The organism is Flavobacterium lacustre, from assembly GCF_027474525.2.
Lineage (GTDB): Bacteria > Bacteroidota > Bacteroidia > Flavobacteriales > Flavobacteriaceae > Flavobacterium > Flavobacterium lacustre.
In genome coordinates, this window is record NZ_CP114882.2 from 691,165 (window position 1) to 748,835 (window position 57,671).

At 34.7% G+C, this 57,671-nt stretch carries 53 protein-coding genes and 1 tRNA gene (2 of these 54 only partly in view); 31 read left to right on the forward strand and 23 right to left on the reverse strand.

The features are described 5' to 3' along the window. The 5 genes from O6P34_RS03155 to O6P34_RS03175 all read left to right on the forward strand — a co-directional run. On the forward strand, positions 1-106 hold the end of the coding sequence (locus tag O6P34_RS03155; RefSeq protein WP_269685877.1) for a geranylgeranylglyceryl/heptaprenylglyceryl phosphate synthase. 629 nt of this gene lie to the left of the window's left edge; the window shows 106 of its 735 coding nt (coding positions 630-735); its start codon lies off the left edge, out of view; its stop codon occupies positions 104-106. Continuing rightward, positions 99-734 carry a nicotinamide riboside transporter PnuC gene (pnuC, locus tag O6P34_RS03160; protein ID WP_269685878.1) on the forward strand — a complete coding sequence of 212 codons (636 nt, stop codon included), beginning with the start codon at positions 99-101 and terminating at the stop codon, positions 732-734. Before O6P34_RS03155 ends, pnuC begins: the two co-directional genes overlap by 8 nt. Next, positions 683-2,809, forward strand: coding sequence for a DUF4301 family protein (locus tag O6P34_RS03165; RefSeq protein ID WP_269685879.1), 2,127 nt, complete (start codon positions 683-685; stop codon positions 2,807-2,809). The genes pnuC and O6P34_RS03165 overlap by 52 nt, the downstream gene beginning before the upstream one ends. Positions 2,810-2,834: 25 nt before the next feature. Beyond that, positions 2,835-3,239, forward strand: a complete 405-nt coding sequence (gene arfB, locus O6P34_RS03170; RefSeq protein WP_269685880.1) for an alternative ribosome rescue aminoacyl-tRNA hydrolase ArfB — start codon at positions 2,835-2,837, stop codon at positions 3,237-3,239. A gap of 304 nt (positions 3,240-3,543) precedes the next feature. Beyond that, a complete protein-coding gene (locus tag O6P34_RS03175; RefSeq protein WP_432419584.1) occupies positions 3,544-5,670 on the forward strand; it encodes a TonB-dependent receptor in 2,127 nt (708 codons plus the stop codon). Between the two features lie 63 nt (positions 5,671-5,733). Here O6P34_RS03175 and O6P34_RS03180 read toward each other — a convergent pair whose 3' ends face one another. Further along, complete coding sequence (locus O6P34_RS03180; protein WP_269685881.1) at positions 5,734-6,153, reverse strand: Rieske (2Fe-2S) protein; 420 nt, start codon at positions 6,151-6,153, stop codon at positions 5,734-5,736. Positions 6,154-6,316: 163 nt separating this feature from the next. On the opposite strand from O6P34_RS03180, the gene greA reads away from it, so the two are divergent. Beyond that, positions 6,317-6,793: a transcription elongation factor GreA gene (gene greA, locus O6P34_RS03185; RefSeq protein ID WP_269685882.1), complete on the forward strand. Its 477-nt coding sequence runs from the start codon at positions 6,317-6,319 to the stop codon at positions 6,791-6,793. A gap of 44 nt (positions 6,794-6,837) precedes the next feature. Continuing rightward, complete coding sequence (locus O6P34_RS03190) at positions 6,838-7,227, forward strand: HIT family protein (protein ID WP_269685883.1); 390 nt, start codon at positions 6,838-6,840, stop codon at positions 7,225-7,227. A 52-nt stretch (positions 7,228-7,279) separates the two neighbouring features. Here O6P34_RS03190 and O6P34_RS03195 read toward each other — a convergent pair whose 3' ends face one another. Beyond that, a complete protein-coding gene (locus O6P34_RS03195) occupies positions 7,280-8,425 on the reverse strand; it encodes a sensor histidine kinase (RefSeq protein WP_269685884.1) in 1,146 nt (381 codons plus the stop codon). A gap of 187 nt (positions 8,426-8,612) precedes the next feature. Here O6P34_RS03195 and O6P34_RS03200 point away from each other — a divergent pair, with 187 nt between their 5' ends. From O6P34_RS03200 to O6P34_RS03215, 4 genes are all read left to right on the forward strand, one after another. Continuing rightward, a complete protein-coding gene (locus tag O6P34_RS03200) occupies positions 8,613-9,491 on the forward strand; it encodes a flavin reductase family protein (protein WP_269685885.1) in 879 nt (292 codons plus the stop codon). A gap of 29 nt (positions 9,492-9,520) precedes the next feature. Continuing rightward, on the forward strand, positions 9,521-9,898 hold the full coding sequence (locus O6P34_RS03205; protein WP_269685886.1) for a DUF3127 domain-containing protein: 378 nt from the start codon (positions 9,521-9,523) through the stop codon (positions 9,896-9,898). A gap of 229 nt (positions 9,899-10,127) precedes the next feature. Beyond that, positions 10,128-10,598: an RDD family protein gene (locus tag O6P34_RS03210; protein ID WP_269685887.1), complete on the forward strand. Its 471-nt coding sequence runs from the start codon at positions 10,128-10,130 to the stop codon at positions 10,596-10,598. A 143-nt stretch (positions 10,599-10,741) separates the two neighbouring features. Continuing rightward, positions 10,742-12,088, forward strand: a complete 1,347-nt coding sequence (locus O6P34_RS03215; RefSeq protein ID WP_269685888.1) for a deoxyguanosinetriphosphate triphosphohydrolase — start codon at positions 10,742-10,744, stop codon at positions 12,086-12,088. Between the two features lie 58 nt (positions 12,089-12,146). On the opposite strand, the gene tyrS is transcribed toward O6P34_RS03215, so the two are convergent. Further along, complete coding sequence (gene tyrS, locus O6P34_RS03220) at positions 12,147-13,439, reverse strand: tyrosine--tRNA ligase (protein ID WP_269685889.1); 1,293 nt, start codon at positions 13,437-13,439, stop codon at positions 12,147-12,149. A 143-nt stretch (positions 13,440-13,582) separates the two neighbouring features. Here tyrS and O6P34_RS03225 point away from each other — a divergent pair, with 143 nt between their 5' ends. Next, complete coding sequence (locus tag O6P34_RS03225; protein WP_269685890.1) at positions 13,583-14,572, forward strand: NAD-dependent epimerase/dehydratase family protein; 990 nt, start codon at positions 13,583-13,585, stop codon at positions 14,570-14,572. Here O6P34_RS03225 and O6P34_RS03230 read toward each other — a convergent pair. From O6P34_RS03230 to O6P34_RS03240, 3 genes are read right to left on the reverse strand one after another with little or no spacing between them, the layout of a single operon-like run. Continuing rightward, positions 14,569-15,006 carry a DUF4296 domain-containing protein gene (locus O6P34_RS03230; protein WP_269685891.1) on the reverse strand — a complete coding sequence of 146 codons (438 nt, stop codon included), beginning with the start codon at positions 15,004-15,006 and terminating at the stop codon, positions 14,569-14,571. The genes O6P34_RS03225 and O6P34_RS03230 overlap by 4 nt on opposite strands. Before the next feature lie 8 nt (positions 15,007-15,014). Further along, positions 15,015-16,355 (reverse strand): dihydroorotase, encoded by a 1,341-nt coding sequence (locus tag O6P34_RS03235; RefSeq protein WP_269685892.1) that lies wholly within the window; start codon positions 16,353-16,355, stop codon positions 15,015-15,017. Positions 16,356-16,367: 12 nt separating this feature from the next. Further along, a complete protein-coding gene (locus O6P34_RS03240) occupies positions 16,368-17,093 on the reverse strand; it encodes a polyprenol monophosphomannose synthase (protein ID WP_269685893.1) in 726 nt (241 codons plus the stop codon). 104 nt (positions 17,094-17,197) lie between these two features. Between O6P34_RS03240 and O6P34_RS03245 the strand changes: the two genes are divergently transcribed. Together O6P34_RS03245 and O6P34_RS03250 are read left to right on the forward strand one after the other, a co-directional pair. After that, the gene (locus O6P34_RS03245) at positions 17,198-17,869 is read left to right on the forward strand and encodes a DUF4271 domain-containing protein (protein WP_269685894.1); all 672 of its coding nucleotides are present in this window, start codon (positions 17,198-17,200) and stop codon (positions 17,867-17,869) included. Between the two features lie 12 nt (positions 17,870-17,881). Beyond that, complete coding sequence (locus tag O6P34_RS03250) at positions 17,882-18,631, forward strand: uroporphyrinogen-III synthase (RefSeq protein WP_269685895.1); 750 nt, start codon at positions 17,882-17,884, stop codon at positions 18,629-18,631. 135 nt (positions 18,632-18,766) lie between these two features. Here the strand turns inward: O6P34_RS03250 and O6P34_RS03255 are convergent, their stop codons facing one another. The 3 genes from O6P34_RS03255 to O6P34_RS03265 all read right to left on the reverse strand — a co-directional run bounded on the left by O6P34_RS03255 (position 18,767) and on the right by O6P34_RS03265 (position 22,849). Further along, positions 18,767-19,456 carry a zinc metallopeptidase gene (locus tag O6P34_RS03255; protein WP_269685896.1) on the reverse strand — a complete coding sequence of 230 codons (690 nt, stop codon included), beginning with the start codon at positions 19,454-19,456 and terminating at the stop codon, positions 18,767-18,769. 82 nt (positions 19,457-19,538) lie between these two features. Further along, the gene (locus O6P34_RS03260) at positions 19,539-19,724 is read right to left on the reverse strand and encodes a hypothetical protein (RefSeq protein ID WP_269685897.1); all 186 of its coding nucleotides are present in this window, start codon (positions 19,722-19,724) and stop codon (positions 19,539-19,541) included. 122 nt (positions 19,725-19,846) lie between these two features. Next, complete coding sequence (locus O6P34_RS03265) at positions 19,847-22,849, reverse strand: leucine--tRNA ligase (protein ID WP_269685898.1); 3,003 nt, start codon at positions 22,847-22,849, stop codon at positions 19,847-19,849. A 225-nt stretch (positions 22,850-23,074) separates the two neighbouring features. Here O6P34_RS03265 and O6P34_RS03270 point away from each other — a divergent pair, with 225 nt between their 5' ends. The 4 genes from O6P34_RS03270 (at position 23,075) to truB (ending at position 25,769) form a co-directional block, all read left to right on the forward strand. Beyond that, positions 23,075-23,950: a cell division protein FtsX gene (locus tag O6P34_RS03270; RefSeq protein WP_269685899.1), complete on the forward strand. Its 876-nt coding sequence runs from the start codon at positions 23,075-23,077 to the stop codon at positions 23,948-23,950. Between the two features lie 61 nt (positions 23,951-24,011). Continuing rightward, positions 24,012-24,254 (forward strand): DUF3098 domain-containing protein, encoded by a 243-nt coding sequence (locus O6P34_RS03275; RefSeq protein ID WP_269685900.1) that lies wholly within the window; start codon positions 24,012-24,014, stop codon positions 24,252-24,254. Then, positions 24,255-25,064 carry an undecaprenyl-diphosphate phosphatase gene (locus O6P34_RS03280; RefSeq protein WP_269685901.1) on the forward strand — a complete coding sequence of 270 codons (810 nt, stop codon included), beginning with the start codon at positions 24,255-24,257 and terminating at the stop codon, positions 25,062-25,064. 6 nt (positions 25,065-25,070) lie between these two features. Then, positions 25,071-25,769 (forward strand): tRNA pseudouridine(55) synthase TruB, encoded by a 699-nt coding sequence (gene truB, locus O6P34_RS03285; RefSeq protein WP_269685902.1) that lies wholly within the window; start codon positions 25,071-25,073, stop codon positions 25,767-25,769. Here truB and O6P34_RS03290 read toward each other — a convergent pair. After that, a complete protein-coding gene (locus O6P34_RS03290; RefSeq protein WP_269685903.1) occupies positions 25,753-26,361 on the reverse strand; it encodes a thioredoxin family protein in 609 nt (202 codons plus the stop codon). The genes truB and O6P34_RS03290 overlap by 17 nt on opposite strands. A 204-nt stretch (positions 26,362-26,565) precedes the next feature. On the opposite strand from O6P34_RS03290, the gene pyrH reads away from it, so the two are divergent. The 3 genes from pyrH (at position 26,566) to O6P34_RS03305 (ending at position 30,508) form a co-directional block, all read left to right on the forward strand. Next, positions 26,566-27,273: a UMP kinase gene (gene pyrH / locus O6P34_RS03295; RefSeq protein WP_269685904.1), complete on the forward strand. Its 708-nt coding sequence runs from the start codon at positions 26,566-26,568 to the stop codon at positions 27,271-27,273. Positions 27,274-27,345: 72 nt separating this feature from the next. Continuing rightward, complete coding sequence (gene frr, locus O6P34_RS03300; protein WP_269685905.1) at positions 27,346-27,909, forward strand: ribosome recycling factor; 564 nt, start codon at positions 27,346-27,348, stop codon at positions 27,907-27,909. Positions 27,910-28,021: 112 nt separating this feature from the next. Next, complete coding sequence (locus O6P34_RS03305) at positions 28,022-30,508, forward strand: DUF5686 family protein (protein ID WP_269685906.1); 2,487 nt, start codon at positions 28,022-28,024, stop codon at positions 30,506-30,508. Positions 30,509-30,528: 20 nt separating this feature from the next. Here the strand turns inward: O6P34_RS03305 and O6P34_RS03310 are convergent, their stop codons facing one another. Beyond that, positions 30,529-30,858 (reverse strand): DMT family transporter, encoded by a 330-nt coding sequence (locus tag O6P34_RS03310; RefSeq protein WP_269685907.1) that lies wholly within the window; start codon positions 30,856-30,858, stop codon positions 30,529-30,531. 2 nt (positions 30,859-30,860) lie between these two features. After that, on the reverse strand, positions 30,861-33,131 hold the full coding sequence (locus O6P34_RS03315) for a cation:proton antiporter domain-containing protein (RefSeq protein WP_269685908.1): 2,271 nt from the start codon (positions 33,129-33,131) through the stop codon (positions 30,861-30,863). Between the two features lie 195 nt (positions 33,132-33,326). On the opposite strand from O6P34_RS03315, the gene O6P34_RS03320 reads away from it, so the two are divergent. From O6P34_RS03320 to rpoN, 3 genes are all read left to right on the forward strand, one after another. After that, a complete protein-coding gene (locus tag O6P34_RS03320) occupies positions 33,327-35,741 on the forward strand; it encodes an efflux RND transporter permease subunit (RefSeq protein WP_269685909.1) in 2,415 nt (804 codons plus the stop codon). Between the two features lie 206 nt (positions 35,742-35,947). Further along, entirely contained in the window at positions 35,948-37,381 is a 1,434-nt protein-coding gene (gene asnS, locus O6P34_RS03325) for an asparagine--tRNA ligase (protein WP_269685910.1), read from the forward strand. Positions 37,382-37,437: 56 nt separating this feature from the next. After that, positions 37,438-38,904 carry an RNA polymerase factor sigma-54 gene (rpoN, locus tag O6P34_RS03330; RefSeq protein WP_269685911.1) on the forward strand — a complete coding sequence of 489 codons (1,467 nt, stop codon included), beginning with the start codon at positions 37,438-37,440 and terminating at the stop codon, positions 38,902-38,904. A 70-nt stretch (positions 38,905-38,974) separates the two neighbouring features. Here the strand turns inward: rpoN and O6P34_RS03335 are convergent, their stop codons facing one another. Continuing rightward, entirely contained in the window at positions 38,975-39,568 is a 594-nt protein-coding gene (locus O6P34_RS03335; protein ID WP_269685912.1) for a thymidine kinase, read from the reverse strand. Between the two features lie 198 nt (positions 39,569-39,766). Here O6P34_RS03335 and O6P34_RS03340 point away from each other — a divergent pair, with 198 nt between their 5' ends. From O6P34_RS03340 to O6P34_RS03360, 5 genes are read left to right on the forward strand one after another with little or no spacing between them, the layout of a single operon-like run. Further along, a complete protein-coding gene (locus O6P34_RS03340) occupies positions 39,767-40,738 on the forward strand; it encodes a DUF8457 domain-containing protein (protein ID WP_269685913.1) in 972 nt (323 codons plus the stop codon). A 55-nt stretch (positions 40,739-40,793) separates the two neighbouring features. Beyond that, positions 40,794-41,507 carry a 16S rRNA (cytidine(1402)-2'-O)-methyltransferase gene (gene rsmI, locus O6P34_RS03345; RefSeq protein WP_269685914.1) on the forward strand — a complete coding sequence of 238 codons (714 nt, stop codon included), beginning with the start codon at positions 40,794-40,796 and terminating at the stop codon, positions 41,505-41,507. A gap of 14 nt (positions 41,508-41,521) precedes the next feature. After that, on the forward strand, positions 41,522-41,866 hold the full coding sequence (locus O6P34_RS03350) for a HopJ type III effector protein (RefSeq protein ID WP_269685915.1): 345 nt from the start codon (positions 41,522-41,524) through the stop codon (positions 41,864-41,866). 25 nt (positions 41,867-41,891) lie between these two features. Then, positions 41,892-43,589 (forward strand): single-stranded-DNA-specific exonuclease RecJ, encoded by a 1,698-nt coding sequence (gene recJ / locus O6P34_RS03355; RefSeq protein ID WP_269685916.1) that lies wholly within the window; start codon positions 41,892-41,894, stop codon positions 43,587-43,589. Positions 43,590-43,593: 4 nt separating this feature from the next. Next, positions 43,594-44,859, forward strand: a complete 1,266-nt coding sequence (locus tag O6P34_RS03360) for an MFS transporter (protein ID WP_269685917.1) — start codon at positions 43,594-43,596, stop codon at positions 44,857-44,859. Here O6P34_RS03360 and O6P34_RS03365 read toward each other — a convergent pair whose 3' ends face one another. The 4 genes from O6P34_RS03365 to O6P34_RS03380 are packed head-to-tail and all read right to left on the reverse strand — an operon-like array spanning position 44,860 to position 47,071. Beyond that, positions 44,860-45,612 (reverse strand): UDP-2,3-diacylglucosamine diphosphatase, encoded by a 753-nt coding sequence (locus O6P34_RS03365; RefSeq protein WP_269685918.1) that lies wholly within the window; start codon positions 45,610-45,612, stop codon positions 44,860-44,862. Positions 45,613-45,635: 23 nt separating this feature from the next. After that, positions 45,636-46,088, reverse strand: a complete 453-nt coding sequence (locus tag O6P34_RS03370; protein WP_269685919.1) for a 6-pyruvoyl trahydropterin synthase family protein — start codon at positions 46,086-46,088, stop codon at positions 45,636-45,638. Positions 46,089-46,123: 35 nt separating this feature from the next. Next, positions 46,124-46,297: a hypothetical protein gene (locus O6P34_RS03375; RefSeq protein ID WP_269685920.1), complete on the reverse strand. Its 174-nt coding sequence runs from the start codon at positions 46,295-46,297 to the stop codon at positions 46,124-46,126. 6 nt (positions 46,298-46,303) lie between these two features. Next, positions 46,304-47,071, reverse strand: a complete 768-nt coding sequence (locus O6P34_RS03380) for an enoyl-CoA hydratase/isomerase family protein (protein WP_269685921.1) — start codon at positions 47,069-47,071, stop codon at positions 46,304-46,306. A gap of 125 nt (positions 47,072-47,196) precedes the next feature. Between O6P34_RS03380 and O6P34_RS03385 the strand changes: the two genes are divergently transcribed. Continuing rightward, positions 47,197-47,270: transfer RNA gene (locus O6P34_RS03385), tRNA-Ala, on the forward strand. Positions 47,271-47,432: 162 nt separating this feature from the next. Continuing rightward, the gene (locus O6P34_RS03390) at positions 47,433-47,882 is read left to right on the forward strand and encodes an ImmA/IrrE family metallo-endopeptidase (RefSeq protein WP_269686722.1); all 450 of its coding nucleotides are present in this window, start codon (positions 47,433-47,435) and stop codon (positions 47,880-47,882) included. Positions 47,883-47,993: 111 nt separating this feature from the next. On the opposite strand, the gene O6P34_RS03395 is transcribed toward O6P34_RS03390, so the two are convergent. The 6 genes from O6P34_RS03395 to O6P34_RS03420 form a co-directional block, all read right to left on the reverse strand. Next, positions 47,994-48,908 carry a carbohydrate kinase family protein gene (locus O6P34_RS03395; protein ID WP_269685922.1) on the reverse strand — a complete coding sequence of 305 codons (915 nt, stop codon included), beginning with the start codon at positions 48,906-48,908 and terminating at the stop codon, positions 47,994-47,996. Positions 48,909-48,975: 67 nt separating this feature from the next. Continuing rightward, positions 48,976-50,067, reverse strand: coding sequence for a DUF4960 domain-containing protein (locus O6P34_RS03400; RefSeq protein ID WP_269685923.1), 1,092 nt, complete (start codon positions 50,065-50,067; stop codon positions 48,976-48,978). 102 nt (positions 50,068-50,169) lie between these two features. After that, positions 50,170-52,008: an SGBP N-terminal domain-containing protein gene (locus O6P34_RS03405; protein WP_269685924.1), complete on the reverse strand. Its 1,839-nt coding sequence runs from the start codon at positions 52,006-52,008 to the stop codon at positions 50,170-50,172. A 29-nt stretch (positions 52,009-52,037) separates the two neighbouring features. After that, on the reverse strand, positions 52,038-53,744 hold the full coding sequence (locus tag O6P34_RS03410) for a RagB/SusD family nutrient uptake outer membrane protein (protein WP_269685925.1): 1,707 nt from the start codon (positions 53,742-53,744) through the stop codon (positions 52,038-52,040). 10 nt (positions 53,745-53,754) lie between these two features. Beyond that, a complete protein-coding gene (locus tag O6P34_RS03415) occupies positions 53,755-56,832 on the reverse strand; it encodes a SusC/RagA family TonB-linked outer membrane protein (protein WP_269685926.1) in 3,078 nt (1,025 codons plus the stop codon). 64 nt (positions 56,833-56,896) lie between these two features. After that, on the reverse strand, positions 56,897-57,671 hold the end of the coding sequence (locus O6P34_RS03420; RefSeq protein WP_269685927.1) for a glycoside hydrolase family 32 protein. The gene runs 824 nt beyond the window's last position; the window shows 775 of its 1,599 coding nt (coding positions 825-1,599); its start codon lies off the right edge, out of view — the gene reads right to left on this strand; the stop codon is at positions 56,897-56,899.

Consider the following 57,671-nt stretch of genomic DNA (forward strand, 5'->3'; position numbering starts at 1 on the left):
AGGCATAGAAAATGCATATGCCGCAGGAGCTGACATAGTAGTTATTGGAACTGCTTTTGAAAAAGATATTAATTTTTTTAATCCTAATACCACAACAAATGATTGAGTTTTTTTTGAACGCATACAAAGATGTCCCAATGAGCCAAATTGCATTAGAGTTTGTGGCATTTGTATTTGGCATTTTAAGTGTATGGTATGCTAAAAAAGAAAATATCTGGGTCTATCCAACCGGTTTAATCGCAACAATAATCACAACTTACTTACTCTATATTGCAGGATATTTAGGCGACATGATGATTAATGGATATTTCAGCATCATGAGTATTTACGGATGGTACAAATGGGCAAAAAAAGGAGAAGACGACATGAATTTACCCATTACAAGAACCAATATTAAAGAAAAAATAATAGGAGTTCTATTGTTTTTAATTACAATTTTTGTAGTTTTCGGCATCTATACGTACTATGACTACACGATTCATAAAGACAATTATGTAGACATTTTTACTTCCGGACTATTTTTTACAGGAATGTGGTACATGGCAAAGAAGAAAATCGAGAATTGGACGCTTTGGATTATTGGAGACTTAATTGTTGTGCCGCTGTATGCCTATCGCGGACTGGGAATGTTGTCCTTACAGTATTTAATTTTTACAATTTTAGCTGTTTCAGCTTATTTAGAATGGAAGAAAACCTTAAACAACTCCAAAAAACCGGAGCTACCGAAATTATAAGAATTGCCATTTTTGGACCTGAAAGTACAGGCAAAACTACATTGGCAAAACAACTCGCAGACCATTACAAAACGGTTTGGGTACCTGAATATGCCCGAGATTATCTTCAAAAAAAATGGGACAAAAACCAAAGCATTTGCGATATTGACGACATGCTTCCTATTGCTTATGGCCAAACAAAATTAGAAAATGACAGCGCATTAATTGCAAATAAATATCTTTTTTGCGACACTAATTTGATGGTTACCAAAGTGTTTTCGGAAATGTATTATGACTTTTGCGACACTTTACTGGACAAAGCTGCTCGTGCCCATCAATACGATCTTTTTTTTCTTACCGATATTGATGTGCCTTGGGAAAAAGATGATATCAGAGACAGTCCAGAAGGAAGAGAATCTATTTTTTCTGTTTTCAAACAGTCTTTAATTGACCATAAAAAACCATTTATTACATTGTCTGGTGACAAAGAAACCAGACTCAATACCGCTATTTCTATTTTGAATGATTTAGCATTAGCAAAGGAAACAGGAATTTCATCCCTAGATTTTGTTCAAATTTACAATCATGGAATTCCAATGCAAAACATTCAAAAACAATTGTCAATTTTTAAAGACGGAATTGCAAAAACAATTTTGGATCGACCTGCGACTATAAATGACGGAATTCTGAAATTATCTTCGGAAGATTTTGAGAAAAACGCGCTGTTTTTTGACACTAATAAATCAAATCTTATACTTGAAAAATTCGTTCCTGCCTCTGGAGCCGCTACGAGAATGTTTAAATTTTTAAACGAATTTCTGACTGAATTTGACATCAACAACGAAAGCGTAAATGCTTATATCAATCGAAAAAAAGACACAGAACTTTCCCTATTTATTATCGGAATGGATAAATTTCCGTTTTTTAAAGAGCTCGACAGCAAGCTTCGTTCAGAACACAAAGATTTTGAATCTTTAGATAACAGTTATAAAAATTATTATTTCATAAAACTCCTTTTACAATCTGATTATTTTGATTTTGCCAATAAACCAAAAGGAGTTCTTCCGTTTCACAAATATGCCGATCACATTGCTACGCCAATTGAAGAACATTTAAACGAATGTGCTTTATATGCGACGGTAAACGGAAATTCAAACCTTCATTTTACGGTTTCTAAAATACACCAAAAACAATTTGAAGCCATCGTAAATTCGACTAAAGATAAAATTGAAAAGCAATCAAACACCAAAATAAGTGTTGATTATTCCTATCAAAACCAAGCAACAGACACTATTACAGTTGATAGTAAGAACAACCCGTTTAGAGACAAAAACAACGAATTAGTTTTTAGACCGGGCGGACACGGGGCTCTGATTGAAAATCTGAATAATCAAGATGCCGATATTATTTTTATAAAAAATATTGACAATATTATTCAAAATAATGTCGAGACTGTTACTTTATGTAAGAAAGCATTGGCCGGGATTTTAATCCGATTACAGCAACAAGTATTTACGTATTTGAAAGCCATTGATACCAATCAAATCCATGAAAATGACATTGCGGAAATCATTACTTTTTTGAAAGAAGAGCTTCACATCGAAATGTCAAAAGGATTCCATAAATTTACTCTTGAAAATAAGATTTTAAAAATAAAAACAAAACTAGACCGACCAATCCGAGTTTGCGGAATGGTGAAAAACGAAGGAGAACCTGGTGGCGGACCATTTTGGATAAGAGACACAAAAGGCAAATTGTCTTTGCAGATTGTTGAAACTTCCCAAGTCGATTTAAGCAATCCTAAACAAGAGAAAATTTTAGCTAAATCGACTCATTTTAACCCTGTAGATTTAGTTTGTGGTATTAAAAATTACAACAAAACTAAATTTGATTTGACTCGTTTTATTGATCATGAAGCCGGTTTTATTGTTACCAGAAACACATCGGGCAAAGTAATGAAATCCTATGAATTGCCAGGATTATGGAACGGAGCGATGGCAAAATGGCTTACTGTTTTTGTCGAAGTGCCTTTAATTACTTTTAATCCGGTCAAAACCGTGAACGATTTATTAAAACCGGCACACCAACCTCATTAATTTTTACTGAAATAAATTCAGCTAAATGGAAACTCAAAAAATAATTTCGGAATTACAATATAAAGCTGTTCGCAGTAGTGGCGCGGGAGGTCAAAACGTGAACAAAGTATCCTCAAAAGTAGTTTTGACTTTCGATTTGAATGCCTCAAATGCATTGACCGAGGAAGAAAAAGAACGGATTAAATTGAAATTAGCTTCCCGATTGACTTCCGAAGATATCCTGATTTTGAATTGTGATGAAGACAGAAGTCAATTGAAAAACAAATCGATTGTAACGAAACGCTTCTTAGAACTCATCAAAAATGCATTGGTAATTCAAAAAATAAGGAAAGCTACAAAAATCCCTAAATCCGTGATTCGGAAACGGATAAAAGACAAAAAAAACGTCTCAGAAATCAAGCAAAACCGTAGAAAACCAAACCATGATTAATTCGAAATCAAGTTTTTTTCTAAGATAATAAATTTCAGAAATGAGTTAGAATTTGTTAAATCCTTTCACTTTTAAAATTTGTTCTTTGATTTCTGAACTTTTTAATTATACCTTTGCACTGTCTCAAAGGGGTGCTCTAAATAACGAGCTGAGATCATACCCAACGAACCTGAACAGGTAATGCTGTTAAGGGAAAAAATGACAAAAAAATAGCGTGCACACTATCGATTTGTCATAGGAAACAATCATTTATTAATTTAAACCAAAGAATAATTCCCCCTTTTATTCGTAATCTTTTTTACGGATGAATACTATTATTACAGTTACAAAGTACAAGAATCTGACTTATTACATGTCTTTTATCTTTCTTCTTGCCTCTTTTATCTCTTTTTCTCAAGTCAAAGACACTACCAAGGTAAATCAACTCGACGAAGTCTTAGTTTCGGCAGTTCGGGTAACTTCAAAAACGCCGGTAAGTTTTAGCAATTTGACTAAAAATGAAATTAAATCTCGAAATTTAGGACAAGATATTCCTATTCTGATGAATTATTTACCTTCGGTTGTTACCACTTCCGATGCTGGAAATGGCGTGGGTTATACCGGAATTCGAGTACGTGGAAGCGATGCAACTCGGGTAAATGTTACGATTAACGGAATTCCGTATAACGATTCCGAAAGCCATGGAACGTATTGGGTAAACATGCCCGATTTCGCCTCGTCATTAGAAAGTATTCAGTTACAGCGCGGTGTGGGAACGTCTACAAATGGTGCCGGAGCATTTGGCGCCAGCTTAAATATGCTGACCGATTCTTATGCAAAAAAAGCAACTGGCGAAATTTCGAACTCCATTGGTAGCTTTAACACACACAAACACACGGTGAAATTCAGTACAGGTTTGATGAACGATCATTTTGAAATTGCAGGTCGATTGTCAACCTTAAAAACGGACGGTTATATTGACCGAGCGAGTTCTGATTTGAAATCGTATTTTCTGCAAGGAACTTATGTTGGAAAAACCACTTTAATCAAAGCATTGGCTTTTGGCGGAAAAGAAAAAACGTACCAATCTTGGAACGGAACCGATGCCGAAACATTAAACAGCGACCGAACTTTTAACTCCGCTGGAATCTTTACGGACGAATCAGGTCAGACGCGTTTTTATGACAATGAAACCGATAATTACCAACAAGATCATTATCAGTTGCATTGGAACGAAAAACTAAACGAAAAATGGAGTACAAACCTGGCTTTTCATTACACGAAAGGAAAAGGTTTTTATGAAAATTACAAAGAAGATGCCGATTTTTCAGATTACGGATTATTGCCTCTTGGTACAGTTGTAACAACAGATTTGATTCGTCAGAAATGGTTGGATAATGATTTTTACGGAACTACATTTTCTGCTAATTACAAAGAAGAAAAACTAGATGTAATTTTTGGTGGTGGTTATAACAAATACGAAGGTGCTCATTTTGGAAAAGTAATTTGGGCCAGATTTGCATCTCAAAGTGAATTGGGAGATCATTATTATGATGATTTTGCTACCAAAACTGACGGAACTGTTTTTGCGAAAGTCAATTATCAAATTAGCGAAAAAATAAGTTTATTTGGAGATTTACAACTTCGAAATGTACATTACAAAGCCAATAGTTACGATACCGGATTAGTAAATGACAGTTTCAATTTTTTTAATCCAAAAGCAGGTTTAAACTATACTGTTAATGACAAAAGCACCTTATATCTTTCTTATGCAAGAGCCAATCGCGAGCCGAACAGAACCGATTATGAAGGCGGAAATGCTAAACCTGAAAAACTAAACGACTTTGAATTGGGTTGGAGATTTGAAGGCGACAAAGTAAAATTCAACTCGAATGTATATTATATGGCGTATAAAGATCAGCTGATTTTGACAGGAAAATTAGATGATGTAGGAAGTCCAATTCGTGCAAACAGTGAAAAAAGTTACCGTTTGGGACTAGAAGTTGATGCAACCATTTCGCTTTCAGAGGAATTTATGGTTCGTCCAAATTTTACTTTAAGCAGCAATAAAAATATTGATTTAGCGGTAGAAGGAGAAAACTACGGAACTACTGATATTGCCTATTCTCCATCGGTTATTGTCGGGAATATTTTAGTGTATTCTCCGGTTGATAATCTAAATATTTCTTGGTTACAAAAATTTGTTGGCAAACAATACATGAATAATATTGAATTACCTGCAGCAAAACTGGCTGATTATTTTGTTACTGATTTAAATATTGCCTACGAAATAAAACCTAAATCAGTCTTTAATTCGATTGTAATAACTGGTTTAGTCAATAATTTTCTAGACAAAAAATATGTTTCTAACGGATATATGTGGGATGTTTATCCGTATTATTATCCGCAAGCCGGAATCAATTTCTTAGCCGGATTAACGTTGAAATTTTAATTATTTTATTTTATAACTAAAAATCCTGATGGTTCGCTATCAGGATTTCTTGTTTAACTACAATTAATTATAAACCCGAAGCAGATTTCCGCTTACCTCCACCCGATATTGTTTCATTGGATATTGTTTGCCGGTAGCCAAACCTGTAAATAAATTATAAGAAGCATTGTCGCAAGCACAAACTGCATTAATCCCGTTTATTGTCATCGTAGAACAAGAACTCAAAGCTTGATTAGGACAAGCTGCATCAAAGGCATTAAAAGTCGTTCCCGAAGTATTAAAAATAATAATCCCTTTAGCACCCTGACCAGCATAATAAACAGAATTACTGACATAGCGAAGGTTCGAATAAGCCGGTAAATTCAAATTGATAGTTAACGCAACCGTATAATTAGGTATATAAGGATTACTGTTATTAAAATCATTGTTACTACACGAAAAGAACAAAGAAACAACAAGGAATAAAAGGATGTATTTTTTCATTTGTGAAATATGATGAAAGAATTGGTAAAACAAATTTAATTTTATTTACATTTGAAATGTATATGATTAACATATATTTATAGACTATAAAAAATAATAGTATCTTTGTGGAAAGAAATCCCGTCCTGATGGGATTTTTTCTATTTATATAAACGATGAAGTTATGAGTAAAGTATCTTATTACACCGCAGAAGGATTAAAAAAATTACGAGAAGAATTAGATTATTTAAAAAGTGTGATGCGTCCAAAAGCATCCGCAGATATAGCTGAAGCAAGAGACAAAGGTGACTTGTCTGAAAATGCGGAATATGACGCAGCAAAAGAAGCACAAGGCATGTTAGAAATGAGAATTGCCAAACTGGAAGAAGTACATTCTAATGCACGATTAATTGACGAAACTCATTTAGACGTTTCTAAAGTTTTAGTATTATCCAATGTAAAAATCAAGAACCAAACCAATGGAATGGAGATGAAATATACCTTGGTAGCCGAAAGTGAAGCCGACCTGAAAACAGGAAAAATCTCTGTAACCTCACCAATCGGAAAAGGATTACTAGGAAAAAAAGTAGGCGAAGTAGCCGAAATTACAGTTCCAAATGGTGTTTTGAAATTTGAAATTTTAGAAATTTCCAGAGACTAAACAGATACCGATTTAATTGATTCAAACAATTAACCCATTTCACAATGTCAAGTATTTTTACAAAAATCATAAACGGAGAAATTCCTTGTTACAAAATCGCCGAAGATGAAAACTTTTTGGCTTTTTTGGATGTAAATCCAAATGCAAAAGGACATACACTTTGTATTCCAAAACAAGAAATAAACAAAATCTTTGATATCGAAGATGATTTGTATATTGGTTTAATGCAGTTTTCCAAAAAAATTGCCATCGCCTTAGAAAAAACAGTTCCGTGTAAAAGAATCGGAATGGCAGTTATCGGACTTGAAGTTCCTCACGCGCACGTTCACCTGATTCCTTTGAACGAAATGGATGAAATTCGTTTTCAAAACAAAGTGTCCATGACAAAAGAAGAATTTGAAGCTTTAGCCAAAAGCATTCAAGCAAATTTGTAAGCCTAAAGTTCACGGATTAACACGACTAAAAATCAAAGATAATTCGTGAAATTTATTTGCATTTATACGAAATCTGCATTGTTGTGCCTTTCCCAATCTCGGAATTCAGCACTTTTATAGTTCCTTTGTGATACTCCTCAACAATTCTCTTAGTTAAAGAAAGTCCTAAACCCCAACCTCTTTTTTTGGTTGTAAAACCGGGTTCAAAAACCGTTTTGAATTGTTTTTTCTGAATTCCGCCTCCGGTATCCCAAACATTTATTTTTACATAATCACCTTCCTGAAACACTTCCAAATTTAATTTACCCTTGCCTTTCATGGCATCAATAGCGTTTTTTACCAAATTTTCTATAGTCCAACTGTGTAACGTAGGATTTAACGATACCATAATTGGATGTTCTGGCGCTCGATAAGAAAACTCCACTTGCTTAGAAAACCGCGATTGCAAATAATCATAAGATTGAAATGTTTCGGCGATGATATCTTTGGGTTCTAATTTAGGTTCCGAACCAATTTTCGAAAATCGATCGGTTATAGTTTGTAATCTGTCAATGTCTTTTTCTATTTCTAAAGTAGTGGATTCATCTACATTTTCAGCTTTCAAGAGTTCCACCCAACCAATTAATGACGAAAGTGGCGTACCAATTTGATGTGCCGTTTCTTTCGCCATTCCGGCCCAAAGTTTATTTTGGGTAGCCATTTTGGTACTTCTGTAAAAATTATAAACCAAAGCCCCAAACAAAACAATAATTAGCAACAAAGCAATTGGATAATATTTCAGTTTATTCAATAATGCGGAATTTCCGTAATATAAATTTTGTGATTTTCCAGGAGCATATTCAATGACAATAGGATCATTTTCATTTTTCAAATTGTTCAAAAAAGCAATCGCAAGCCTTTTATCTTTTACAACAGATTCCTCGATATTTACCGTATTAATGATGCTGTCATTCTCCGTAACTATAATAGGAATTGAAGTATTGTTACTGAATATTTGAAGAGGCAGTTCCACATCGGTATTTTCACCGGCATTTATCAATGTTTTTTGCGCATTTGCCCAAAGGTTCATTTTTAGACGCTCCTCATTTTTAAAAATTTGAAAAAAAGTATAAGTGTTCCAAAGAATCAAGGAAATGATCAAGAAAGAAGCAAAAATGATGACCCAACGGGTTGAAATTCTTCGTTCGAAAAAAGTCATAAATTAAAATTTTGATTATAAATATAACGAAATAATTATAAAAAGATTTTAGGCCATCCCGAAAGTATTTTTGTTAAAAAAAGAGTCGCTATTTTTATTTTTAAAAAGCGGCTCTAGTTTTTCAAACTTAATCGATTTGCTTACTTTTGTATGTTCCGAAACTTCTTTCAGGATAAAAAAAAATCGTATGATTACTATAGACCCTAAAAAAATTGAAACTGCAAAATTACAGGGCTATTTACAAAGTTCGGTAGGACCGCGACCTATTGCTTTTGCAAGCACTATTGGCACAAATGGAATTCCCAATTTATCGCCTTTTAGTTTTTTCAATGTATTCAGCGCTAACCCGCCCATTCTTGTTTTCTCACCAGCCAGAAGAGTTAGGGATAATTCTATAAAACATACCTTAATTAATGCCGAAGCAACGCGCGAAGTCGTTATTAATGTGGTGAATTATGACATGGCTCAACAAACTTCATTGGCCAGTACAGAATATGCACAAGGTATCAATGAGTTTTTAAAATCCGGGTTTACACCAATGCCTTCGGAACTGGTAAAACCCTACAGAGTTAAGGAATCTCCGGTGCAATTTGAATGCAAAGTAAATGAAATTATTGCTTTGGGAAATGATGGCGGAGCCGGAAATTTAGTCATTTGCGAAGTCGTGAGAATTCATATCGCCGAATCCGTTTTGGACGAAAATGGAGCTATTGACCAACATAAAATAGATTTGGTTTCGAGATTGGGTAAAAATTGGTATTCCAGATCAAATCAAGGACTTTTTGAAGTTGCAAAACCGCTGACAACCTTAGGAATTGGAGTGGATGCTATTCCGAATTTTATAAAAGAAAGCCCTATTTTCAACGGAAATTATTTAGGCATGTTAGGAAACATAGAAGCCTTGCCTACAACAGAAGAAGTTAGTATATTTGTAAAACAAAATTTTTCAGTAAAAGGAGTTTTAAGCTCAGATGACCAGGAAAAAGTACATTTGGAAGCCCGAAAATACCTGGACAATAACGACGTTATTTCTGCATGGAAAGTACTTTTGGCACAAAAAAAATAAAACCATAATAACAATTAAAAACAACAAAGATGGAAGTTACAGGGAAAATAAAAATGATTGACCAAACGAAAGAAGTTGGTTCTGCAGGATTCAAAAAAAGAGATGTTGTTGTTACAACAGACGAACAGTATCCACAACATATTTTGGTTCAGTTTGTTCAAGACAAATGTGACTTGTTGAATAATTTTCAAGCAGGAGAACCTGTAAAAATCGACATCAATTTAAGAGGTAGAGAATGGACAAATCCACAAGGAGAAACTGTATATTTCAATACTATTCAAGGATGGAGAATTTCAAAACTTCAAGCTGAAGCACCTTCTGCTCAAACACCGCCAATGCCAGCTGCTGAAGCTTTTGCACCGGCAACAAACCTTAACGAAGACGAACCGGACGATTTACCTTTCTAATCAAAAAAGGTTTTCTGATGATACACAAACCCGATAGCGTTACCGTTATCGGGTTTTATATTTTATCTATCTAAAACCAGACACAATAAGGCTTTCAGCATCTTATTTTATGCCAAAAAAACCATAATAAAGACGCTATAGCTCGTAAGTTTTGAAATTAATTCACTAAATTTGAGTTCGTTCTGTTTGCATCCAGTTGACTTGTTATTACACTTTAAAAACAATAAAAATGGAAAATAAAAACTTTTCAGTTACTTCAGATTTATTAGCTACTCATAGCCAGCGTTTTCTGAATTTCACTATCGACTTAGCTATTCAATACGCACTTCTGCTCGGAATAGGAACTACAATTACTATAATTGCCGATTTAACAAATAACTACGACTTATCAGAACGGATTAAAAACACTGATGTAATAGAGCAAAGTTTAGTTGGAATTATAATTGGGCTTTTTTATTACAGCCTGACCGAGATTTATTTCTCCCGGTCCTTGGCCAAGTATTTTACAAAAACAATTGTGGTGATGAAAGATGGCTCAAAACCAGACAATAAAACTATTTTTATGCGCACTTTCTGCCGATTAATTCCAATTGATATTTTTACCTTTTTAGGATTTTCTCCAAGAGGTTGGCACGATAGAATTTCTGGAACTTATGTAGTAAAAAAACATCCTTTTGTCGAAAAAAAAGAATGGACATAATTCCTTAAAAATCATATAAAAATAAATACCTTTATAAAACAGCTGTCCTATTTGATGGCTGTTTTTATTTTACAACAAATCATCTTTCTCTTTGTACATTTGTGCATCAGAAATCAAATGAAAACTTAAATATAAATCCAAGTATGAACTGGGAACAACTTTTATCATTAAAAAGACAAGGCGACAAAGGCAAAAGATTACGTGTAGAACAAGACGACACCCGCTTGGGTTTTGAAGTCGATTATGACCGAATTATCTTTTCCTCCGCTTTTAGAAGTTTACAGGATAAAACCCAGGTTATTCCGCTTTCTAAAACTGATTTTGTGCACACCAGATTAACGCACAGTTTAGAAGTTTCGGTGGTAGGACGTTCTTTAGGACGATTGGTTGGTAAAAAAATAATCGAAAAATATCCGCATCTCAAAGAAGTTCATGGCTATCACATGAATGATTTTGGAGCTATTGTAGCTGCGGCCTCGTTGGCCCACGATATTGGAAATCCTCCTTTTGGCCATTCGGGTGAAAAAGCTATTGGCGAGTATTTTTCTATTGGAAACGGACAACAATTTAAAGACCAATTATCCGCAAAACAATGGCAGGATTTAATTGATTTTGAAGGAAACGCCAATGGTTTTTCGGTACTTACAGCAAGTCGTCCGGGAATTGAAGGCGGACTGCGCATTTCATATGCCACTTTAGGTGCTTTTATGAAATACCCGAAAGAAAGTTTGCCTAAAAAACCAACCAAAAATATCGCAGATAAAAAATATGGCTTTTTTCAAACCGACAAAGCATTTTTTGAAAATGTCGCTGCCGATATGGGAATGATTCCAAATAAATCAGGCGACGATATTGGTTTTGAAAGACATCCTCTAGCCTATTTGGTCGAAGCTGCCGATGATATTTGCTACACCATAATTGACTTTGAAGATGGAATCAATTTAGGACTGGTTCAAGAAGAATTTGCTTTAGAATACTTGATAAAACTGGTCAAAGACGCCATTGATACCGCCAAATACAAAACACTGACGACCAAAGAAGACCGTATCAGTTATTTGAGAGCTTTAGCAATTGGAAGTTTAATCAATGATGCCGTGAAAGTTTTTATCGAAAATGAACCTGACATCTTAAACGGTAATTTTCCGTATGCTTTAACCGATAAAAGCAAGTTCAAAGCACAAATGGATGACATTATCAACATCAGCGTCAAAAACATTTATCAGAGCCGAGAAGTAATCGAAAAAGAGATTGTAGGGTACCAAATTATTCAAACTTTATTGGATAAATTCATAACGGCATTTAACAATAAATACAACGGAACAGCTTCCAATTACGACAAATTAATTTTGAAGATGTTACCCGAAAAACATGATTTAGAAAAAGACAATGTCTACGAAAGATTGCTTCACATATGCCATTATGTTTCCATGTTAACCGATGGAAACGCATTAGAATTATACGACACGATTAACGGCAGAAAAAAAACCTAATTAGATTCACTAATTAGGTTTTTTATATTTTCATCTGAAAAAGAATATATTCCAAAGACTATTTCGCTCGAATTACGAAATAATTTTTCTTTCCGCTTTGCAATAAAACAAATTGATTATTGATTAAATCTTTGGTTGAAAGAACGAATTCTTCGGTTACTTTTTCTCTATTCACCGAAATCGAATTAGCAGTCAACGCTCTCCTCGCCTCACCATTTGATTTAAAAAATCCTGTTTTTTCGTTTAGAACAGTTACAATGTCAAGTCCGGTTTCAATTTCTGATTTTTCAATTTCAGCTTGAGGAACTCCGTCAAAAACTTCTAGAAAAGTAGCTTCGTCTAATTGTTTCAAATCATCGGCAGTTGCATTTCCAAAAAGAATTCCAGATGCCTTAATAGCGTTTTCCAAATCTTCCTTAGAATGAACCATTACGGTAATTTCTTCGGCTAAACGTTTTTGTAACAAACGCAAATGTGGTGCCTCTCTATGTTTTTCGGTTAAAACTTCAATTTCTTCTTTCGATAAAAAAGTAAAAATCTTAATGTATTTTTCCGCATCAATATCGGAAGTATTCAACCAATATTGGTAAAATTTATAAGGTGAAGTTCTGGCCGAATCCAACCAAATATTTCCACCTTCAGATTTCCCAAACTTAGTTCCATCCGCCTTAGTAATCAACGGACAAGTCAAAGCATACGCTTTTCCGCTGGCAATTCTGCGCACTAATTCGGTTCCAGTTGTGATATTTCCCCATTGGTCGCTTCCACCCATTTGAAGTGTACATTTTTTTTCTCTGTACAAATGCAAAAAGTCATATCCTTGAACCAATTGGTACGTAAACTCCGTAAAAGACATTCCTTCGGCAGCTTCTGAAGACAATCGTTTCTTCACAGAATCTTTCGCCATCATATAGTTTACGGTAATATGCTTGCCCACATCACGAATGAAATCCAGAAAAGAAAAGTTCTTCATCCAGTCATAATTATTTACTAATTCAGCAGCATTGGCAGCATCTGAAGTAAAATCTAAAAAACGGGACAATTGTCCTTTTATAGCTTCTTGATTGTGACGCAAAGTAGCTTCATCCAATAAATTTCTCTCATTTGATTTTCCTGACGGATCACCAATCATTCCTGTCGCACCACCCACTAAAGCTAATGGTTTATGCCCGGATATTTGAAAATGCTTCAACAACATCACACCAACTAAATGGCCTATATGCAATGAATCTGCAGTTGGGTCAATCCCCACATATGCCACACGCATTTGCTCCATCAAGTGTTCTTCGGTGCCTGGCATAACGTCGTGGAGCATTCCTCTCCAAGTCACTTCTTCAATAAAATTCTTCATCTTTTCAATCAATTTGCGCAAAGATAGTAATTCGAAAAGCAATGACAATATCAATTTCAATGGCAATAGCAATAACAAGGACAAAAAATACAATAAAAACGTTGCTCCCTTGCGACTTCGGACCAAAATAGTATATTTACAAAATGGTTTTAGTAACAGGAGGAACAGGTTTAGTTGGCGCGCATGTATTGCTTCATTTAATTGAAAATGGAGAAACAGTCCGTGCCATTTATCGAACGCCTTCATCTGTCAAAAAAACCAAATCCCTTTTTTTACTGTACCAAAAAGAATCTTTATTTGATAAAATCCAATGGATTGAAGGTGATATTATGAATATTCCGTCTTTAGAAATTGCTTTCCAAGACATCGAATACGTATATCATTGCGCTGCTTTAATTTCTTTTGACCCAAAAGACGAAGATATAATCCGGAAAACGAATATTGAAGGGACTGCAAACATTGTGAATTTTTGCATTGCCAAAAACATCAAAAAACTTTGTTTTATCAGTTCAATTGCTGCTCTTGGCGACATTGCTCCACATGAAAAAATGATTTCTGAAACTACCGAATGGAATCCGGAAAAACCACATAGTGATTATGCGATTTCAAAATACGGAGCCGAAATGGAAATTTGGCGTGGACAACAAGAAGGATTACCTGTAATTATTATTAATCCGGGCGTTATTCTGGGCCCAGGTTTCCGGGAACAAGGAAGCGGTAAAATTTTTACGGAAGTTGCTAACGGATTGCGATTTTACACTCTGGGAATTACTGGATTTGTTGCCGTAACAGATGTCGTTCGAATAGCATTTGACTTAATGAAGAGTGAACTTGTAAACGAACGCTTTACTTTAGTTGCCGAAAACATGGTATTTAAAGACGTATTAGAAAGTATCGCAAAAAGTTTTAAAGTCAAAAAACCAACTCTTCATGCCAGTCCTTTTTTTATGGAAGTTTGCTGGAGAATCGATTGGTTTCTATCCAACTTTTTGATGCAAAAAAGAAAATTGACACAAGCAACGGCAAAATCATCTTATTCGAAAAATCTGTATTCAAACGAAAAAATTAAAACCACTTTAAACACTGATTTTAAAGACATTAAAACCTACATACAAGAAATTTCGCTTCTCTAATCGAGCTTTTTTCTACGATTCAATTCTAAAGAATCCGTTTTTTTCTTCAAAGCTGATTTCGCTTTTTTAGTTTCCTTTTTTTTCTTTTTTTCCGCTTTAATCAAGGCTTCAACAGCAAGTTTCTTTTGATCTAATCGCTTAGTCATTTGCTCAAACATGTTTTTATATTCTTCATAATCTGAAGCATAATACACATTACTTTGCGCAAATTGCAGGCTGTCGACTTTATATTTTTTATAAATATATTGCTTTGGACTTATTTTATTGGAATCTAATATTGCAGGACTTTGATATTTAATGGCTTCCAATAATGACAAATCATACATAATATTGACCATAACGTCTTTTTCTATAAGCCGATTTGGTTTTTTAACAACCTCTTCTTTACAACTTACAAAAACCAAAAGCACGACTAAGACTACTATTTTTTTCATTTTGCTTTTTATCTATCAAATAACAAACGCTTTCCGGCACGAATTTCTTTTACTTTAAAAGCGCTGTAAACCAATTGTCCGTTTACAAAAGTATGGGTAATTCTGGATTTAAAAGTAAATCCTTCAAACGGAGACCAACCACATTTTGCCAAAATATTTTCTTTTTTCACACTCCAAGGCAAGCCTGAATTTACAATCACTAAATCAGCATAATACCCAACTTTGATAAAACCACGTTTTTCTATTTTGAAAATCTTAGCCGGATTGTGACACATTTTTTCGACAATTTTCTCAATACTGATTTTTCCTTGATGATATGCTTCAAACATAGCCACAACAGCATGTTGCACAAGCGGACCTCCTGAAGGTGCATTAAGATAAGATTGTTTTTTTTCTTCTAAAGTATGTGGTGCGTGATCGGTAGCAATCACATCAATTCGATCGTCAAGTAAGGCTTCCCAAAGCACTTTACGGTCATTGGCCGTTTTTACTGCTGGATTCCATTTTATCAAATTGCCTTTGGTGGCGTAATCTTCATTGGTAAACCACAAATGATGAATACAAACCTCGGCAGTAATTTTTTTATCTTCTAATGGGATTTTGTTAGTAAACAAATCCATTTCTTTGGCAGTAGAAAGATGAAATATATGCAAACGAGCACCAGTTTTCTTGGCAAGAGCAATCGCTTTTGAAGAAGAAATATAACAAGCTTCCTCACTTCGAATAAGGTGATGCACCGTTACAGGAACATCTTCTCCAAACTCTTCTTTATATTTTTCAAGATTATTTTTGATGGTTGTTTCGTCTTCACAATGCACCGCAATAAGCATTGGCGTACTGGAAAAAATCCTTTCTAAAGTCGCTTCATTATCCACCAACATATTTCCGGTTGAGGAGCCCAAAAATATTTTGATTCCGGCAACATTCTTTGGATTTGTTTTTAAAACTTCTTCCAAATTATCATTGGTAGCCCCCATCATAAACGAATAATTCGCATACGATTTCTCAGAAGCAATTTGGTATTTTTCTTCTAGAATTTCCTGCGTCACCGCATTGGGAACCGTATTGGGTTGTTCAATATAGGAAGTAATTCCACCCGCAACAGCCGCTCTCGATTCTGATTCTATGTCTCCTTTGTGCGTCAGACCCGGTTCTCTAAAGTGTACTTGATCGTCAATTGCACCGGGAATTAAATAATTTCCTTCGGCATCGATGATTTTACATTGGGAAGATTTGGGACTTATGCTTTCTGAAATTTCAACAATTAAGTCATCTTCAATTAGTACGTCACCTTCAAAAATCGTTCCTTCATTTACTATCTTGGCATTCTTAATTAAAACCCTGTTCATCGTATCTTTTTCTTATAATGTGTTGACTAATTTCTTTAATCGAAGTGCAATAACTCCAAAAACCGCTTCGATAATAATCGAGTTACTCATCTTGGATTGCCCTTTGGTTCGGTCTGTAAAAATAATGGGGACCTCAACAATTTGAAATTTTTTACAATAGGTTCTGTATTTCATTTCAATTTGAAAAGCATAACCCACAAATCGTATTTTATTTATATTAATTCCTTCGAGCACCTGTCTTTTATAACAAACAAATCCTGCGGTGGCATCATGAATTTTCATTCCGGTAATGATTCGTACATAAACCGAAGCAAAATAAGACATCAATACTCGGCTCAAAGGCCAATTGACTACGTTTACACCCGTAACATATCGAGAACCAATCGCTAAATCAGCATCTCCAAAATGACAGGCATTATATAATTTTTCTAAATCAGTTGGATTATGACTAAAATCAGCATCCATTTCGAAAATAAAATCATATTTCCGTTCTAATGCCCATTTAAAACCATGAACATATGCCGTTCCCAAACCTGATTTTTTTGCTCTTTTTTCTAAAAACAATCTTCCTTCAAATTCCGATTGAAGCAATACTACTTTGTCCGCAGTATGATCTGGCGAATTATCATCAATAATTAGAATATGAAAAGGTTTGTGTTGCGAAAGCACCGATCTGATAATGCTCTCGATGTTTTCAATTTCGTTATAGGTTGGGATTATAACAATACAATCGTTCATATTTTGAGTAATTTCCTCGCAAAAGTAAACTTTTTATAGCATTTGATTCATAATAAATTTATAATAAAAAGAATGATACAAAAAATTAGTAATTTTGTCTCGCTATGATTGAACACCTACTGCATCCAAGGATCACCGAAAACAAAGACTGGGCAACACTTCTGTTTGTTATGTCCTTTCTGATTATTGCCCTTACTAAATCGGTATTCGAAAATCGATTTGGTGATTTTATTAACTTAATCTTTTCGGACAAATACATTAAAGTCTATAAAGACAGTAGTCACCTTAAAAGCGGGTTTACTATTTCCTTATTTTTTGTACAGGTGGTTTCACTTGCCTTTTTTATTCAAATTTCGCTGAGTATTTTTGGCTATGCATCAAAAACAGATTGGCTGCTTTACATTCAGATCATCACATTTCTTATTTTCTTTATTTTGGCTAAATATCTTATAGAAAAAATCATCGCCACTTCATTCAATATTGAAGATTTTATGGAGCATTTTAACCTTCAAAAAGTCACTTACAGAACCTATATTGGATTATTTATACTACCAATAAACATTATTTTATTTTATTATGATGCTGTCTCAAAAAATATTCCCCTCATAATTATTGGGTTAATACTAGCGATAAACATGTTGACTTATTTAATTTCAATAAAAAATTATCAAAATGTAATATTCGGTAAGTTGTTTTATTTTATTTTATATCTTTGCGCTCTTGAAATAGCCCCTTATTATTTTATGTATTATTGGTTTACAAAAGGGATTGCTTAGAAAATGTTAGATATGAAAGTGAAAACAATTTTGGTGTCACAGCCCGAGCCTAAAGTGGAAAATTCTCCTTACTTTGAGTTGCAACAAAAGCATAAAGTGAAAATTGATTTCAGACCTTTTATTCATGTAGAAGGAGTTAATGCAAAAGAAATTAGACTTCAAAAAATTGATCTTAATCATTACACAGCCATTATTTTGACTAGTAAAAATGCTGTAGATCATTTCTTTAGAGTAGCTGAAGAAATGCGTTTTAAAGTACCTGAAGGATTAAAATATTTCTGTCAATCCGAAGCGATTGCCTTTTATCTGCAAAAATATGTAGTGTACAGAAAACGTAAAATTTACGTAGGTCCTAAAGATTTTGCTGATTTATCTCCTCTGATAAAAAAATACAAAGACGAAAAATTCTTATTACCTGCTTCAGACCAGTTGAATGCCGATGCGCCAATAACGCTAAACGCATTAAAAGTAGATTGGACTCCAGCCGTTTTTTACAGAACAGTAATGAGTGATTTATCGGATTTAGCAGATGTTTATTATGATGTTTTGGCTTTTTTCAGTCCAACAGGAATAAAATCATTGTTTAAAAACTTCCCAGACTTCAAACAAAACGACACTCGAATTGCAGTTTTTGGAAGCACAACACAAAAAGAAGCTTTAGATCATGGCTTAAGAGTAGACATTTTAGCGCCAACACCGGCAACTCCATCTATGACAATGGCATTAGAGAAATACATTATTGAAGCGAATAAAGGAAAATAAAACTATTCCCTTTCAACATATAAAACACAAAAGCCATCTGCAAAAACAGATGGCTTTTCTAATTAAATTTGGTCATTTGACAAAAAAATCCGCCTTATTTTCACAAGACGGATTTTATATTTTATCAAAAAAAAGTTAGTCTCTTCGACTGCCTCCCATATAAATCGACACATAATACAACAAGGTAGCGATAGATCCCAGAGCAGCTACCACATACGTTCTGGCGGCCCATTTCAACGAATCTTCGGCTCCGGAATATTCCGCGCGATTCAACATATTTTTAGTTTTTAGCCAAGCCAATGCGCGATTACTCGCATCATATTCTACCGGTAAAGTCACAATAGAAAACAAAGTTGTAGCTGCGAAAACAATAATTCCAATCAATAATAATTGTGGAAACGTTTTGATCATCAAGATTCCAGCCAGCAAAATCCATTGCATGTATGTAGACGCCACATTCACGATTGGCACTAACTGAGAACGCATGGTCAACCATTGATATCCCACCGCATGTTGAACCGCATGACCACATTCGTGAGCAGCTACTGCAGCAGCAGCGGCGTTTCTTTGATTGTAAACCGCCTCACTCAAGTTAACGGTTTTATCTACCGGATTGTAATGATCTGTTAATTGTCCCGGTGTTGAGATGACTCTCACATCCCGAATACCGTTATCAGCCAGCATTTTTTCGGCAATTTCTGCACCGGACATTCCGTTTTGTAATTGTAATTTTGAATAATGTTCAAACTTGCTTTTTAGTCTTGAACTAACTAACCAGCTTACGAGCATAATTGCTCCAGCCAATATCATATAACCCATTCCCATATTTTATTTTTTTTATTTTAAAAGTTATAAAAGAATCATCAAAATCTGAACCAAATTTTCAGAATGTCATTTTGGCATTTTTTTATTTACAAATGGTTATAAACGCAATTAATTCTGAGGCTTCATAATACGTGAATGAAACATTTATTACTTCGTAGCCTTCGGCAGATTTACGGTTCAAAAACTGTGCTACTTCTTGAGCCAATTCTTCTTTCATACTCGAAAAACCAAAGCTTCTCTTCAACGTATGCACTTCATATTTTTTCATCTTATTTTGATTTACTTATTATACGCAGAATCAAAAAAATGTTACATTTCTAGCCATAAAAAAATCCAAATCCCAATAACTACATTGGAATTTGGATTTTCATAAAAATGGTTAATTCTATATTATCCCACCAAATTGATAATTTTTCCAGGAACAATAATCAACTTGTTTGGCGTTCTTCCCTCTAATTGTTTGATGGTTCTTTCGTCTTTCATTACAATTTCCTCGATTTGTTCCTTGGTTAAATCCAAAGGTAAAACCATCGTGAAACGCATTTTCCCGTTAAAAGAAACTGGATATTCTTTATCACTTTCTACCAAATGTTTTTCCTCTAAAGCCGGAAAAGCAACCGTTGCAATAGAACCGGAATTTCCTAACAACGACCATAATTCCTCGGCAATATGAGGTGCATAAGGCGAAATTACAATTGCTAATGGTTCCAGAATCGCACGAGAATGACAGTTTTGAGTGGACAATTCATTCACACAAATCATAAACTGAGAAACTGATGTATTGAAAGAGAAACTCTCAATATCTTCCGCTACTTTTTTGATGGTTTTGTGTAATGATTTCAGGTTGTCTTTGGTTGGTGCGTCATTGGTCACAATCAAACCATTATCATCAAAATACAAACGACACAGTTTTTTCAAGAATCCAAAAACTCCAGAAATTCCTGCGGTGTTCCAAGGTTTCGCTTGTTCCAATGGTCCTAAGAACATTTCATACAAACGTAATGTATCCGCTCCGTATTCGTTACAAATATCATCCGGAGTTACAACATTATATTTCGATTTCGACATTTTTTCGATTTCGCGACCTACAATGTATTTTCCGTTTTCTTCAGTGATAAAAAGTGCTTTTTTGTATTCCTCTCTGGAGTTTTTAAATTTCTCAAGATCCAGTTCATCTGAAGAATTTACAATTGAAACATCTACATGTCTAGGAGAAACCTCAACCTCTAAAATATCAACATTATTCTTTTCTGGATATATTTTTTTAATAATTTGCCCCAATTCAACTTTCAATATTTCTTTATTATTCTTGATCGAATTTGAAACAAAAATAGCAGGTAACTTTACTCCATTTTCATCGTCTGGACTAAATAAAGACCATGAAACTTTATAAACAAACGCACTCATCCCCAAAATCATTCCCTGATTAATCAGTTTTTTGAATGGTTCTTCGGTTGGTGCAAAACCTTTATCTTTCAGGAATTTGTTCCAAAAACGAGAATACAATAAGTGTCCGGTTGCGTGTTCGCTTCCGCCAATGTATAAATCCACGCTTTCCCAATACGCCAAAGCATCTTTGCTGGCAAATTCATTCTCATTGTGCGCATCCATATAACGCATCCAATACCAAGAACTTCCCGCCCAACCTGGCATTGTGTTCAATTCTAATGGAAAAATGGTTTTATTATCGACTAAACTGGTTTCAACTACTTTATTATTTGAACTGTCCCAAGCCCAAACCAAAGCGTTTCCTAATGGTGGTTGACCATCTTCTGTTGGTAAATATTTCTCTACTTCTGGTAAAATAATTGGTAAATGTTGCGCATCAATCATTTGCGGTAAGCCATTTACATAATACACCGGAAACGGCTCTCCCCAATAGCGTTGACGAGAGAAAACAGCATCACGCAAACGGTAATTGATTTTTCCTTTCCCTTGGTTTAATTTTTCCAATTCTTCGATAACTTTCTTGGTCGCTTCTTTGTAATTCAATCCGTTTAGGAAATCAGAATTGGCAATTTCCACATTGTCTTTCGAGCCATAAGCAGCTTCGGAAATATCGACATTGGCAAAAATATTTTTAATTTCCTGCATTCCGTTTTGCCCTTTGAAGAAATTCGCAAAAGCATAATCTCTTTCATCGCCACAAGGAACCGCCATAACCGCGCCTGTTCCGTAACCTGCCAAAACATAATCCCCAATCCAAACCGGAATTGGTTCTTTGGTAAACGGATGTTCGGCATACGCTCCTGTGAATACTCCAGAAATGGTTTTTACATCGGCCATACGTTCTCTTTCGGAACGTTTTGCTGTTTTTTCTATGTATGCTTCAACAGCCGTTTTTTGTTCTGGAGTGGCGATTTGAGCTACCAATTCGTGTTCTGGCGCCAATGTCATGAAGGTCACTCCAAAGATGGTATCAGGTCTTGTAGTAAACACATCGATATATTGTTGCTCACTTTCGACTTTCGACTTTTGACTTTCGACTTTAAAAGAAACCATTGCTCCAACGGATTTTCCAATCCAGTTTCTTTGGCTTTCTTTGATGCTTTCGCTCCAATCTATATCGTTTAAACCCTGCAACAAGCGTTCTGCATAAGCTGAGATTCGCATGCTCCATTGTGTCATTTTTTTACGAATAACGGTAAAACCGCCACGTTCCGAAACACCATTTACGATTTCGTCATTTGCCAAAACCGTTCCTAATCCAGGACACCAGTTCACCTCAGTCTCGGCTAAATACGTCAATCTGTATTGCAGCAAAATTTTCTCCTGCTGTTCTTTTGCGAAAGCGTTCCATTCATTTGCTGAAAAAGCGTCAATATTTTCATCGCAAACCGCATTGATATTTGCATTTCCTTCTGTTGAAAAAATGGAAACCAAAGTCGAAATATCTTCGGCTTTATCGCTGTTTTTATTGTACCAAGAATTGAATAATTGGATAAAAATCCACTGTGTATGTTTGTAATAATCTGGATTTGAAGTGCGGACTTCTCTGCTCCAATCGAAGGAAAATCCAATTTTGTCCAATTGTTTTCGGTATCCCGCAATTTTATTTCCTTCTTTATCCGTTCCTCCGTCAATATTTACCGAAGTCGTATCCTCAGGACGTTGCCCAGTTTGAATCGCGTATTGTTCTGCCGGCAAACCAAAACTATCATAACCCATTGGATGCAAGACATTAAAACCTTGGTGTCTTTTGTAACGGGAATATACATCAGAGGCGATGTATCCCAGCGGATGACCTACGTGCAATCCAGCTCCAGAAGGATAAGGAAACATATCCAACACGTAATGCTTTGGTTTTTCTGAATTATTTTGCGCGGCAAAAGTTTGATTTTCTGCCCAATATTTCTGCCATTTGGCTTCAATTTCATTCGGATTATACTTCATTCCTCTTTTTTTATTGTTTTTTTAATGGAGCCATGCTGTCGCACACTCAAGTCGTATTATAAGTTTCAGAGCAACTCAGTTGCTAAGTTGCTGTATTTTATTTGCAGAAATGATTATTTCAAGGTGCCAAATTTACGTTTATTGTACGAAAGTTAAAACTTTGGGCGTTATTAACTTTAAATAAAGAAATTCTTTATTATTTTTACCCCATAATTACAGTAAACTATGAGTTCTTCCTTCGATAAATTTCAAAAACGCAGATTAATTTCCTCTTATTTTTCGGTAGTACTAAGTGTATTCTTGGTGTTATTTTTATTGGGAATGTTGGGCCTTTTCATTATAAATTCTAAAAAATTGGCTGACGATTTCAAAGAAAATATAGCCATGACTGTGTTTTTCAAGAACGAAGCGAATGATACAATTCTAAAAGCCTTTGGAACCGAATTGAAAACAGCTCCTTTTGCAAAGAAATTTGTATTTGTGTCCAAAGATGATGCTGCTAAGCAACATACCGATATTATTGGAGAAGATTTTGTAACCTTTTTGGGCGAAAATCCTTTGCAAAATTCCTATGATATTCACATCAAAGCCGATTATGTTGAGAAAGACAGCGTTGCAAAAATAGAAAGTCGCTTACGCAAAAATACTATGATTTCGGACATTGTGTATGACAAACAATTAGTGAATTTAGTAAATGACAACATCAAAAAAGTGAGCATGTGGATTTTGATTGTTAGCGGATTTTTGGCCGTAATCGCTGTTTTATTAATCAACAGTTCTTTGCGTTTGTCCATTCATTCCAACCGATTTATCATCAAAACCATGCAAATGGTGGGCGCAACGAAAGCTTTTATCAGAAAACCATTTGTAATGCGAAGCATCAAACTAGGAATGATTGGTTCCGGACTTGCTATTCTTGCCTTAATTGGCGTTTTGATTTATGTAGAAAACAGCTTTCCTAATCTTGGAATTCTCGACGACAAATTTCTAATTGCTTTAGTTTTAATAACTGTTTTCGGAATTGGAATATTAATCACTTGGTTGAGTACTTATTTCGCCACACAACGTTTCTTAAATTTAAGAACAGACGATCTTTATTAATTGAAGATAATAAAAGCATTATCATTCAGCATTTTTAGATGCTGAACTAAATTCAGCATAAATGAAAAACAACGAACAAAAACAAGAATTTCTTTTTGGAAAAATAAATTATACCATTCTGCTAATCGGAATTGGAGTAATTGCTTTAGGCTTTATTTTGATGTCGGGTGGCGGAAGTGAAGATCCAAATGTATTCAACGAAGATATTTTTAATTTCAGAAGAATTCGCTTGGCACCAACTACAGTGCTTATTGGTTTTGGAATTACGGTTTATGCCATTCTTAAAAATCCAAAAAAGGCATAAATGAATACATTACAAGCTTTTATAATTGCCATTATCGAAGGATTAACGGAATATTTGCCCGTTTCTTCTACAGGTCACATGGTATTTGCCAGTTCTTATTTTGGGATTCAAGAAGATGATTTTGTGAAGCTTTTTCAAGTTTCAATTCAATTTGGAGCCATTTTAGCCGTAGTCGCTTTATATTGGAAGAAATTTTTCGATTTCTCTAAATTCAATTTTTATATCAAATTAGTGTGTGCCGTAATTCCAGCTTTGGTTTTAGGAAAATTATTTGATGACAAGATTGAAGCCGTTTTGGGAGATCCAATTCCCATTGCAATTGTTTTAATTTTAGGCGGAGTCATTCTGCTTTTTATTGACAGCCGTTTTCAAAATCCAACCGTTATTCAAGAAGAAGACATTACTATAAAGAAAGCCGTAATCATTGGTTTTTGGCAATGTTTGGCTATGATGCCGGGAACTAGTCGTTCTGCAGCTTCTATAATTGGAGGAATGCAACAAGGTTTGACGCGTCATGCAGCTGCAGAATTTTCATTCTTTTTAGCAGTTCCAACCATGATGGCTGTAACCTGTTATTCGGTGTTTTTAAAAACCTACGAAGCCTCACAAATGAAAGGCTACGAACTCATTTTAAAATCAGACGAGAACATAAAGTTTTTCCTTATCGGAAACATTGTCGCTTTTATCGTTGCTGTTTTAGCCATTAAATTCTTTATTGAAATCATCAAAAAATACGGTTTTAAACCATGGGGTTGGTACCGAATTATCGTGGGAATCTTTTTATTGATTTACTTTTCATACCTAAAATAATTTCCATTGAAGACTGCTGAAGATTTTTTAAACGGACAAATCATTTTAATTGATAAACCTTTGCATTGGACTTCCTTTCAGGCGGTGAATAAATTAAAATGGGCTTTAATCAGCAAGCTGAACCTTCCAAAAAAATTTAAGATTGGTCACGCCGGAACATTAGATCCGCTAGCAACCGGATTACTATTAGTTTGCACCGGAAAATTTACCAAAAGAATCACCGAACTTCAAGGTCAAGCCAAAGAATATACAGGAACGTTTTACATTGGAGCCACGACGCCTTCATACGATTTAGAAACCGAAATTGACCAAACCTTTCCAACATCGCACATAGACGAAGCTTTAATTCATGAAACGGTAAAACAATTTCTGGGTGAAATAGACCAAAAACCACCTATTTTCTCGGCTATAAAAAAAGATGGCATTCGTTTATACGAGCATGCCCGCGCTGGAGAAACGGTAGAAATTGCCACCAGAAAAACGACCATTCACGAATTTGAAATCACGAGAATTGCACTTCCTGAAATTGACTTTAGAGTCGTTTGCAGCAAAGGAACTTATATTCGTTCCCTTGCTTTTGATTTTGGAAAAGCCATGAATTCCGGTTCTCATTTAACGGTTTTACGCCGAACAAAAATTGGCGATTACGATGTAAATGACGGAATGGATGTTATAGCATTTGAAAAATCTATTGTTCCAAACTAAGCATTATATCCAAAATTTCATTTTGAGTACTTACACCTTTATCGTGAAGATACCACAATTGTAAATCGGCTTTGGCAGTTTCATCTACAACTCCGTGCTGTTTTTTATAATTTTGTATTAATTCAACGGCGACTTTTGGTCTTGGACCCCAATCGCCTGCAATGCTTCCGGTATTTTTATTAATAACAATCAGCTTTGGAATCGCTTTGGCTTTATTTGTCAAAAAATGATTCATTAATTCCTCATTTTCATCGCGTAAAACAATTCTTAAATCTATATTTTTATTTGATTCTAAAGCCATTTTATTAAAAACAGGCAGCAACTGTGCCGCATCACCACACCAGCCTTCGGCAAGAACCAACCAAATGTATTCGTTTTTTAAAGAATGTAATTTAGCTACATTCACTTCGGTTATTTTCATTGTTTTATCCAATCGGTGTAATCGGGTTTCATTCAATTCACTATAATGTAATAAATCTTCAGATTGCTCATTTCCGGTTGATTTTCCTTCGAGTAACAAGTCGGAAACCAATTTTCTGTATTCAGAATACGAATGACTATTGAACAATGCTTTGGCTACTGCAGCTTTCATATTTTTATATTTTGTTGCACAAAACTAATCCTTTAAATAAAATAATAAAGTGACATTTATTACTTTAAAAGCAAAAAAAACATAATTATTTGAATCGCTTTAAAGCTCAAAATTAAAGCAGAAATAAAGCGAAAATTATTTTTAAACACTATTTCAAAAAAAACAGAATATCCCTATATTTGCACCAAACAACTCTACACACACATGAAATACAAAAGAATTCTTCTAAAATTAAGTGGCGAAGCTTTAATGGGCGACTTGCAATACGGAATTGACCCGAAAAGATTAGCCGAATATGCCGATGAAATCAAGCAAATTCATGCCAAAGGAGTAGAAATTGCCATAGTTATTGGCGGTGGAAATATTTTTAGAGGCGTTGCCGGAGCAAGTGCAGGAATGGACAGAGTGCAAGGCGATTATATGGGAATGTTAGCCACAGTCATAAACGGAATGGCATTACAAGGCGCATTAGAAGATAAAGGGATGAAAACACGTTTGCAAACTGCTTTGAAAATGGAGTCTATTGCAGAACCTTACATCAAAAGAAGAGCCGATCGTCACCTTGAAAAAGGAAGAATTGTAATTTTTGGCGCAGGAACAGGAAATCCGTATTTCACAACAGATACCGCAGCTGTTTTACGTGGTGTAGAAATCAATGCCGACGTGATTTTGAAAGGAACTCGCGTTGATGGTGTATATGATTCTGATCCGGAGAAAAATACTGCTGCCGTGAAATTTGATTTTATTTCTTTTGAAGATGTATTGAAAAAAGGATTAAATGTAATGGATACCACAGCATTTACTTTAAGTCAGGAAAACAAGCTTCCGATTGTGGTTTTCGATATGAATAAAATTGGAAATCTATTGAAAATCTGTGAAGGAGAAAACATAGGAACCGTAGTAAATATATAGTTAAATGGTTCTTGGTTTTAAATATTTGGATTGCTCCAAACGACAAAAAACCAAAACCCAAAACCTAAAAAAATGACAGAAGAAATTGAATTTATATTAGATAGCACCAAAGAATCGATGGCAGGTTCTATTGTCCATTTAGAGAAATCATTCTTAAACATTCGTGCAGGAAAAGCATCTCCGGCAATGTTAGGAAGTGTTTTTGTAGATTATTATGGCTCAGCAACTCCGCTTTCGCAAGTTTCAAAAATTAGTGTTCCGGATGCTCGAACAATTACACTACAGCCTTTTGAAAAAAACATGCTGCATGCTATCGAAAAAGCAATTATGATAGCTAATATCGGTTTCAATCCAATGAATAACGGAGATGTAATCATTATTAGTGTTCCTCCTTTGACAGAAGACAGAAGACGTGAACTTGCTAAACAAGCAAAATCAGAGTCGGAAGATGCAAAAGTAGGAATCAGAAATGCTCGTAAAGACGCAAACACTGACATCAAAAAACTGGAAAAAGAAGGAACATCTGAAGACATTTGTAAAAGTGCCGAAGAAGAAGTTCAAAACTTAACCAACAGTTTTATCAAAAAAATAGATGAACTTCTGGTACAAAAAGAAGCTGAAATCATGAAGGTATAATTTTTAATACCTCAACATTAAAATCCGTTCGCTAAGGTGAACGGATTTTTTTATTCTTATTTTTGTCATACCAAAACGAACTCCATTTCGTTTAGTACAAATACCTTTGTTTATGAAGCACCTTTGTTTATTGCTGTTCGTTTTTACGCTTTCGCTTCAAGCGCAGTTTCAGGTGAACGGAATTGTAAAGGATATTTCGACCAATAAACCTTTACCTTTTGCAACAATCACAGGAAACGACGGAACTAATACCATCTCAGACGTAGACGGAAAATTTATTATTTTGTCTAAAATGACAATAACCGCTTTTGAGGTTTCTTACATTGGCTTTACCAAAATTAGGGTTCCAATTGAAAAAGGCAAAAGTTATTATATAGTTGCACTTTCGCAAAAAACAAATGACCTCAACGAAATTATAATTTCAAATGAAAATCCGGCTTTAGCAATTATTAGAAATACAATCGCGCAAAAAGACAATAATAATCCTCAAAAAAAGCTAAAAACATTCGAATTCAAATCCTATAATAAACTCATTGTAACAGCCAATCCAGACTCAATAAGCGGAAAAATTGATTCTGTTTTTGTCGAAAAAACAACAACCAAAATTGATTCTTCCAATTATAAATTCAAAGAAATAATAAGCAAACAGCATTTGTTTCAAACGGAAAAAGTATCACAATATCAATTCAATAATGCGAAACTAAAAGAAACTATTTTAGGCACAAAAATGGCGGGTTTCAAGCAGCCTTTATATGAAATTATTGCGTTTAACTTACAGTCTTTTTCAATTTATGATGCCAGTTATGAACTTTTTGAAACCAAATATAACAGTCCAATCGCTAAAGATGCTTTAAAGGATTACAACTATAAACTGCTGGATTCCGTAATCATTGATGGGCGAAAAACGTTTATGATTTATTTTAAAAATAAAAAGAAACGAAAAGCATCCGGATTAGAAGGCGTATTGTATATAGACCAAAATAATTTTGCGGTTGCCAAAGCAATCATGCGCATAAAAGGCGTTCTCGATATTAGCGGAATTCACGAATTTCAATACCTTCCCAAAGAGCAATTATGGTTTCCATCGAACAAAATATTTAAAATTGTAAAAGGGAAAAATGATGACGATTTAAAAATCCTTGGCGGAACCATTCAATTTGACGGTGATGTAGAAAAGGATTTCAAAACCCGAAAAAAAGAAGCTTCCGATTACATTTATTTGCTTTCGCAAAGCAACAATTTTGACATTCAATACAACATTCCGATACAAATAAAAAAAGCGGCGATTTACATCGAAATCAAAGACGACGCCATCAATAAACCGGAAAGCTTCTGGAATACCTACAGAAAAGACAGCTTAGACATTCGAAGCCAAAAAACGTATTTAGCCTTAGACAGTATTTCAATTAAAAAAAGAATTGAAAGCCGGATAACCTTTGGCAAAAAAGTCATTAATGGTTATTTACCGGTTGGTTTTGTCGATTTAGACTTGCGTAAAATAATTAGCTACAACAATTACGAAGGCTTCCGATTGGGTTTAGGCGGTATTACGAACGAGAAATTTTCTAAAAAATACAAATTAGAAGGCTACTCTGCTTATGGAACTAAAGACGGCACATTTAAATATAGTTTTGGCGCAGGAACACGGGTTGGAAAATTCTCTAATTCCTGGATTGGCGTTTCGTATACCGATGATGTTCGGGAAATTGCAAGTACTGTATTTGCAATTGACAAAAGAGCGTTCAAAATCTACGATCCAAGACCCATAAACATCAGTACATTTTATAATTATGTGAGTTGGAAAACATTTATTGAGACCAAAATAATTCCAAAAACCGAAAGTATCTGGGAACTTTCGCGTACTCATGTTGAACCAAAATTTGATTATATCTACAATTTAAATGGACAATTGTACCGAAACTTCACCATGACAACGGCAATGGTTTCGCTGCGATGGAATCCTTTCAGCGATTATATGCAAACGCCAACTGGCCGAATTGAAGTCGAAAAACGGTTCCCTAAATTTACTTTTCAATACACGCAATCGCTACCAAAAATAGCCCAAAATGACTTTGAGTTTAGCAAAATTGACTTTAAAACGGAGTATGAAAAAAAATATTTAAACGGTCAAAAAACAAATTTACTTTTTGAAGCGGGTTATGCTATTGGTGATATTCCTATTACACATTTATACAATACTTCCCCAAATAATATCACCAAAGAAACAATCATTCAACGGGTTACTTTTGGCGGAAAAAATAGTTTTGAAACGATGTTTTTCAATGAGTTTTTCTCTAATAAATATGCTTTTTTCCAATTCAAACATGGGTTTAGCAGAATCAGTATTTTCAAGAAGATAAAACCATCATTTGTGTTGGTTTCCAGAATGGCATGGGGAAACCTGGACAAGCCAGAACAACATGTAGGAATCAATTACAAAACGCTGAATAAAGGATTTTTTGAATCTGGAGTAGAGCTCAATCAAATTTATAAAGGATTGGGATTAAGTGGTTTTTATAGATATGGTCCAAATCAACTTCCAAAATTTCAAGATAATATTGCTATAAAAATAAGCTTTGTACTGAATTTAGGGCTTTAGATCCTTTTGTATTTTCATCTTTAATGCTCCGAGACAAATTTCAGTCCAATGATAGAAGCTATTAAAGTCGTGATAAAGAAAATTCTCCAGAAATCTGCCGGTTCTTTAAAAATAAAAACACCAACCAAAACAGTCCCAACAGCTCCAATTCCAGTCCAAACTGCATACGCGGTTCCAATAGGTAACGTTTGTGTGGCTTTATACAATAACAGCATGCTAATGGTCAGACAAATCAAAAATCCGATCATCCACAAAACGGCTGTTGTACCTGAATTTTCTTTGGCTTTGCCTAAACAAGTGGCAAAACCCACTTCAAACAAGCCTCCTATAATCAGTAAAATCCAGTTCATTTTTATTGTTTCAAAATCAATACTGAAGGCACTCTGCTCAACCAAATACTGCGGGTTTCTACTAAAGTCTTCCAACTTTCGAGACTGATTATCATTAAATCCTGATTGGATAAAAATTCTTTTTTAATGATTCGCTCTTTCATCAAAGTGATGTTTTGTGGGTATTTTTCTTCTAAGGAATTGATTGCACTTTTAATAACAAAATTGCTATTGATGTGTTCATTTACATCTAAAACCATCACTTTGGAATTGTTATTATAAATTAGTTTTTGCACATAATCAATCAAAAAGGAATCATCGGAATTGAATATTGGCACAAAAACCTGATTTACTTCTTGCAGTTCTTTATCAATTAAAATCCCTAGAGGCATTTTGGTTTTAGAAATAATCTGTCTGGTTCTTTCGTCAAAAGGAGAATTTTCGAACAACCCTTCTTTTCCCGTAAATTTATCGATTAAGCGATCCGGATTTATAATTCTTGTGGTAAAACCAATTACCTTACCCAGTATTGTACCTTCAAAAATAGATTTTCCTAAACCTACCAACAATAAATCATAATCGCCTTGATTAGCAATATCAGCAATGTCTGTTTCTATATCGATGGTGGCTTTAAAAAGAGTTGTGATTTCCTGATGCAGCAATTCTGACTCTTCCACAATGGGAGTAAAACTGTTCTTTTCTTTGTCTTCCATGTTAAAAGGATGCATTTCGTCACTCAAAGACAAATGCATAGCTGTAATGGTAGAAGTGGCTTTTTGTTTTTTTATCAAACTGCTGGCCAATCGCAACAAAGATTTTCCTTTTTCGTTATTACCAAAGGAAATCAATATTTTATAGTCGTTTGGTTTCGTTTCAATTTCGGGAATAATACTGTCTTTACTCTTAAAAAGATAATTGATTAAATCTAAAGCCGGACCTGTCATAAAAGTGGTAACCAAGGCCATAATAACCATCATCGTGAATACTTCGGGTGTTAAAACTTTAAGCTCCAAACCAATATTCAAAACAATCAATTCCATTAAACCTCTGGTGTTCATCAAAGCACCAATAGTTAAACTGTCACGCCAGTTCTGACCTACAAATTTTGCTGCCAAAGCACTTCCCAAAAACTTTCCTATAACGGCTACCAAAATAATAAACCCGGTAACTTTCCACAAATACGGATCATTGATAAGACCAATTTCTGTTTTCAAACCTGTAAAAACAAAAAATAATGGTAACAAAAGTATGAGCGAAACATCTTCTACTTTTTCGATAAATATCGTTCGGAACTTTGCTATATCCGGCATAATGGCTCCGGTCATGAAAGCCCCAAAAAGAGCATGAATTCCGATGACTTCGGTTGCATACGATGAAAGTATAAGTGTCAGAAAAAATATAGCAACTACCGGTTTTACAATGGTATCTTTAGAACCATATAAATCCCCAATTCGTTTCAAGAACGGTTTCACAACAAACAACATCGCAAGCACATAAAGAAAAGCCAATGCTATAATATAAAGTGAACTGACGAACGTTCCTGCTTTTACAATCGCAATTACAACAGCCAAAATACACCAAGCGGTAATATCATCGGCAGCTGCACATGTGATAACAATCGCTCCAAGTTTCGTTTTATGAATGCCGCGTTCCTGAACAATTCGTGCCAAAACCGGAAACGCTGTAATGCTCATGGCAATTCCCATAAATAAACTGAAGGAAAGGAATTTTACGCCTTCGGGAGCAAATCGATTGTAGACAAAATAAGCCAATCCGATTCCTAATGCAAAAGGAATAATAATACTGGCGTGACTAATAACAACCGCTTCATTGGCTTTATTTTTCAGCACTTTCAAATCGAGTTCCATTCCGATAACAAACATGAAAAGAATTAGCCCAATCTGACTCAGAAATTTCAAATTTCCTAACGATTCAACCGGAAACAAAGCTGCGGAAAATTCCGGAAAATACATACCTAATAAAGAAGGACCAAGAACAATTCCAGCAATAATTTCGCCAATTACAGAAGGCTGTCCAATTTTTTTGAAAACCCAGCCAAAAAAACGAGCCACTAGAATTATAGTGACAATTTGTGCCAAAAGAATCGCTAACGGATCTTGAAAATTATGCAACATCGATGTGATGAAATCATTCCAAGAACCTTTTTCTATGGTAGGTTTTGCAATATATTTTCCCGTTTCCAGGTATTTCCCTTTTTTTAAAATCCAATAAATTAAAGCGGTGAAACCGCCAGTTACTGAAAAGTAAAATATACTGTTTTTATAATTTTTCATATATAAATGAGTCGTCTTTATGTGTTTCAAATACCACAAAGGTGAGAAAACCAAATATAGCAATAATAATAGTATTATAAATAGTAACCAAAATTTAATCTTAACGAAATTTTAAGCCTAAAAGAAAGAAATCTAAACCTGAAGCGCATGAAAATCATCAAGCTTTATATACCTTTGCTGTGTTAAAAAATCAATATGATCAAGTGGTTTAGTTTAGGATTTTGGGAATTAATTGCCCGAGTCGTACTTAGAAATAGAATTTTAATGTTATCGATAATTGTTGCGATAACCGCTCTTCTGGCATTACAATGGAAAAACATCCATTTCACCTTTACAGAAGCCAATATGTTGCCGGACGACAATATTGCTAATGTTGAATACAATGCTTTCCTGAATAAATTTGGCGAAGAAGGAAACTTAATCATCATTGGTGTAAAAGACAAAACCTTTTTTACGCCAAAAGCATATGCTGCCTGGAGTACTTTAATGAATAGTCTCAAGCAAGAAAAAGCTATCGATTTAGTGATTTCGCTGAACGATTTGAAAAAATTACAAAAAAATGATTCCCTTCAAAAATTTGAATTAGTTCCTTTTGTTGACCAAAGTAAAACCGTTGACAAAGTCTATCTCGAGAAGATAAAAAAGGAACTTTTTAATGATTTGCCTTTTTACGAAGGATTGCTTTTCAACAAAAGATCCGGAAGTATTCGCTCTGCCGTTTACATGGATAAAAAGATTGTAAATACCAAAGCGCGAAAAGAATTCATACTCGAAAAATTAGTTCCTGCCGTCGAAAAATTCGAAAAAGAAACTAACATTGACCTGCGTGTTTCAGGAATGCCATACATCCGAACGCTCAACGCCAAAACTATTGTTGACGAAATAAGCATCTTTATCGGAGCATCATTATTAGTGACTTCATTGCTGTTTTTCTTCTTTTTCAGAAGTTTTAGAGCGACTCTAATCTCCATGATAATTGTAATTATTGGTGTAATGTGGTCGTTTGGGTTTTTAGGATTATTAAATTACGAAATCACGGTTTTAACGGCTTTAGTTCCTTCTTTGATTATTGTAATTGGGATTCCCAATTGTATTTTCCTGACCAATAAATACCATCAGGAATACAAAGTACACCGCAATAAAGCCAAAGCTTTACAACGCGTTACCACCAAAGTAGGAATGGCAACCTTAATGACCAATCTCACCACAGCCATTGGTTTTGCTACATTTGTTGCTTCAAATAATCAGTTGTTATTAGAATTTGGAGTGGTGACAGCCATCAATATTATGGCGCTATTCTTTTTGTGCATCATTGTAATTCCTATTTTCCACAGTTACATTCCGCCTCCAAAAGACAGACATATTGAACATTTAGACCGTGGATATGTAAAAACATTCATGGATTGGATTCTGCGTAACGTAAAATACAACCGTTTTTCTATCTACGTCGTGGCTGTTTCGTTACTGGTTATCAGTATTATCGGAATTTACGAAATGCGTATTTCGGGCAGTTTAATTGAAGACATGCCGAAAAAAGAAGCGTTTTTCCAAGATATTGTTTTCTTCGAAAAAGAATTTGACGGCGTCATGCCTTTGGAAATCATGATTGATACCAAACGCAAAAAAGGCGTTATGAAATTGTCTACGCTCAAGCGAATGGAAGAATTAGAAACTACTATTGACGAAATTCCGGAATTATCAAAACCTATTTCGATTGTCAATTTAGTTAAATATTCCAAGCAAGCATACTACAACGGAAACCCGGATTATTATGAATTGCCAACATCACAAGAGCAATCTTTTATTTTGTCGTATGCAAAAAATGCAACAAAAAATTCAAAAGATAACCTGATGAAAAGCTATGTGGATGCTACAGGCCAATATGCCCGAATCACTACTTTTATGCGTGATGAAAGCGGTGACAACATGCCAAAAATTGAAGCCGAAATCCGTAAAAAAGCGGATAAGCTTTTCCCACCAGACCGTTTTCATGTAACAATTACCGGAAAAGCATTAGTGTTCCAGAAAGGAACCGGATATTTATTGGATAATTTACTTTCTTCCTTAATTTTCGCTTTTTTCCTGACGGCACTTTTAGTGGCATTTATGTTCCGTTCGTTCAAAATGGTTTTGGTTTCTATCATTCCAAATCTATTGCCTTTATTGTTAACTGCAGGAATTATGGGCTTTTTAGACATTCCGTTGAAACCATCAACGATATTAGTTTTCGGAATTGCATTTGGACTTTCGGTCGATGATACTGTTCGATTCCTGGCGCAATATCGAGAGGAATTAAAGAAAAATAATTGGAAAATCCGCAAGTCCGTTTACGCCACTTTTAGCGATGCGGGATTGAGTATGTTTTATACTTCGATCGTTTTATTCTTTGGATTTTCGGTGTTTATGTTGTCTAGTTTTGGAGGAACCATTGCACTTGGCGGATTGATTTCGTTAACTTTATTATTCGGAATGTTGTCGAATTTAATGTTGCTGCCAGCTTTAGTTTTGACTTTAAATAAAACATTGGCCAACGAACAGGAATTCATTGAACCCAAAATTGACATCATAGAACACAGCGACGAAGAGATTGATGCTCTGAAAAAAGAATAAATAAGTCTTTATATTCTAATTTTTTTTAGCCCTGATTGCAGGTGATATCCTTTTTTGAGGCGATTTTTCATCGCCTCAAAAAAGATAAAACCGAAAAGCAGGAAATAGCTCCTGATTAGACCATTTGTCACAATGCATTTCCAAACAAATCGATTATATTTGTAGTTCGATAAAAATACTATTTCTCAATATCAATTATATCTATAATGAAACATACAAAAGTTAAAGACTTACTAAACAGCACAACGATGCTTCATGAGGTAAATGCAAAAGGATGGGTGAGAACTTTTAGAAACAATCAATTTATTGCTTTGAATGATGGTTCGACCATCAACAATATACAATGTGTTGTCGATTTTGAGAACACTCCCGAAGAAACTTTGAAAAGAGTTACGACAGGAGCTGCGGTTTCTGTAACGGGAACTTTGGTGGAGAGTAAAGGCGCTGGTCAGAAATATGAAATTCAGGTTTCTAAATTAGAAATTCTGGGAGACTCTGATGCGGAGAAATTCCCTATGCAACCTAAGAAACACTCGCTTGAATTCTTGCGTGAAAATGCGCATTTGAGAGTTCGTACAAATGCTTTTGGTGCAATTATGCGAATTCGTTCAGTATTATCATTTGCCGTGCATCAGTATTTTCAGGAAAAAGGATTTGTGTATGTAAACACGCCAATCATCACCGGATCTGATGCCGAAGGTGCCGGTGAAATGTTTAAAGTTACCGCTTTGCCATTTGACGGAACGCCAAGAACTGAAGACGGAAAAGTAGATTATAAAAAAGATTTTTTTGGAAAAGAAACCAACTTAACGGTTTCCGGTCAATTAGAAGGAGAAACTTTTGCGATGGCTTTGGGTCAGATTTATACTTTTGGACCTACGTTTAGAGCAGAAAACTCGAATACTTCGCGCCACTTGGCGGAATTTTGGATGATTGAACCCGAAGTGGCTTTCAATGATTTGAATGACAACATGGATTTGGCAGAAGATTTCATTCAATACGTAATCAAATTTGTATTAGAAAAATGTCCTGAAGATTTGAAGTTCTTAGAAGGACGTTTACTAGAAGAAGAAAAATCAAAACCACAAGCAGACAGAAGCGAAATGGCTTTGTTAGAAAAATTAAATTTTGTGTTGGAGAATAATTTCAAACGTGTTTCGTATACCGAAGCGATTGAAATTTTGAGAAACTGTACGCCAAATAAAAAGAAAAAATTCAGTTATATCATTGACGAATGGGGCGCTGATTTGCAATCTGAGCACGAACGTTACCTAGTTGAAAAACACTTTAAATGTCCTGTAATTTTGTTTGATTACCCAGCAAACATTAAAGCTTTTTACATGCGTTTGAACGAAGACGGAAAAACAGTTCGCGCCATGGATATCCTTTTCCCGGGAATTGGAGAAATCGTAGGTGGTTCACAAAGAGAGGAACGCTATGATGTTTTGGTCGAAAAAATGAAAGCCTTAGGAATTCACGAAGAAGAATTATGGTGGTATCTTGATACTAGAAGATTTGGTTCGGCGGTTCACTCTGGTTTCGGTCTTGGATTCGAAAGATTGGTGTTATTTGTAACGGGTATGACTAATATTCGTGACGTAATTCCTTTCCCAAGAACGCCTATGAATGCAGAATTTTAATAAAACAATGTTTAATCGGTTAATCGATTAAACGAATAAACGGTTAAACAATAAAAATGCTAAAGCAATTCCTAAATCTAAAATTGTCCCAAAAATTATCTCCTCAACAAATCCAGTTGATGAAGTTAATTCAATTGCCTACGCAAGCTTTCGAACAACGTTTATTAGAAGAAATGAACGAAAATCCAGCTCTTGAAGCCGGAAAAGAAGAAGAGGAATACGAAAAAGACGAGTTCGAAAACGAAGATTATGATGATTATGATGATGCGGAATCAGAAAGAATCGATGCCGAAGACATTAACATAGACGAATACTTAAGCAACGACGATACTCCGGATTATAAAACGCAAGCCAATAATTACAGTGATGATGACGAAGAACGCGAAACACCTTTTGCAGCTCCAATTAGTTTTCATCAGGATTTAATAAATCAGCTGAATACTTTTATCTTGAGTGAAGAAGACCGTGAAATTGCAGAATTTCTGGTAGGAAGCATTGACGATATGGGCTACATTCGCAGAAGCGTACCCGATATGGTGGATGACATGGCGTTTACACAAGGAATTTATACCGATGAAAAAACAGTAGAAAGAATGTTACAAGTCATTCATGAACTGGAACCATCAGGAGTTGGTGCACGCGATTTACAGGAATGTTTATTGTTGCAATTAAAGCATAAAACACCAACGGAATATGTGGAATTAGCCACTGATATTATCGAAAATCAGTTTGACGCTTTCACCAAAAAACATTACGACAAGCTTTTACAGAAATACAATGTTTCGAATGAGCAACTTAAAAAAGCCGTTAATGAAATCGAAAAACTGAATCCAAAACCAGGAGGTTCTTTCACCGGAAACAATAAAGTAACCGAAAATGTGGTTCCTGATTTTGCCATTAGAATTGTAGACGGTGAACTGGAATTAACCTTAAACGGTAGAAATGCACCTTCCCTACACGTCTCTAAAGACTATCAGGAAATGATGCAAACCTATAAAGATTCCCGTGATAAATCTGCTGCACAAAAAGATGCGGTGCAGTTTATCAAGCAAAAACTGGATTCGGCTAAATGGTTTATTGATGCCATTCGTCAACGTCAGGAAACGCTTTTTGTAACCATGAATGCCATTATGCATTATCAGGAGGAATATTTTCTGGAAGGTGACGAAACCAAATTGAAACCGATGATTCTGAAGGACATTGCCGATATGGTTGGTCTTGATATTTCAACGATTTCTCGTGTAGCCAACAGTAAATATGTAGAAACACCTTATGGCACGAAATTGATTAAAGAATTTTTCTCGGAAGCCATGAAAAATGACCAAGGTGAAGATGTTTCAACATTAGAAATCAAGAAAATTCTAAAAAACACCATCGAGGAAGAAGACAAACACAAACCACTTCCAGACGATCAATTAGCTGAAATTCTTAAAGAAAAAGGCTATCCGATTGCGAGAAGAACCATTGCAAAATATAGAGAACAACTCGATATTCCGGTAGCGAGAATGAGAAAGAAAATGTAAATCGGAATTTTTAAATATAAAAAAGGGGAAATTTGTTTTGAAACAGATTTCCCCTTTTTATGTAAACATATTATTTTTCGTCCTGATCTTTCCGCATCGCATGATAATAAGCAGCACGACTCAAGGGTTCATATTCTTCGGTTTCACCGAGCATGACAAGTTTGTCATTATCCGTTTTACGAAAACTGTAATTAGCCAGATTTCCGGTGCGCGTACATACGGCGTGGACTTTGGTAACATATTCGGCAGTAGCCATTAGCGCTGGCATGGGTCCAAAAGGGTTTCCCTTAAAATCCATGTCCAATCCGGCCACAATTACCCGGATTCCTTGATTAGCCAAATCGTTGCAAACTCGAACTATTTCATCATCAAAAAACTGCGCTTCGTCAATTCCGACCACATCACAACCTTGCGCCAAAATAGCGATATTGGCAGCAGCAGGAACTGGCGTAGAACGTATTTCGTTGGCGTCATGTGAAATTACCATTTCGTCATGATAACGCGTATCAATAGCAGGTTTGAAAATTTCTACTTTCTGTTTGGCAAATTGCGCTCTTTTTAGTCGGCGGATGAGTTCTTCCGTTTTGCCCGAAAACATCGAACCGCAAATAACTTCGATCCAACCAAATTGTTCTTTATGATTTACTGTATTTTCGAGAAACATTTTTGTATTTTTCTAACTTAAAAAATGAATAGTTTTTATTACTTTGTAACAGTAATAATCAAACATAAAAATTAATACTTTTACGTGTTTTCAAAAGTAGAAAATTTTTGCTTAAGGTTCCTTCTTCCTTTGGTTAAATAAAAACAAAGAAGATGATTATTACGAAATATACAGCCTACTCACTATAATTTAAAAGATATGAAGAAACGATTGGAAGCCGATTTAATCAGCATTGCACACCGAATTTTACAGTTAAAAAACAAGTCTGACATCAATCAACTCTATCTTGAAACACAAAAATTATACGAAAAATTAGCCGTTTTACGATTTGTTGATGCAGAATTTGGCGATACAAAGCCTACTATTGGTCAAGCCGAAATAGAAAAACAAATTGAGGAAGCTTTTGATAAAAAAGAAGTACCACAACCGGAACCTGTAATTGTTGAAGAAGCAAAAACAGAAACAACTGCCGAAACTCCTCTGGAAACAGCACCCGAAAACGACAGTCTTTTTGAGGTGGATGATGCCGAAATCGAAGAAGAAATTATTTCTGAAAATATTGAAATTCCTGTAGAAAAAGTTGAAAACACAGTTAAAGAAGAAGAGACCATAACGCCGGAAGAAACTCCTTTCATTCCTGCTTTCGAATTATCTGAAGAAATTGAAGAAGAGATTGAAGAAACAATTGAAGAAGAAATTCCAACTGTAACCGAAGAAACAGAAGCGCCAAAGAAAACAGAAGTCGTTCAAATTTCTTTCGAGGATTTGTTAGGCGGAAATTACAGTGAGGCTCAATTCGTAAAAGTGCATCCGCTTGAAAACATTCCGACAGCAATTGCCATTGATTTTGAAGAAAAAGAATTGGATTTAATTCCGACTCCTGAACCAATAATTCCTGAGGTAGCTGAACAAAAAAATATTCCGTTAAACGAAAAACTAACCAAAGGAATCAATATTGATTTAAACGATAGAATTGCCTTTACCAAACAGCTTTTTGGGAATAGCAGCGAAGACTACAATCGTGTTTTAAATCAATTAATCACGTTTGACACCTACAAAGAAACCAAAGAATTTATTGATGACATGGTGAAACCGGACTACAATAACTGGGAAGGAAAAGAAGAATATGCACATCGTTTTATGGAAATCATAGAGAAAAAATTCTTGTAATTCCGTTTTAATTTTACCGATTTCCAATTAAAAAAAAACTTGAATACCGATAGTTATGTCAAAATTATATATCGTTCCTACGCCTATTGGCAATCTTGAAGACATGACTTTTCGTGCCATTCGCATTCTTAAAGAAGCCGATTTGATTCTGGCAGAAGACACGCGAACCAGCGGAAAATTGCTGAAACATTTTGAAATTGGCACACACATGCACAGCCATCACATGCATAACGAGCACAAAACCGTAGAACATTTGATTTCAAGACTTAAAGCGGGAGAAAACATCGCTTTAATTTCGGATGCAGGAACGCCGGCTATTTCCGATCCTGGATTTTTAATCACACGCGCTTGCATCGAAAACGGAATTGAAGTTGAATGTTTGCCGGGCGCAACTGCTTTTGTTCCTGCTCTGGTAAACAGCGGATTGCCGAATGACAAATTTATTTTTGAAGGATTTTTGCCTGATAAAAAAGGAAAGCAAACCCGTTATTTAGCACTGGCCGAAGAAACGCGCACCATGATTTTATATGTTTCTCCTCATAAATTAGTAAAAACCTTAACTGAATTTATCACTTATTTTGGTGAAGACAGACCTATTTGTGTATCGAGAGAATTATCAAAACTTCACGAAGAAAATGTCCGCGGAACAGTTCGGGAAGTATTAACACATTTCGAAAAAACAGCTCCAAGAGGCGAAATTGTAGTTGTTGTTGGCGGAAAAGTAACCGTCAAAGAACCCAAAAAATCTAAATTTTCATCAGAAGAATAACTTATAAATAAAACATGACTTTAGAATCTTTTTTAGAAAAATTAAAACAAACACCAGAAGCCATTACTTTTACAGAAACCATTGCTGTAATTGAAGAAAATTACACCTTCACTCCAACCACTTTTCAAAACGGATTACAATTCAATTCAGCCGGCGAAAATTCAGGTTCGTGCAAATTATTTGCTTTTGCACAATTACAAAACTTATCGGAAACCGCAACATTAGCCTGTTTTGGAGCTTATTATTTTGATGAAGTTTTAGGCGATCCGGCAGGAACAAATCACCAAAATATTCGTAATTTCATAAAAACAGGTTGGAACGGAATTCAATTTGAAGGTGAAGCTTTAGCATTGAAATAAAAACAATTTAAAATTCTAAACTAATATGCGTTGGACTATCAAACCAAAACCTTCCAAGGACAAGGTACAACAATTGGCACAAGCCTTGAATGTGGAAGATTTTGTGGCAACCTTATTAGTACAACGCGGTATAGAAACTTTCGAAGAAGCCAAACATTTTTTTCGTCCCACTTTAAACGATTTACACGATCCGTATCTGATGAAAGATATGGAAAAAGCAGTTGAACGAATAGAAAACGCGATTGCAAATCAGGAAAATATTCTTGTTTTTGGTGATTATGATGTTGACGGAACAACAGCCGTTTCGCTGGTTTCTTCCTATCTAAAAAGTTATTATCCCAATGTTGCAACGTATATTCCGGATCGTTATGATGAAGGTTACGGCATTTCTTTCAAAGGAATTGACTTTGCCGATGACAATGAATTTTCATTAATTATTGCGTTAGATTGCGGCATAAAATCTATTGATCATGTGGCTTACGCCAAAGAACGAAATATCGACTTCATTATTTGTGACCACCACAGACCGGGGGCATTTTTACCCGAAGCTATTGCCGTTCTCGATCCAAAAAGAGACGATTGTAACTATCCTTACGATGAATTATGCGGTTGTGGAATTGGCTTTAAGTTAATTCAGGCATTAGGCAAAAACAGAAACCAAACTATTGATGATTTAATTCTGTATTTAGATTTGGTTGCTGCCGCAATTGCTGCAGATATTGTTCCGATGACGGGTGAAAATCGAGTTTTGGCTTATTTTGGATTACAAGTTATCAATGCAGAACCAAGACCCGGAATTAAAGCCTTATTTCATCAATTAAAAAAACAAACTTTAGATATCACCGATGTAGTTTTCATCATCGCACCCAGAATAAATGCCGCCGGACGTATTAAACACGGAAATCATGCGGTTGAATTATTAACCGAATTCAATTTTGAACAAGCCCAACAATTCGCTTCAGAAATTGAGGCGTATAACACCGAACGAAAGGATTTAGACAAATTAATCACTAAAGAAGCGCTGCTGCAAATTGAGAAAAACAAAGAAAAAGAGCGCTTCACCACAGTCGTTTTTCAAGAAGATTGGCACAAAGGAGTAATTGGAATTGTAGCTTCAAGATTGATAGAAACCTATTATCGTCCGACCTTAGTTTTTACCAAAAGTGGCGATAAATATGCCGCTTCGGCTCGTTCTGTAAAAGGTTTTGATGTCTACAATGCACTCGAAGCCTGCTCGGAACATTTAGAGCAATTTGGCGGACACATGTATGCAGCCGGAATGACGCTGAAAGAGGAAAACTACGATAACTTTAAAAAGGCTTTCGAAAAAGTGGTTCAAGAAACCATTCATCCCGATTTATTAATCCGGGAAATCACCGTGGATTCTGAAATAGATTTTGTAAATATTACACGTAAACTTTCTCGAATTCTAAAACAATTTGAACCTTTTGGACCTCAAAATATGACACCTGTTTTCTTAACCAAAAACGTAAAAGACACCGGTTACGGAAAACCAATGGGACAGGACGACGAGCATTTAAGACTTTTTGTAAAACAAAATAATTCCGAGGGTATTGCCGCAATTGGCTTTGGCTTAGGAAACAAACTTGATTTAACCACTCATCAAAAACAGTTTCAAACCGTATATTGCATCGATGAAAATGAGTGGAACGGAAAAATAAGTTTACAATTACGATTGAAAGATATTAAAATTGACTCCTGATTTCATGAAAAAAAATGATCCATACGCAGCCTTGCGTTATAAAGAATTCAATATATTTTTACTGTTGCGATTTGCGATGGTTTTTGCCTGGTCAATGCAATTTATCATCATTGAATGGCAAGTTTACAGTTTAACCAAAAATCCGCTTTCATTAGGAATCATAGGTTTAATGGAAGTTATTCCTGCTATTTCTATGGCTTTATTTGCGGGCCATATTGTTGATCAAAAAGAAAAAAAAGGACTGCTTTTTAAATGTATTTTAGGATTTTCAGTCATTAGTTTTGGTTTGTTTTTATTGACATGGCCACCCGTTGTAAGCGATGTTTCTACCCAAACTATTTTGTATTCCATCTATTTTCTGGTGTTTTTGGGTGGTTTGGTCAGAGCTTTTTTGGGACCTACTATTTTCTCTCTTTTAGCATTAATTGTTCCCAAAAAAGAATACGCTAATGCCGCCACATGGAGTAGTTCTGTTTGGCAAATCAGTTCCGTTTTAGGCCCTGCTGTGGCTGGTTTTTCTATCACTTGGATTGGTGTTCATTGGTCAATGTGTTTCGTTTTGGCCTGCTCCATTTTTGCCTTAATTGCTTTGTCTCAAATTGCAACCAAACCTATTTTGAATCCAAAAATTGGAGAACCGATTATGGACAGTTTGAAAGAAGGGGTAAAATTTGTTTTCAATAATAAAACCATTTTAGGAGCTTTATCACTAGATATGATTGCAGTACTTTTTGGTGGAGCTGTAGCATTATTACCCGTATTTGCACAAGATATTTTAAAAGTGGGCCCCGAAGGATTTGGTGTTTTAAGAGCTGCCCCGGCAGTTGGTTCTTTTTTAATTCTTATAGTTTCTGCTTATATTCCATTTAATAAAAATGCGGGAATGAAACTTTTATCCGCCATTTTTGCCTTCGGCATTTGCATTATTGTCTTTGGACTTTCCTCTGTTTTTTGGTTATCGGTTGCGGCTTTATTTTTAAGTGGCATATTTGACGGCATTTCTGTAGTGATTCGTCAAACTATTTTACAACTCAAAACTCCCGATCACATGCGAGGCAGAGTTTCTGCAGTAAACTCAATATTTGTAGGTTCTTCAAATGAATTGGGTGCTTTTGAAAGTGGATTAACAGCCAAGCTGATGGGAACAGTTACTGCAGTAGTTTTTGGCGGAAGCATGACCCTTTTGACGGTATTTATTACTGGAGTCGTTTCTCCTACCTTCAGAAAATTAGATTTGCAAAAGGATATAGAAGAACATCAAAAAGGATAATTAATACTTTTTAATCTCAAAAGTTTCACCATCAAAAACACCATACGTAAAATAGGTAATCCAGTCGCCCAGATTCACATACTCAGCGTTTTCGCCAATAGTTACTTTCATAGGTAAATGACGGTGTCCGAAAATAAGGTAATTATAATGTTTAGTTTCTAATTTTCTTTTGGAATAGAGAATCAGCCATTCGTTATCTTCGCCGAGGAATTTTACATCTTCATCACCGGAAATCAATTTATTTTTAACCGAGAGATATTGTGCCAAACCAACTCCAATATCAGGATGAAGCCATCTGAAAAGCCATTTTGAAAACGGATTTGTAAACACTTTTTTCATTCGTTTATAGCCCATATCACCCGGTCCTTTTCCGTCTCCGTGACCAATAAGAAAAGTTTTATCTCCAAAAGTAAATTCCTGATTATCATGAAAAACGGGAATATTTAATTCTTTTTGAAAATAATCATGCATCCATAAATCATGGTTTCCAACGAAAAAATAAATCGGAATACCACTATCACGAATTTCTGCCAGTTTACCTAAAACACGGATAAACCCTTTGGGAACAACCGTTTTATATTCGAACCAAAAATCAAATAAATCACCTAATAAAAAAATAGCTTCCGCATCTGCTTTTACTTCGTCGAGCCAAGCCACGAATTTTTGTTCTCTAGGAAAACTCAATTCAGGTGTTGGCGCACCAAAATGTTGGTCGGAAGCGAAATATATTTTTTTGTTATTGGATAATTGCATGAAGCTAAAGTATGAATTTTGGATTACAAATTATCACTTGCAAACCATTCTGCAAAAGAGGATTCTGTTTCCTGAAGTTTTAAGGAAAATAATTTAATTCCAACTGGCAATCTGCTGATAATTCTTTGCGAAAAATCAACAACCATGTTTTCACTTGTTGGCTGATAATCAACTAAAATAACGTGATGTCCACGACTTTTTAATTCATTTGCCAATTCGATATGAGGTGTAGTTTCATTAAAAACAGTAGCATGGTCAAATTGATCAACAATCTCTTCTTTTACAATTTTTTTTAAATCCGTAAAATCAATAACCATCCCAAATTTTGCATTATTTCGATCAACAATTGGAGATCCAATTACTGTTACTGATAGTTTATAACTGTGTCCGTGAACATTTTTACACTTCCCATCATAACCATAAAGGGCATGTCCTGTTTCGAAACTAAATTTTTTTGTGATTCTGATATTGCTCATCGGAGTTTAATTTTGATTGCAAATTTACAAAATAATTAACCGTTTTTATCTCTTTTTTTAGCTAGGTAATACATCCAATATGCTACTATAATTAATAGCACAAATGGTATAAATGAGCCTATAATTACTCCGGTTTGATAACTGCTGTCGGAGGCGGTTTTGAGTTTTTCTTCAATATTTACCTGTTGAATTAATGGCAAAATTCTCATTATAACTTATTTTTTAAATTGATTCAATGCCTTTTTTGTATAATCGGAAAGCACTAATTTTCCTGAAATCGCAGCACGCTCTAACAGTAAAATTTCCCAATGTGCTGTTCCTTCCCAGAACACTTTTTTCATTTCGATTAAAGCTTGCGGATTGAAGTTTACCAACTTTGAACAAAAATCAGCCAAAGCAGTATCTAATGCTTCTATGGTTTCAAAAGTATTGGCAAATAACCCTTTCTCTTTAGCCCAACTGGCAGTTTTCCATTCGTGTGCTGCCAAAGTCATTTCGGACAAAGCTGTTTTTCCTATTTTTCTGGAAACTGCAGGCTCAATTACAAACGGACCAATGCCAATAGCCAATTCAGATAATTTTATCGAAGCTTGTTCTGTTGCCAAAACATAGTCACAGGCAGCAGCAATACCAACGCCTCCGCCAATTGCTTTTCCTTGAATACGACCAACAATTAATTTAGGGCATTTTCGCATGGCATTCATCAAATTGGCAAATCCTGTAAAAAATTCGGTTCCTTCTTCTTCATTAGAAACAGCTAAAAGTTCATCAAAAGAAGCGCCGGCACAAAAAACTCCCGTTCCTTTACTTTTTATAATTAACAATGAAACTTCTGGATTAGCACTAAGATTATTGATTTCATTTGTCAAACGGTCTAATAATTCTCTGGGAAAAGAATTACTGGCCGGATGCCCAAATTCAAGGGTAGCCATTTTATTTTCGATAGCAATAGAGAGTGATCCAACTGAATTTTGTGATACCATAGCACAGATTTTGACGTAAAGTTAAAACTAATAGTGTTAGCTTCTTCTTTTTTTTGAATGGAATGGATTTGTTTTTTGGAAATTTGCTTTTTAAGCCATAATTATGCTATATTTGCTCCCGAATTGGGGATGTAGCTCAGTTGGCTAGAGTGCTTGACTGGCAGTCAAGAGGTCGTGGGTTCGAGCCCCATCTTCTCCACTATAACACTTCAAAAGTACACTAAAACCCTTAAAATCTTATGATTTTAAGGGTTTTTTATTAGAATACAATCCAAATCATTCATTCTTTTACAACACCCTAGGGGCACAATTAGGGGCACCCCGAATTTTAGTAATCATTGAGATATACAGATGTACTAGCATTAAGTTAGTCTATCAGGTAAAAGGAGAAAAAACACCAGTAGATGGAGTATCTTTTTGGAGTAATGGAAATCCGGCTATCGGAATAACACTGCGACACCATCGCTTGGATAATTTTGTATTTACTTTGTTTCATGAATTGGGACATATCTATAAGCATCTGGTAAATAATGACACCGCAGAGTTTATTGATTTAGAAATGAAAAACGAAGAAGAAGAATACAAAAACTCTGTAGAAGAAAAACAAGCGAATCATTTTGCCCAAAACGGCCTAATCAATTACGAAGATTGGAACAAATTCAAAAAGAATTTACCTCAAAACAACAACGATGCAGCAATGATGGCTTTTGCCAAACAAGTTAAAATTCATCCAAGTATCGTTAGGGGAAGAGTTTGTTTTGCCCTGAATAATTTCCGGAGCTTCACTTCAATAAGTAATGATATAAATTAATAGTATATCGATCGGGAATCAAAAAAAGATATAAAGCAATGAGCTCGAACAATATCGAGCTCATCAATAACAAAAAATCATTTTTAATATACTTTTAAGAAACACACAAAATCAAACTTTATATTTTTTTTCAATTTTCATGTAATCCCTAATTAACTTTTCAGAAATCTCTGGATTAGCCCCTTCCTGTCCAGCTACTAAAGCTCCTATTGCACAAGCATAATTTAATGCTTTTTGAGGTGATTTTCCTCTTAGTAATTTTACTATTAATGAAGCTAAAAAAGAATCCCCTGCCCCAACTGTATCAACGACTTTTATAAAATAACCACTATTATAATAAAACTTATCGTTACTGTAGAGAACGGCTCCAAATTCGCCCTTAGTAACACAAACTTGTTTAGTATTTGTATTTTCAGCTATAAATTTAATATTTTGTTCAAACGAATTATAGGTAGACCCCAATGCTCTACTTATTTCACGTAATTCTTCATCATTTAATTTAATAAAATCTGCCTTCAACATAAGTTCATTTAATACATCAATTGTGTAATATGGTGCTCTTAAGTTTACATCAAAAATTTTATAATTTGCTTTTTCCAAAAGTTTGTTCAAAGTGGTTCTAGTTACCTCATCTCTACAAGCTAAACTTCCAAAAACAAAAGCATCCGCTTCAGCAACTACTTTGTCCATCATTTCAGTTTCTATAATCTTATCCCAAGCGGATGGGTATAAAATATCATAAGAGGCATTCCCTTTTTCATTAATCATTACTTGAACAGCTCCTGTTTTATATTCTCCGGTAATTTGAATTAAATCAGTTGTTACCTCTTGATCGTTTAAAAATGACAAAATATCTTTCCCATTATCATCGTCGCCAATACGACTTATCATAGTCGTATTTACCCCTATAGAATTCATACGCAAAGACACATTCAAAGGGGCTCCCCCAATTTTTTTATGCGTCGGAAAAATATCCCACAAAACTTCTCCAAAACAAACCGCACTTAAACTATATTTTTTTTCCATTTTTAATAAATTAATAAATTAAAGGGCAGGATAAACCTGCCCTTCAAACCACAAGCAAAAAACCAAATTATTTTGTATTTAAATAATCAATCGAATTACGATATATACCTTGAATGTTAGAAGCATATACATTAGTCCTTCCGTCATTCATAGCCCATTCCATACCACCAACACCAATGGCAATTATAGTACCTGCATATACTGAATTTGACTTAAACTCAATGATACCTGGACAACATTCATCACCGACACCACTCCAAACAGCAAGTACTTTTCCTCCATAAAGGTTTTCAAATTCTGCGAACTGCCCTTTTTGATGACCTGGTCCTAATAATGGTGCTATATCCCATAGATTATTATGATCTTCTTTGTATCCTCCACTAATTATTGGAAAATAACCATTAGAATCTGTAGTAATTACTTGCGTAAAATTATAAATAGGACTGTTTCTTTGATCATTTTGGAAATTCACTCCACCATCAATGCCCCAAGTTTCACCATTAACAAATCCAATACCATTTCCTTTTATTGTTAAAAGACCACTTTTATCACGTCCAATTACTTCTGCATAACTGGTTGCCATTCCTCCTAAAAGCATTTTACCTCCTTCAACAACATATTGAATCAATATATTCTTTTTATCTAGACTTTCTTGCGGCAAAGCTGAAGTGCCTTGGGTATCGTAAAAAAAGAAAACAACATTAACTGTTTTCAAAGAATTAATAGTTAATTCTGAGAAGGGAATAAAAACAAATCTACTTCCGTAAGTATCTTTAGCCCATTGAGCAGCAGCTTTTACGTCTTCGTCAACAATATTATCTATTGATGTTGCTTCACTAACAAATGCTATTTGATTTGGCAGCACACGTGCATTAATAATATAATTTCTGGTTTTACCACCTGAAATAGCAGTTAATTCAAGAGGGTTTGTCAAATCAACAGTTGTTCCTGATGCAGGACTAATAGTCACACCTTTTGGCGTTTTAATATCTAATACAACTGAAGCTAAATTGGTTTCAGATGGCAAAACAAAATTAACAACTCCAGATAGATTATCTATCGAAGCACTTGTTTGACCTATTTTTACTGACTCAAGGATATTTAAAGTACTTGGCAGTTGATCGTCATAGTTTAGACGTTCCTCACAGGAGTATGTCATTGTTGCTATTACTAGCAACAATACATACTTTAAGTGAAACATATTTTTTATTTTATTTTTCATTTTTCATTTTTTTTATTAAAAAACTTTCTTTAAAAATTACTAATCATTATTTAAATTATATAAATGATCAAGGATATTCTTCGTGAAAACTTTTATATTATTTTGATAATCATTTGTAGTTCCGTTTGAATTCCATTCATAACCTACAATTGTATTAGAAATGGTAAAAATATGTCCTTTATAATCAGTCGGTATTTGAGAATCAAATGAAGCGTCATTAGTTAAATCCGTTCTTTTGAATTCAGCCGCACCGTAACCAAAGGAATCACCAATCCATGCCAAAGTTCCATATTTCGTGGCTGTTAAAGTTTTTTCAAATTTAACCGCTGCATCGGAACCACAACAACTTGGATTAAGGATTCCATCAAAGTGTTGCCACCATATCAATCTTACTTCTCTATTGGCACTATTCTGTAATGGTAAGGATTCATTACCTGCTCCTCCTACAAATGTTAAACCATCAAAAATAGCATCATTACGTCTGTTACCAGAATTATTTCCATCTCTCATACCCAATCCCCAAATATCATCTGAAGGTTTTCCAGTATCATAACATCCAGTTTCAGATGCACAACCAAATTCAGAGAAAACATAATTTCCTGGCGCTCTTGAAGCTCCAAAATTCGCAGGAACTCTTCCTAAAGAGAATATAAATGGACTAGGATCACCAGCGATAAGCATATCTCCTCCTCCTTTTACCCAAGATTTAAGAACATTAGCTTGAGAAGCTCCCTCTCTTAATGCTGCAGGCAACATTGTTGAAACATCTGTTGATGTTGCTGAAAAACCTTGATTTTCTTTTGGTGTTAAATAATACAACATAGCAACTTTTACATCACCAATATTTAGTGCTGAAATATCTGCAATTTTAATGTATTTAAAATCGGAACCATAAGTACTTTGCATCCAAGTTGCGGCTGCTTTTGCATCATCATCAACCAATGAATTGATATCATCTTCTAATCCCAAAAAGGCATATTTAGTAGCTGCGATTGATTCAACTTTCACATCATAAACCTTAGTAAGGTTTTCTTTGTTTTTAACGGTGTAGGTAACTGAACCACCACTAAAGTTTTGTGTAGCACCAGAAGATGGCGTTACAGTTTGCTCTTCAGGCAATGTAATAACTGGAGCAAGATTCGTTAAGTTGGTTCCTGGTGGCAAAATAACAACAATTGAATTTGCAGCATTATCAATAATACCAACTGCGCCATTAATTGCAAATGAATCAATTCTAGGTGCTTGTATTTGGGTAACCGTAACCGTATATTGTTTCGCTGTGTATCCATTGTTTGATAAAATAGTATACACTTTTGGAGATGTGAAATTTCTGGCAACACCAGAAGCAACATCTACAGTTGTTCCTTCAGCAATTACAAATGAAGGAGCTAAATTACTTAAATCACCGTCTTGACTACCAATCTCAATTTGAATGGTTCTATTAGCCTCATCAATTACACCCAATTTATCCCCAATCGAGAATGATAATATCTTAGGATCACCATAAGCTGCAATACTAACGGTGTAAGTTCTGTGAGCGCCATTGGTTGAAACAACTTCAAAAGTAACCGGACCATTACTAAAATCTATAGTAGACCCAGAAGCTGGTGTTATTGAAGCAGATTCAGGAAGTCTAATTTCTGGAGTAACACTTTTTAAATCAGTTCCCGAAGGTAAAGTCATTGTAATGGTCCCAATAGTATGATTTATATCGGCATACTTAGTTCCTACTTTAAAAGATTGAACTATAGATTCGGTATAATCGGGAACATTGTCCGAAAAATTATCATCTTTTTCACAAGAGATTACGGCAAAGACAATCATCATAAAGGCAATTGCCATTTTATAAATAGACCATTTGTTTTTAGTTGTTTTCATATTTTTTTAATATTTGGTTAGTTTTTTAATTAATATCCGGCTCTTTGTTTATATACTCCCGAACTTGCATCAATTTCAATTTGTGGTATAGGCAAATATTGTTCGTGAGCTTGTAACGTAGCGCTTTGCAAATAAGTTCGACGTGTTTTTTCAACTTGAATGTAGTTGTTCACATAGGTTTCAGCGATACCCCAACGTACAAGGTCGTAAAAACCATGTCCTTCATTGGCTAATTCTAATCTTCTTTCCATTCTAAGCGCTTTTCTTGCGGCATCTTGAGACAAACTCAAAGGATATAGATTGATCAAATAATTAGCAGCATCTTGAGAAGGATTATTAAAATCTTTCACATAAGGTGAGTTTTTTGCTCTATTTCTAATTTCATTAATCAAAGCAACACCTTCAGACACATTTGTTCCAGATTCAATTAATGCTTCTGCTTTCCACAACAATAAATCACTGTATTTGATAATAGGAAAGTCTAAATTACCTAGAGCCCAAGGGAAACCTGTAGGATTTGAAGCCAAGCCGTTTGAATTTGGAGAAATCATATTTTTCTTAGGTTCAAAATAACCATAAGTAGCAGCATCTCTACTCCAAGTAGTTTGTTGCGGTTGAGCTTTCCAGTCTTTCCATGAAATACCTGGTCGACCAATAGCGTGATCTAATCTTGGATCTACATTATCTGTAGGGGCAACATTGGCATTATTATAAGTATCAAATAGCGGAAGTCCATCGGGACCAACTTTAAATACATTCACTAAATTTTGTGAAGGTTTGTCAAAATCATCTCCATTCAAATACGGATGTTTTATATCATCTCCTGCACTATCTGGTGAACTTAATAAATTTCCAAAATTTAGATTTCCAAATTGAGAACCGTCATTGATAGAAAACTGAACTGCAAATATGTTTTCACGATTTCCATAACCCGGGATGGAATATAATTTTTCGATATCGGTTACTAATCCATAATTTCCAGAATTAATTACATAGTTTGCACTTGTAATTGCCTCAGGCCATTTTTTCTGAAAAACTTGTGCTTTACATAAGTAAGCATAAGCCACCACTTTGTTTACTCTGCCTAATTGGGTTTGTGTATCAGGCAAAAGAGCAATCGCATCGTTTAAATCACCTTCCACTTTAGACCACATCAGACTAGTGTCAAACGTGTTTGGAATTTTATTAATATCGGCAATTGGGGTATTTTCATCATACCAAACTATTGAACCAAAGTTTTTAATGGCTTCAAAATAAAAATGAGCTCTCAAAACTTTTAATTCTCCAATTCTTTCTTTCTTATTTGGAAATTGAGTTTCATCTATTGCATTAATAGCTCTTAAAGCCGTATCCACTCTTTTAATTCCAAAATAAATCGCTCTCCAAACATTGTAAGCATTTTCACTTGATGGAAATAAATCGTGTGTTTCGAGCTGATGCATTCCTCCTCCGGGATTATCACCAGTTCCACCACCACCTTTATAGGAATCACCACAACGAATATCACTTGTTGCCCAATTGGATGGAGCGTGGTCAAAAGGCCATAAGTCTCTAAAATCACCTGTATTATAACGATAATCAAGTGCGCTGTATGCCGCTATTACTAATTGTTCAGGGTCAATATTATCTGCCGATAACACATAATTCTCCTTCACATCTAAATCACTGTCATTTACACAAGAAAGCAATTGAAGGCTTATCATTAAAGTAAATGCTATTTTAAATTTTGTTTTCATAATTAAGATTTTAAAAATTTGCATTAATTCCAAAAGTCATCGATTTTGTATGAGGAATTCCATAACCTGCCACACCAATTCCTCCAGCACTTAAACCAGAAACCTCATAGTCAAAACCAGTAAAAGAAGTTAGAGAAAACAAATTTTGACCTACTAAATAAAATCTTAATTTATTCATACCAAGTTTTTTAGAAAAGGCATTGTCAAAATTATAACCTACTGTTATGGTTTTTAGTCTTATGTACGAACCGTCCTCAACATAATAACTGGATGGTTGTAATTCATTGTTACTATTTAAAGTAGATAATGCCGGAATATTCGAATTTGCCTTACTAGGTGTCCAGGCATCTAGGGTGTTTGTACTATGATTAAAACTGAAATAATCAAAATCACCTATAGAACGTTGGGCATTATATAAATCATTCCCTTGTTTTCCGTCAAAGAATAGTACTATATCAAATCCTTTGTAAGAAGAATTTAAGTTGATTCCATATATAAAATCGGGATGAGGATTACCAATGATTGTTCGGTCAAATTGATCAATTTTTCCATCAAGATTAACATCTCTAAATCTAATTCTACCAACAGACTTTCCAGGTTGATCAGCATGAACAGCTACTTCTTCAGGAGTTCTAAAAAGACCATCAGCAATTAATCCGTAAAAAGAGGCAATTGGCGATCCTTTTTTGGTTATTGAAACTCCATTTAGTAAAAAATTGGACTCAGTATCTAAACTTTCAACATTGTTTTTATAGGTTGAAAAATTCAAATCAACACCATATTTAAAATCATTTGAAGAATTACTTTTGTAACTCAACACCGCTTCAAAACCTTTATTACTTACCGAACCTGCATTAATTAATGGCGGTTGACTTTCTCCATTTATAGATAAAGCAATTGGTCTTAAAATTAAATCATTAGTAGTTTTCATATAAAAATCGGTTTGTAACGAGATTCTTTCGTTAAAAAACCCTAAATCAAATCCTACGTTATATTGCTCAGTTGACTCCCATTTAAGATCGGGATTAGCTTGACGAGATTGCAAAACACCACCTGAAGTACCTATTCCTGTTCCGCTAATGTCGTAGTCTGAAAACTCGACTACATTACCAACAGTATTGTCTACATAACTTGAAAGATAGGAGTAATCCGCGATTTGATCATTACCATTTACACCCCAAGAAGCTCTTAATTTGAAATTAGAAACGTACTTATTGTCTGTTAAAAACTTCTCGTTTTTTGCATTCCAAGCTACCGAAGCTGATGGGAAAATACCATATTTATTATTTTCTCCAAAACGGGAGGATCCATCTCTTCTAACCGTTCCCGATAGAATATATCGGTCATCAAAAATATATTTAACAGAACCAAATTGTGATATCTTGAAGGTTTCTACTTTCCCTACTATTGTTTTATATTGTGCATTATCATTAATCACATAGCCAGCAGGATCAGTAATATTCACTCCATTAATTTGATTATTATGAAAATTTTCTTGTCTGGCGGAATTTTCTATACCTCCTAATAATGACAACCTATGTTTTCCAAAACTTTTATCATATTTTAAAGTATTAGTAAAAATGGTTGCTAGATAATCATTATCCACATCATCAGTAGTAATTTTCTGAAATACAGAAGGAATTGTTCCGTTTGTAGAAAAAGCTTCGGTTGCTGTGTTAAATCTATAAGTGCCTTTATCGAAATTTAAAGTTGTATTGAATACTAATCCTTCAATAATTTTAAAATCTAAATAAGCATTTCCCAAAAACCTTTGATTCTTTTGTTCGTTTTTTCTATTACTCCATAAATTTGCTACAGAGTTTGGTTTATCCTGCATACCACCCGTTATTATAGTAGCATAATCACCCAAATTAGAATAAACAGGTAGCATTGGGTTTTGAAGAATGGCATTTTCAAATTCGTTCGCTTTTACCTCATTAAATTTTGAGTACAAGAAATTTTCACCAATAGTTACTCTTTCGTTAAAAAGTTTATAAGAAGCATTTATTCTCGCATTAAATCGGTCATAGCCAGTATATCTTTGAATACCATTATCTTCTGAATAACTCAATTGAGTGTATAAGCTCAAGTTTTCAGTCCCTTTTCGATATCCAAAATCAGTATTGTTTGAAAAGGTATCGTTGGTAATTTCATCAACCCAACTAGTATTAGCCGTTGTTTGTAAGCCATTTGGATCTAAATATTGAGGTATAGTAAAACCAGTACCATTATTTATTAAAACCGGATGAGTAGGAGTTGCAATCCCGGCTCCAAGCTGAGCTTGATACTCTACATCGGCCCATTGTTGAGAATTTAATAAGCTAATTTTATCTCTTAACTTATTGACTGTTACTTCAGATTTAAAAGTAAATTCTGAAACTCCTTTTTTACCTTTTTTGGTGGTCACTACAATTACACCATTTGCAGCTGAAGTTCCATAAATGGCTGCTGAAGCACCATCTTTTAATACCTGAATGGATTCAATTTCTTCAGGATTTAGCGAAGATGAACTTGTGGTTTGTACCCCATCAATTACCCATAGCGGTGCAGAACCACTGGTTACAGTTGTTAATCCTCTAATAATAATTTGAGAATCATTACCTCCGGGTGTTCCACCTGAATTGATTTGCAAACCAGCTACTCTACCTTGCAAGGCACTCAAAATATTAGGAGTGGGTTCTTGTGAAATATCCCCCATTTTAACAACAGAAATAGCTCCTGCAATATCTGATTTTTTCTCCTTAGAATAGCCCGTAACAACTACTTCAGATAGAGTATTTGAACTCGATTGTAATTTAATGGTATAGCTGTTTTTTGAAGTTACTTTTATTTTAGCCTCTAAATAACCGATATAAGAAACGATCAAATTAGCCCCTTCATCAACAGAAATTTTAAATTGACCATCTATATCTGTTGCTGTTCCTATTTTTGAACCTTCAACAAGAACATTAGCGCCTGGTAAAGGCTGACCGTCGTCTGCCAAGACAGAACCTGTTATTTGTCTTTGTTGCCCTGAAGCAATAAACACTAAGAAAAACAAACATATTGAGAATATGTTTTTCTTGTTTTTAAAATACTTGATTTTCATACATTTTATAGTTTAGTTGTTAGTTTATAAATTTGAATTCATTTTTAATTTTCTTTTACATTTATTATTTACTGGTTAGTTGGTTTATTATTACATTTTTAAGTTCGAAATCAGAATTTGCTTTAGCTATTGAAAAAGAATCCATTGGTTTATCTGAAAAATAAATTTCAGTCATCACCGTTTTTCCGTTATCATAAAATACTTCGATTGAAGTTTTATCAATTACTACTCTCACTTCAATTGTATCAAAATCAGAGAAGAGGGGTGCTTTTGAAATTTTCTTGGCAAATTCTTGAGAAAAAGAAATTTGACTTGCCTTTTTTCTGTCCACATAAAAAAACTTTTCCTTTTTATTAATTCCAAAATGAATCGCATTATTGGCGGCATTAGAAAGCACAAAATCATACTGATCATCCACTAAGGCATTCATGGTAAAACGAATGTCTAAACGTGTCATATCTACTGTATTTTTATCAATAATTACAGTTGTTTTGTCAATTGTAATAAGTTCCTTTTTGATAGTTTTTGAAATGTATTTATCCAATTCTTTTACCGGTTGAGAAACAATTCGATAATGACCATCGGTATTTAAAAGTTTCAATTCTCTAGGAATGGTAGTTGCACTTCTCCAGTTTTTTGTAGGTACCTTATTAGCATATTCCCAATTCGACATCCAACCTATAAATAATTTACGGCCATCAGCATCTGGAATGTTAGACCAGGTAACTCCTGCGTAATTATCCTTGCCGTAGTCAAGCCACAAAGCGCCAAATTGTTTTAAATCTTGGCTAAATGAATTATCTAGTGTAAAAGTTTTTCCATCAAAATCACCGACAAAA

Excerpts from the sequence above, each read along its gene's own strand:
- pnuC (WP_269685878.1), top strand. The coding sequence starts at position 99 with ATGATTGAGTTTTTTTTGAACGCATACAAAGATGTCCCAATGAGCCAA.
- O6P34_RS03165 (WP_269685879.1), top strand. The coding sequence starts at position 683 with ATGGAAGAAAACCTTAAACAACTCCAAAAAACCGGAGCTACCGAAATT.
- arfB (WP_269685880.1), top strand. The coding sequence starts at position 2,835 with ATGGAAACTCAAAAAATAATTTCGGAATTACAATATAAAGCTGTTCGC.
- O6P34_RS03175 (WP_432419584.1), top strand. The coding sequence starts at position 3,544 with ATGAATACTATTATTACAGTTACAAAGTACAAGAATCTGACTTATTAC.
- O6P34_RS03180 (WP_269685881.1), bottom strand. The coding sequence starts at position 6,153 with ATGAAAAAATACATCCTTTTATTCCTTGTTGTTTCTTTGTTCTTTTCG.
- greA (WP_269685882.1), top strand. The coding sequence starts at position 6,317 with ATGAGTAAAGTATCTTATTACACCGCAGAAGGATTAAAAAAATTACGA.
- O6P34_RS03190 (WP_269685883.1), top strand. The coding sequence starts at position 6,838 with ATGTCAAGTATTTTTACAAAAATCATAAACGGAGAAATTCCTTGTTAC.
- O6P34_RS03195 (WP_269685884.1), bottom strand. The coding sequence starts at position 8,425 with ATGACTTTTTTCGAACGAAGAATTTCAACCCGTTGGGTCATCATTTTT.
- O6P34_RS03200 (WP_269685885.1), top strand. The coding sequence starts at position 8,613 with ATGATTACTATAGACCCTAAAAAAATTGAAACTGCAAAATTACAGGGC.
- O6P34_RS03205 (WP_269685886.1), top strand. The coding sequence starts at position 9,521 with ATGGAAGTTACAGGGAAAATAAAAATGATTGACCAAACGAAAGAAGTT.
- O6P34_RS03210 (WP_269685887.1), top strand. The coding sequence starts at position 10,128 with ATGGAAAATAAAAACTTTTCAGTTACTTCAGATTTATTAGCTACTCAT.
- O6P34_RS03215 (WP_269685888.1), top strand. The coding sequence starts at position 10,742 with ATGAACTGGGAACAACTTTTATCATTAAAAAGACAAGGCGACAAAGGC.
- tyrS (WP_269685889.1), bottom strand. The coding sequence starts at position 13,439 with ATGAAGAATTTTATTGAAGAAGTGACTTGGAGAGGAATGCTCCACGAC.
- O6P34_RS03225 (WP_269685890.1), top strand. The coding sequence starts at position 13,583 with ATGGTTTTAGTAACAGGAGGAACAGGTTTAGTTGGCGCGCATGTATTG.
- O6P34_RS03230 (WP_269685891.1), bottom strand. The coding sequence starts at position 15,006 with ATGAAAAAAATAGTAGTCTTAGTCGTGCTTTTGGTTTTTGTAAGTTGT.
- O6P34_RS03235 (WP_269685892.1), bottom strand. The coding sequence starts at position 16,355 with ATGAACAGGGTTTTAATTAAGAATGCCAAGATAGTAAATGAAGGAACG.
- O6P34_RS03240 (WP_269685893.1), bottom strand. The coding sequence starts at position 17,093 with ATGAACGATTGTATTGTTATAATCCCAACCTATAACGAAATTGAAAAC.
- O6P34_RS03245 (WP_269685894.1), top strand. The coding sequence starts at position 17,198 with ATGATTGAACACCTACTGCATCCAAGGATCACCGAAAACAAAGACTGG.
- O6P34_RS03250 (WP_269685895.1), top strand. The coding sequence starts at position 17,882 with ATGAAAGTGAAAACAATTTTGGTGTCACAGCCCGAGCCTAAAGTGGAA.
- O6P34_RS03255 (WP_269685896.1), bottom strand. The coding sequence starts at position 19,456 with ATGGGAATGGGTTATATGATATTGGCTGGAGCAATTATGCTCGTAAGC.
- O6P34_RS03260 (WP_269685897.1), bottom strand. The coding sequence starts at position 19,724 with ATGAAAAAATATGAAGTGCATACGTTGAAGAGAAGCTTTGGTTTTTCG.
- O6P34_RS03265 (WP_269685898.1), bottom strand. The coding sequence starts at position 22,849 with ATGAAGTATAATCCGAATGAAATTGAAGCCAAATGGCAGAAATATTGG.
- O6P34_RS03270 (WP_269685899.1), top strand. The coding sequence starts at position 23,075 with ATGAGTTCTTCCTTCGATAAATTTCAAAAACGCAGATTAATTTCCTCT.
- O6P34_RS03275 (WP_269685900.1), top strand. The coding sequence starts at position 24,012 with ATGAAAAACAACGAACAAAAACAAGAATTTCTTTTTGGAAAAATAAAT.
- O6P34_RS03280 (WP_269685901.1), top strand. The coding sequence starts at position 24,255 with ATGAATACATTACAAGCTTTTATAATTGCCATTATCGAAGGATTAACG.
- O6P34_RS03290 (WP_269685903.1), bottom strand. The coding sequence starts at position 26,361 with ATGAAAGCTGCAGTAGCCAAAGCATTGTTCAATAGTCATTCGTATTCT.
- pyrH (WP_269685904.1), top strand. The coding sequence starts at position 26,566 with ATGAAATACAAAAGAATTCTTCTAAAATTAAGTGGCGAAGCTTTAATG.
- frr (WP_269685905.1), top strand. The coding sequence starts at position 27,346 with ATGACAGAAGAAATTGAATTTATATTAGATAGCACCAAAGAATCGATG.
- O6P34_RS03305 (WP_269685906.1), top strand. The coding sequence starts at position 28,022 with ATGAAGCACCTTTGTTTATTGCTGTTCGTTTTTACGCTTTCGCTTCAA.
- O6P34_RS03310 (WP_269685907.1), bottom strand. The coding sequence starts at position 30,858 with ATGAACTGGATTTTACTGATTATAGGAGGCTTGTTTGAAGTGGGTTTT.
- O6P34_RS03315 (WP_269685908.1), bottom strand. The coding sequence starts at position 33,131 with ATGAAAAATTATAAAAACAGTATATTTTACTTTTCAGTAACTGGCGGT.
- O6P34_RS03320 (WP_269685909.1), top strand. The coding sequence starts at position 33,327 with ATGATCAAGTGGTTTAGTTTAGGATTTTGGGAATTAATTGCCCGAGTC.
- asnS (WP_269685910.1), top strand. The coding sequence starts at position 35,948 with ATGAAACATACAAAAGTTAAAGACTTACTAAACAGCACAACGATGCTT.
- rpoN (WP_269685911.1), top strand. The coding sequence starts at position 37,438 with ATGCTAAAGCAATTCCTAAATCTAAAATTGTCCCAAAAATTATCTCCT.
- O6P34_RS03335 (WP_269685912.1), bottom strand. The coding sequence starts at position 39,568 with ATGTTTCTCGAAAATACAGTAAATCATAAAGAACAATTTGGTTGGATC.
- O6P34_RS03340 (WP_269685913.1), top strand. The coding sequence starts at position 39,767 with ATGAAGAAACGATTGGAAGCCGATTTAATCAGCATTGCACACCGAATT.
- rsmI (WP_269685914.1), top strand. The coding sequence starts at position 40,794 with ATGTCAAAATTATATATCGTTCCTACGCCTATTGGCAATCTTGAAGAC.
- O6P34_RS03350 (WP_269685915.1), top strand. The coding sequence starts at position 41,522 with ATGACTTTAGAATCTTTTTTAGAAAAATTAAAACAAACACCAGAAGCC.
- recJ (WP_269685916.1), top strand. The coding sequence starts at position 41,892 with ATGCGTTGGACTATCAAACCAAAACCTTCCAAGGACAAGGTACAACAA.
- O6P34_RS03360 (WP_269685917.1), top strand. The coding sequence starts at position 43,594 with ATGAAAAAAAATGATCCATACGCAGCCTTGCGTTATAAAGAATTCAAT.
- O6P34_RS03365 (WP_269685918.1), bottom strand. The coding sequence starts at position 45,612 with ATGCAATTATCCAATAACAAAAAAATATATTTCGCTTCCGACCAACAT.
- O6P34_RS03370 (WP_269685919.1), bottom strand. The coding sequence starts at position 46,088 with ATGAGCAATATCAGAATCACAAAAAAATTTAGTTTCGAAACAGGACAT.
- O6P34_RS03375 (WP_269685920.1), bottom strand. The coding sequence starts at position 46,297 with ATGAGAATTTTGCCATTAATTCAACAGGTAAATATTGAAGAAAAACTC.
- O6P34_RS03380 (WP_269685921.1), bottom strand. The coding sequence starts at position 47,071 with ATGGTATCACAAAATTCAGTTGGATCACTCTCTATTGCTATCGAAAAT.
- O6P34_RS03395 (WP_269685922.1), bottom strand. The coding sequence starts at position 48,908 with ATGGAAAAAAAATATAGTTTAAGTGCGGTTTGTTTTGGAGAAGTTTTG.
- O6P34_RS03400 (WP_269685923.1), bottom strand. The coding sequence starts at position 50,067 with ATGACATACTCCTGTGAGGAACGTCTAAACTATGACGATCAACTGCCA.
- O6P34_RS03405 (WP_269685924.1), bottom strand. The coding sequence starts at position 52,008 with ATGAAAACAACTAAAAACAAATGGTCTATTTATAAAATGGCAATTGCC.
- O6P34_RS03410 (WP_269685925.1), bottom strand. The coding sequence starts at position 53,744 with ATGAAAACAAAATTTAAAATAGCATTTACTTTAATGATAAGCCTTCAA.
- O6P34_RS03415 (WP_269685926.1), bottom strand. The coding sequence starts at position 56,832 with ATGAAAATCAAGTATTTTAAAAACAAGAAAAACATATTCTCAATATGT.